Source organism: Azospirillum sp. TSH20, assembly GCF_003115935.1.
GTDB lineage: Bacteria > Pseudomonadota > Alphaproteobacteria > Azospirillales > Azospirillaceae > Azospirillum.
Window position 1 is genome coordinate 1 of sequence record NZ_LGQU01000076.1, and the last position, 54,590, is coordinate 54,590.

The 54,590-nt window shown below is 69.1% G+C and carries 53 protein-coding genes; 20 read left to right on the top strand and 33 right to left on the bottom strand.

The window, feature by feature from the left end; all coding sequences use genetic code 11:
* The 4 genes from TSH20_RS20525 to TSH20_RS20540 form a co-directional block, all read right to left on the bottom strand.
* On the bottom strand, window positions 1-1,149 hold a 1,149-nt coding region (locus tag TSH20_RS20525; protein WP_247874496.1), incomplete at its 3' end, for an HlyD family efflux transporter periplasmic adaptor subunit.
* Window positions 1,146-2,765, bottom strand: coding sequence for an MBL fold metallo-hydrolase (locus TSH20_RS20530; protein WP_109076442.1), 1,620 nt, complete (start codon window positions 2,763-2,765; stop codon window positions 1,146-1,148). The genes TSH20_RS20525 and TSH20_RS20530, both read right to left, overlap by 4 nt.
* A gap of 22 nt (window positions 2,766-2,787) precedes the next feature.
* Window positions 2,788-4,290, bottom strand: a complete 1,503-nt coding sequence (locus TSH20_RS20535) for a thymidine phosphorylase family protein (RefSeq protein ID WP_109076443.1) — start codon at window positions 4,288-4,290, stop codon at window positions 2,788-2,790.
* 137 nt (window positions 4,291-4,427) lie between these two features.
* Window positions 4,428-5,492 (bottom strand): LacI family DNA-binding transcriptional regulator, encoded by a 1,065-nt coding sequence (locus TSH20_RS20540; RefSeq protein WP_247871321.1) that lies wholly within the window; start codon window positions 5,490-5,492, stop codon window positions 4,428-4,430.
* Window positions 5,493-5,862: 370 nt separating this feature from the next.
* On the opposite strand from TSH20_RS20540, the gene TSH20_RS20545 reads away from it, so the two are divergent.
* The 5 genes from TSH20_RS20545 to TSH20_RS20565 all read left to right on the top strand — a co-directional run bounded on the left by TSH20_RS20545 (window position 5,863) and on the right by TSH20_RS20565 (window position 11,840).
* Window positions 5,863-6,468, top strand: coding sequence for a gluconokinase (locus TSH20_RS20545; protein ID WP_109076444.1), 606 nt, complete (start codon window positions 5,863-5,865; stop codon window positions 6,466-6,468).
* Window positions 6,465-7,082: a TRAP transporter small permease gene (locus TSH20_RS20550; protein ID WP_247871322.1), complete on the top strand. Its 618-nt coding sequence runs from the start codon at window positions 6,465-6,467 to the stop codon at window positions 7,080-7,082. Before TSH20_RS20545 ends, TSH20_RS20550 begins: the two co-directional genes overlap by 4 nt.
* A 39-nt stretch (window positions 7,083-7,121) precedes the next feature.
* Complete coding sequence (locus tag TSH20_RS20555; RefSeq protein WP_109076445.1) at window positions 7,122-8,399, top strand: TRAP transporter large permease subunit; 1,278 nt, start codon at window positions 7,122-7,124, stop codon at window positions 8,397-8,399.
* A gap of 55 nt (window positions 8,400-8,454) precedes the next feature.
* Window positions 8,455-9,462: a TRAP transporter substrate-binding protein gene (locus tag TSH20_RS20560; protein WP_109076446.1), complete on the top strand. Its 1,008-nt coding sequence runs from the start codon at window positions 8,455-8,457 to the stop codon at window positions 9,460-9,462.
* Window positions 9,463-9,776: 314 nt separating this feature from the next.
* Window positions 9,777-11,840 carry a methyl-accepting chemotaxis protein gene (locus TSH20_RS20565; protein WP_247871323.1) on the top strand — a complete coding sequence of 688 codons (2,064 nt, stop codon included), beginning with the start codon at window positions 9,777-9,779 and terminating at the stop codon, window positions 11,838-11,840.
* Between the two features lie 208 nt (window positions 11,841-12,048).
* Here TSH20_RS20565 and pcaG read toward each other — a convergent pair whose 3' ends face one another.
* From pcaG to TSH20_RS20610, 8 genes are all read right to left on the bottom strand, one after another.
* Window positions 12,049-12,606, bottom strand: coding sequence for a protocatechuate 3,4-dioxygenase subunit alpha (gene pcaG / locus TSH20_RS20575; protein ID WP_109076448.1), 558 nt, complete (start codon window positions 12,604-12,606; stop codon window positions 12,049-12,051).
* Window positions 12,607-12,612: 6 nt separating this feature from the next.
* Complete coding sequence (gene pcaH, locus TSH20_RS20580; protein ID WP_109076449.1) at window positions 12,613-13,335, bottom strand: protocatechuate 3,4-dioxygenase subunit beta; 723 nt, start codon at window positions 13,333-13,335, stop codon at window positions 12,613-12,615.
* 25 nt (window positions 13,336-13,360) lie between these two features.
* Entirely contained in the window at window positions 13,361-14,734 is a 1,374-nt protein-coding gene (locus TSH20_RS20585) for a 3-carboxy-cis,cis-muconate cycloisomerase (RefSeq protein ID WP_109076450.1), read from the bottom strand.
* A 21-nt stretch (window positions 14,735-14,755) separates the two neighbouring features.
* Window positions 14,756-15,154 (bottom strand): 4-carboxymuconolactone decarboxylase, encoded by a 399-nt coding sequence (pcaC, locus tag TSH20_RS20590; protein WP_109076507.1) that lies wholly within the window; start codon window positions 15,152-15,154, stop codon window positions 14,756-14,758.
* Window positions 15,155-15,168: 14 nt separating this feature from the next.
* A complete protein-coding gene (gene pcaD / locus TSH20_RS20595) occupies window positions 15,169-15,966 on the bottom strand; it encodes a 3-oxoadipate enol-lactonase (protein WP_109076451.1) in 798 nt (265 codons plus the stop codon).
* Window positions 15,967-16,120: 154 nt separating this feature from the next.
* Entirely contained in the window at window positions 16,121-17,323 is a 1,203-nt protein-coding gene (gene pcaF / locus TSH20_RS20600; RefSeq protein ID WP_109076452.1) for a 3-oxoadipyl-CoA thiolase, read from the bottom strand.
* Window positions 17,324-17,327: 4 nt separating this feature from the next.
* Complete coding sequence (locus TSH20_RS20605) at window positions 17,328-18,122, bottom strand: CoA-transferase subunit beta (protein ID WP_109076453.1); 795 nt, start codon at window positions 18,120-18,122, stop codon at window positions 17,328-17,330.
* Window positions 18,122-18,982: a CoA transferase subunit A gene (locus TSH20_RS20610; protein WP_109076454.1), complete on the bottom strand. Its 861-nt coding sequence runs from the start codon at window positions 18,980-18,982 to the stop codon at window positions 18,122-18,124. Before TSH20_RS20610 ends, TSH20_RS20605 begins: the two co-directional genes overlap by 1 nt.
* Window positions 18,983-19,337: 355 nt before the next feature.
* Here TSH20_RS20610 and TSH20_RS20615 point away from each other — a divergent pair, with 355 nt between their 5' ends.
* The 5 genes from TSH20_RS20615 to TSH20_RS20635 all read left to right on the top strand — a co-directional run bounded on the left by TSH20_RS20615 (window position 19,338) and on the right by TSH20_RS20635 (window position 24,084).
* Complete coding sequence (locus tag TSH20_RS20615; protein ID WP_109076455.1) at window positions 19,338-20,522, top strand: ABC transporter substrate-binding protein; 1,185 nt, start codon at window positions 19,338-19,340, stop codon at window positions 20,520-20,522.
* A 194-nt stretch (window positions 20,523-20,716) separates the two neighbouring features.
* Window positions 20,717-21,586, top strand: coding sequence for a branched-chain amino acid ABC transporter permease (locus tag TSH20_RS20620; protein ID WP_109076456.1), 870 nt, complete (start codon window positions 20,717-20,719; stop codon window positions 21,584-21,586).
* Entirely contained in the window at window positions 21,583-22,629 is a 1,047-nt protein-coding gene (locus tag TSH20_RS20625; RefSeq protein ID WP_109076457.1) for a branched-chain amino acid ABC transporter permease, read from the top strand. The genes TSH20_RS20620 and TSH20_RS20625 overlap by 4 nt, the downstream gene beginning before the upstream one ends.
* Window positions 22,626-23,381 (top strand): ABC transporter ATP-binding protein, encoded by a 756-nt coding sequence (locus TSH20_RS20630; RefSeq protein WP_109076458.1) that lies wholly within the window; start codon window positions 22,626-22,628, stop codon window positions 23,379-23,381. The genes TSH20_RS20625 and TSH20_RS20630 overlap by 4 nt, the downstream gene beginning before the upstream one ends.
* Complete coding sequence (locus tag TSH20_RS20635; RefSeq protein WP_109076459.1) at window positions 23,371-24,084, top strand: ABC transporter ATP-binding protein; 714 nt, start codon at window positions 23,371-23,373, stop codon at window positions 24,082-24,084. Before TSH20_RS20630 ends, TSH20_RS20635 begins: the two co-directional genes overlap by 11 nt.
* Before the next feature lie 177 nt (window positions 24,085-24,261).
* Here the strand turns inward: TSH20_RS20635 and TSH20_RS20640 are convergent, their stop codons facing one another.
* The 7 genes from TSH20_RS20640 to TSH20_RS20670 form a co-directional block, all read right to left on the bottom strand.
* Complete coding sequence (locus TSH20_RS20640; protein WP_247871324.1) at window positions 24,262-25,293, bottom strand: amino acid ABC transporter substrate-binding protein; 1,032 nt, start codon at window positions 25,291-25,293, stop codon at window positions 24,262-24,264.
* 49 nt (window positions 25,294-25,342) lie between these two features.
* A complete protein-coding gene (locus TSH20_RS20645; RefSeq protein ID WP_109076461.1) occupies window positions 25,343-27,571 on the bottom strand; it encodes a HAMP domain-containing methyl-accepting chemotaxis protein in 2,229 nt (742 codons plus the stop codon).
* Between the two features lie 582 nt (window positions 27,572-28,153).
* On the bottom strand, window positions 28,154-28,861 hold the full coding sequence (locus tag TSH20_RS20650; RefSeq protein WP_109076462.1) for a response regulator: 708 nt from the start codon (window positions 28,859-28,861) through the stop codon (window positions 28,154-28,156).
* Window positions 28,862-28,897: 36 nt separating this feature from the next.
* Window positions 28,898-29,641 (bottom strand): amino acid ABC transporter ATP-binding protein, encoded by a 744-nt coding sequence (locus TSH20_RS20655; protein ID WP_109076463.1) that lies wholly within the window; start codon window positions 29,639-29,641, stop codon window positions 28,898-28,900.
* 20 nt (window positions 29,642-29,661) lie between these two features.
* Window positions 29,662-30,849 (bottom strand): amino acid ABC transporter permease, encoded by a 1,188-nt coding sequence (locus TSH20_RS20660; RefSeq protein ID WP_109076464.1) that lies wholly within the window; start codon window positions 30,847-30,849, stop codon window positions 29,662-29,664.
* Window positions 30,846-32,003, bottom strand: coding sequence for an amino acid ABC transporter permease (locus tag TSH20_RS20665; protein WP_109076465.1), 1,158 nt, complete (start codon window positions 32,001-32,003; stop codon window positions 30,846-30,848). The genes TSH20_RS20660 and TSH20_RS20665 overlap by 4 nt, the downstream gene beginning before the upstream one ends.
* 102 nt (window positions 32,004-32,105) lie before the next feature.
* Window positions 32,106-33,140, bottom strand: a complete 1,035-nt coding sequence (locus tag TSH20_RS20670; RefSeq protein ID WP_109076466.1) for an amino acid ABC transporter substrate-binding protein — start codon at window positions 33,138-33,140, stop codon at window positions 32,106-32,108.
* A 306-nt stretch (window positions 33,141-33,446) separates the two neighbouring features.
* On the opposite strand from TSH20_RS20670, the gene TSH20_RS20675 reads away from it, so the two are divergent.
* Together TSH20_RS20675 and TSH20_RS20680 are read left to right on the top strand one after the other, a co-directional pair.
* On the top strand, window positions 33,447-34,469 hold the full coding sequence (locus tag TSH20_RS20675) for a DUF4118 domain-containing protein (protein ID WP_109076467.1): 1,023 nt from the start codon (window positions 33,447-33,449) through the stop codon (window positions 34,467-34,469).
* Between the two features lie 123 nt (window positions 34,470-34,592).
* Complete coding sequence (locus tag TSH20_RS20680) at window positions 34,593-35,285, top strand: hypothetical protein (RefSeq protein WP_109076468.1); 693 nt, start codon at window positions 34,593-34,595, stop codon at window positions 35,283-35,285.
* A 40-nt stretch (window positions 35,286-35,325) separates the two neighbouring features.
* Here the strand turns inward: TSH20_RS20680 and TSH20_RS20685 are convergent, their stop codons facing one another.
* The gene (locus tag TSH20_RS20685) at window positions 35,326-36,042 is read right to left on the bottom strand and encodes a ChrR family anti-sigma-E factor (RefSeq protein ID WP_109076469.1); all 717 of its coding nucleotides are present in this window, start codon (window positions 36,040-36,042) and stop codon (window positions 35,326-35,328) included.
* Window positions 36,039-36,713, bottom strand: coding sequence for a sigma-70 family RNA polymerase sigma factor (locus TSH20_RS20690; RefSeq protein ID WP_109076470.1), 675 nt, complete (start codon window positions 36,711-36,713; stop codon window positions 36,039-36,041). The genes TSH20_RS20685 and TSH20_RS20690 overlap by 4 nt, the downstream gene beginning before the upstream one ends.
* 216 nt (window positions 36,714-36,929) lie before the next feature.
* Here TSH20_RS20690 and TSH20_RS20695 point away from each other — a divergent pair, with 216 nt between their 5' ends.
* The 4 genes from TSH20_RS20695 to TSH20_RS20710 are packed head-to-tail and all read left to right on the top strand — an operon-like array spanning window position 36,930 to window position 41,123.
* Complete coding sequence (locus TSH20_RS20695) at window positions 36,930-38,321, top strand: FAD-dependent oxidoreductase (protein WP_109076471.1); 1,392 nt, start codon at window positions 36,930-36,932, stop codon at window positions 38,319-38,321.
* Window positions 38,321-39,319, top strand: a complete 999-nt coding sequence (locus TSH20_RS20700; protein WP_109076472.1) for a DUF1365 domain-containing protein — start codon at window positions 38,321-38,323, stop codon at window positions 39,317-39,319. The genes TSH20_RS20695 and TSH20_RS20700 overlap by 1 nt, the downstream gene beginning before the upstream one ends.
* Complete coding sequence (locus tag TSH20_RS20705) at window positions 39,316-40,578, top strand: cyclopropane-fatty-acyl-phospholipid synthase family protein (RefSeq protein ID WP_109076473.1); 1,263 nt, start codon at window positions 39,316-39,318, stop codon at window positions 40,576-40,578. Before TSH20_RS20700 ends, TSH20_RS20705 begins: the two co-directional genes overlap by 4 nt.
* A 17-nt stretch (window positions 40,579-40,595) precedes the next feature.
* Window positions 40,596-41,123 (top strand): DUF3833 domain-containing protein, encoded by a 528-nt coding sequence (locus TSH20_RS20710; RefSeq protein ID WP_109076474.1) that lies wholly within the window; start codon window positions 40,596-40,598, stop codon window positions 41,121-41,123.
* Here TSH20_RS20710 and TSH20_RS20715 read toward each other — a convergent pair.
* The 3 genes from TSH20_RS20715 to TSH20_RS20725 are packed head-to-tail and all read right to left on the bottom strand — an operon-like array spanning window position 41,086 to window position 42,628.
* Window positions 41,086-41,532, bottom strand: coding sequence for a nuclear transport factor 2 family protein (locus tag TSH20_RS20715; protein ID WP_109076475.1), 447 nt, complete (start codon window positions 41,530-41,532; stop codon window positions 41,086-41,088). The two genes, TSH20_RS20710 and TSH20_RS20715, sit on opposite strands and share 38 nt — an antisense overlap.
* Window positions 41,529-42,320 carry an SDR family NAD(P)-dependent oxidoreductase gene (locus TSH20_RS20720; RefSeq protein ID WP_109076476.1) on the bottom strand — a complete coding sequence of 264 codons (792 nt, stop codon included), beginning with the start codon at window positions 42,318-42,320 and terminating at the stop codon, window positions 41,529-41,531. Before TSH20_RS20720 ends, TSH20_RS20715 begins: the two co-directional genes overlap by 4 nt.
* Window positions 42,321-42,373: 53 nt before the next feature.
* Window positions 42,374-42,628 carry a hypothetical protein gene (locus TSH20_RS20725; RefSeq protein ID WP_109076477.1) on the bottom strand — a complete coding sequence of 85 codons (255 nt, stop codon included), beginning with the start codon at window positions 42,626-42,628 and terminating at the stop codon, window positions 42,374-42,376.
* Between the two features lie 381 nt (window positions 42,629-43,009).
* Here TSH20_RS20725 and exbB point away from each other — a divergent pair, with 381 nt between their 5' ends.
* The 3 genes from exbB to TSH20_RS20740 are packed head-to-tail and all read left to right on the top strand — an operon-like array spanning window position 43,010 to window position 45,116.
* On the top strand, window positions 43,010-43,843 hold the full coding sequence (gene exbB / locus TSH20_RS20730) for a tonB-system energizer ExbB (protein ID WP_247871561.1): 834 nt from the start codon (window positions 43,010-43,012) through the stop codon (window positions 43,841-43,843).
* Window positions 43,844-43,848: 5 nt separating this feature from the next.
* A complete protein-coding gene (exbD, locus tag TSH20_RS20735; protein WP_109076478.1) occupies window positions 43,849-44,280 on the top strand; it encodes a TonB system transport protein ExbD in 432 nt (143 codons plus the stop codon).
* Entirely contained in the window at window positions 44,277-45,116 is an 840-nt protein-coding gene (locus TSH20_RS20740; protein ID WP_109076479.1) for an energy transducer TonB, read from the top strand. The genes exbD and TSH20_RS20740 overlap by 4 nt, the downstream gene beginning before the upstream one ends.
* Window positions 45,117-45,130: 14 nt before the next feature.
* Here TSH20_RS20740 and TSH20_RS20745 read toward each other — a convergent pair whose 3' ends face one another.
* The 4 genes from TSH20_RS20745 to TSH20_RS20760 all read right to left on the bottom strand — a co-directional run bounded on the left by TSH20_RS20745 (window position 45,131) and on the right by TSH20_RS20760 (window position 48,480).
* Window positions 45,131-45,655 carry a hypothetical protein gene (locus tag TSH20_RS20745; RefSeq protein ID WP_109076480.1) on the bottom strand — a complete coding sequence of 175 codons (525 nt, stop codon included), beginning with the start codon at window positions 45,653-45,655 and terminating at the stop codon, window positions 45,131-45,133.
* Window positions 45,656-45,751: 96 nt separating this feature from the next.
* Window positions 45,752-46,429, bottom strand: a complete 678-nt coding sequence (locus tag TSH20_RS20750) for a phosphatase PAP2 family protein (protein ID WP_109076481.1) — start codon at window positions 46,427-46,429, stop codon at window positions 45,752-45,754.
* Window positions 46,430-46,530: 101 nt separating this feature from the next.
* On the bottom strand, window positions 46,531-47,484 hold the full coding sequence (locus TSH20_RS20755) for a D-2-hydroxyacid dehydrogenase family protein (RefSeq protein WP_109076482.1): 954 nt from the start codon (window positions 47,482-47,484) through the stop codon (window positions 46,531-46,533).
* A gap of 15 nt (window positions 47,485-47,499) precedes the next feature.
* Window positions 47,500-48,480, bottom strand: coding sequence for a phosphoribosylaminoimidazolesuccinocarboxamide synthase (locus TSH20_RS20760; RefSeq protein WP_109076483.1), 981 nt, complete (start codon window positions 48,478-48,480; stop codon window positions 47,500-47,502).
* 124 nt (window positions 48,481-48,604) lie between these two features.
* Between TSH20_RS20760 and TSH20_RS20765 the strand changes: the two genes are divergently transcribed.
* Window positions 48,605-49,387, top strand: a complete 783-nt coding sequence (locus TSH20_RS20765; protein WP_247871560.1) for a 4'-phosphopantetheinyl transferase superfamily protein — start codon at window positions 48,605-48,607, stop codon at window positions 49,385-49,387.
* 144 nt (window positions 49,388-49,531) lie between these two features.
* Here the strand turns inward: TSH20_RS20765 and TSH20_RS20775 are convergent, their stop codons facing one another.
* The 5 genes from TSH20_RS20775 to hypB all read right to left on the bottom strand — a co-directional run bounded on the left by TSH20_RS20775 (window position 49,532) and on the right by hypB (window position 54,560).
* Entirely contained in the window at window positions 49,532-50,959 is a 1,428-nt protein-coding gene (locus TSH20_RS20775) for a S41 family peptidase (protein ID WP_109076485.1), read from the bottom strand.
* 274 nt (window positions 50,960-51,233) lie between these two features.
* The gene (locus TSH20_RS20780; RefSeq protein ID WP_247871559.1) at window positions 51,234-51,956 is read right to left on the bottom strand and encodes a sugar transferase; all 723 of its coding nucleotides are present in this window, start codon (window positions 51,954-51,956) and stop codon (window positions 51,234-51,236) included.
* Window positions 51,957-52,089: 133 nt separating this feature from the next.
* Complete coding sequence (gene hypE, locus TSH20_RS20785) at window positions 52,090-53,136, bottom strand: hydrogenase expression/formation protein HypE (RefSeq protein ID WP_109076486.1); 1,047 nt, start codon at window positions 53,134-53,136, stop codon at window positions 52,090-52,092.
* Window positions 53,137-53,344: 208 nt separating this feature from the next.
* Window positions 53,345-53,569: a HypC/HybG/HupF family hydrogenase formation chaperone gene (locus TSH20_RS20790; protein WP_109076487.1), complete on the bottom strand. Its 225-nt coding sequence runs from the start codon at window positions 53,567-53,569 to the stop codon at window positions 53,345-53,347.
* A 16-nt stretch (window positions 53,570-53,585) separates the two neighbouring features.
* On the bottom strand, window positions 53,586-54,560 hold the full coding sequence (gene hypB, locus TSH20_RS20795; RefSeq protein WP_109076488.1) for a hydrogenase nickel incorporation protein HypB: 975 nt from the start codon (window positions 54,558-54,560) through the stop codon (window positions 53,586-53,588).
* Window positions 54,561-54,590 lie beyond the last annotated feature (30 nt).

Here is a 54,590-nt window from a genome sequence, read left to right on the forward strand (position 1 = left end):
CCCCCCCCCCCCCCCGGGGGGGGGGTTGGGGGGGGGGGGGGAGCGTGGGGTGGATTGGTCGGCGGAGCGCGCTGAATTCTCAGCGAAGTCACGCTGTGCGTCCCCCTCACCCCGACCCTCTCCCCGGGGGGGAGAGGGGGATATGGATTGGGGAGAGGAAGAATCCTCCCGAGTCAGTTTCGATTCCAGCCAGTCGGGCCAGACCGCCGTGTCGTCCAGCCTCACATAGGCCATGCCGGTCAGGCCGGTTTTCACCCGCTCGATGTAGCGGGTCACCAGCGCTTCCGGGACGCGGGCCTTGACGCGGAACATCATGCGGTCGCGTTCGGACTTGGTCTCCACCTGCTTGGGCGTGAACTGGGCGCGCGGGGCGACGAAGGTGACCATGGCGGGGATCGCGATGTCGGGAACGGCGTCCAGCAGGATGCGGGCCTCGGCGCCGAGCGCCAGGTTGCCCGCCGTGTCGGTCGGCAGGAAGAAGGTCATGTAGACATTCGACAGGTCGAGCAGCGTCGCCGCCTTGCCGCCGGCGGCCAGCACCTCGCCGGGTTCGGCCAGACGATAGAGGACGCGGGATTTGCGCGGCGCCTTCAGCACGCCGTCGGCGACCAGGGTGGTCAGGCGGTCGACATCGCCGGCCTCGGCGGTGATCGCCTCGTCGGCGCTGGCGAGGTGGCTCTTGGCGGCGTCGAGCGCGGCGTCGGCGGTGCGGCGGCTGTTGCGGGCCTGATCGACACGCTGTTCGGAGACATGGCCCTTGCCGAACAGGACCAGCGCCCGCTCCATCTCCTTGGCGGCGAAATCGGCCTCGCTGGCGCGCTGGGCGACCAGGGCGGCGGCTTCGTCGCGGGCGCGGCGGGCCTGGCGCAGCTGGGCCTCGGCGGAGCGGAGCTGCGCTTCCAGGTCGCGGGTGTCGAGCGTGGCGATGACGGCGCCGGCCTCCACCAGATCGCCCTCCTGCACCGGGATGGTCAGGACGCGGGCGGCGTATTTGGTGGCGATGTCGATCTCGTTCGCCTCGATCCGGCCATTGCCGGAGGCGAAGCCGGCGGGCAGCCGGTTGCCCTGCATCGCCCGCCAGCCATAGGCGGCACCGGCGCCGAGCAGCGCCAGCACGACCACGGCGATGAGGATGCGCTTGACGGTCATGGCTGCGCTCCCTTTCCGGCTTTGCCGTCCTTGTCCAGCGCGCCCATCACGCCGGCCAGGATGCGTTCGCGCGTTGCGTCGTCGGGGGCGGCGTCCAGCGTGCGGCGGAGCGCCAGCAGCGCTTCGGCATAATGGTTGTGCCAGTCGAGGCCGGCGGCGAGGTCGGCCGGGGCGAGGCGCGGGTGGCGGTCGGCCGGCACCAGCGGGCGCGGGGCGGCGAGGTCGACGCGATCGTCCAGCGCCGGCTGGGCGATGCGCTCCGCCGACCAGCCCTTGTCGATCAGGGCTTGGCGGATGGAGGCGCGGGCGGGCTCCTCGCCATGGACCAGGAACAGGCCGTGGCCGACGCCGTGGCGGGCCTCCACCCAGTCCAGCAGGGTGGTGCGGTCGGCATGGCCGGAATAGACGTCGATCGAGCGGACCTTCGCCTTCACCGCGATTTCCTCGCCATGGATGCGGACGCGGGGGGTGCCCTCCTGCAGCAGGCGGCCCAGCGTGCCGGGGGCCTGATAGCCGACCAGAAGAACGGTGTCCTGCGGACGCCACAGGCGGTTCTTCAGGTGGTGGCGGATGCGGCCGGCGTCGCACATGCCGCTGGCCGCCATGATGATGGCGCCGCCGGAGAGGGTGTTGAGGCGCTGGCTTTCCGGCACGCTGCGGACATGGTGGAAATTGGCGCGGGTGAAGGGGTCGCCGTCGGTCTCCAGATCGTCGAGATGGCGGCGGAAAACGCCGGTCACCGCGTCGGCGAGCGGCGAATCGAGGAAGACATCCACCGCCGGCAGCTGGCCGCCGTCGAACAGGCAGTCGAGGTCGTAGAGCAGTTCCTGCGTGCGCTCCACCGCGAAGACCGGGATCAGCAGGACGCCGCCGGCCGCCAGAGCCGTCGACACTTCGGCGCGCAGCACCGCCTGCCGCCCGGCCTCGTCCAGGTCGGCGCGGTCGCGGTCGCCATAGGTGGTCTCCAGCACCATCCAGTCCGGCCGCTCCGGTCCCTCGGCATCGGCGTGGAAGCTCTTGCCGCCGGGGCCGATGTCGCCGGAGAACAGGATGCGGGTGGGTTCGCCAGCGCCAGTGTCAAAGCCGCTTATGGCTTCGATCTCGACGGAGGAGGAACCAAGGATGTGGCCGGCCTGCCAGAAGCGGGCGCGCAGGCCGGGCAGGATCTCGATCCAGCGGTCGTATTCGACACGGCGGAGCCGGCGCAGGCTGCGGATGGCGTCGTCCTGGGTGTAGATCGGCTGGACGGCGGCCCGGCCGCGCTGGCGGTTGCGGCGGTTCAGCCGCTCCACTTCGCCCTCCTGGATGTAGCCGCTGTCGGGCAGCATGTATTCCAGCAGGTCCACCGTGCCGCCGGTGGCGTAGACGCGGCCGCGGAAGCCGAGGCGGGTCAGCTTCGGCAGCAGGCCGGAATGGTCGATGTGGGCGTGGGTCAGCAGGACCGCGGCGATCGAGGACGGATCGAAGGGGAAGGGGCGGTAGTTCAGCTCCCGGATCGTCTTGGTGCCCTGGAACATGCCGCAATCGATCAGCACGTCGCCGTTCGGCGTGGACAGGCGGAAGCAGGAGCCGGTCACCGTGCCGGCGGCACCATGGAAGGTCAGCGACAGGGACATTGGTTGGCTCCTTGGCTGGTCGTCACCCCACCACCCGCACCCCATTGTCGTCGGCGGCATAGGCCTGGGCGAAGGTGAAGTCGGCGTTTGTGCTGGCGTGGATGCGGTACAGCGGCTCGCCCCGGCGCACCGGGTCGCCGACCTTGCGCAGCAGATCGATGCCGGCGCCCTTGTCGGTCGGCGCGCCGGCCAGCCGGGCGATGCGGGCGAGGCGGTAGCAGTCGAGTGACGATACCACCCCGTCGACGGGGGAGGCGACCTCGGCGACCAGGGATCCCAGCGTCGCCACGGCGGGCGGCGGACCCTGCATGGCGATGATCCGTTCCATCGAGGCCAAGGCGGCGCCGGATTCCAGCAGGTCGCGCGCCCGGCGGTTGCCGCTGCCGCCGCGGACGGCGGGGTCGAATTCCAGGATGCGGCCGGCCAGCAGCAGGGCGCGTTCCTTCAGGTCGGCGGGGCATGCCGGGTCGTTGCGCAGAACGGCCATCACGTCGCGCGCCTCCAGCACCGGGCCGATGCCGCGCCCGACCGGCTGCGAGCCGTCGGTGATCGCCACCTCCAGCGTCAGGCCGAGCCGGTCGCCGACATGCTCGAACAGCTTGCGCAGGCGCACCGCATCGCCGGCGCTGCGGATCTTGGCGCTGGGGCCGACGGGGATGTCGATCAGCAGATGGGTGGAGCCGGCCGCCACCTTCTTCGACAGGATGGAGGCGACCAGCTGTTCGCGGGTGTCGATGGCGAGCGGACGTTCGACCGAGATCAGGATGTCGTCGGCCGGCGACAGCCGGACATGGCCGCCCCAGACCAGGCAGCCCTTGGCCTCGCGCACCAGGGCCTGCATGCGCTCCATCGGCACGTCGACGTTGGCCAGCACCTCCATGGTGTCGGCGGTGCCGGCGGGCGAGGTGATGGCGCGCGATGACGTCTTGGGGATCGGCAGGCCGTGGGCGGCGACGATCGGCACGACGATCATCGAGGTGCGGTTGCCGGGGATGCCGCCGATGCAGTGCTTGTCGGCGATGGCGCCCGCGATACCGTTGGGGCCGTCCCAATGCAGCCGGGTGCCGGCGGCGACCATGGCGCGGGTCAGGCCCAGAACCTCCGCCGTCGTCATGAAGCTGGCGCAGGCGATCAGGAAGGCGGCGATCTCGATCTTGGAGTAACGCTGGTCGGTGATGTCGCGGATGATGGCGGCAAGCTGGTCGTCGGTCAGGGCGGCGCCGCCGACCTTGGCGCGCACCAGCTCGAAACTCTCCGGCGGGGTCGGGGGGACGAGATGGACGGCGGAGCCCTCCGCAAGGCCGAGCTGGCCGAAGGCGGGGTCGGACAGGCCGATTTCGTCGGGGGCGACGATGGCGGGGTCGTCGACGATGTTCAGCACCGCCAGCAGGGAGCGGCCGTCGTTCCGCACCTCCACCCGGCCCAGCCCGAGGAAATCCTCGACATGGTACCGGGTGCAGCGGCGGTTGAGGAAGGCGACGTTTTCCCGGACGGTGTCGATCGCCAGATGTCGAAGCGTCAGCATACGCACAGTCTACGCCCGGCCCCGCCGCTTAGCGACGCCGAGCCTGCGAGGCTGCCATGTTGGGCCTTACGCGCCGCGGTTGATCCGGATCATTGGCGGGGCGGAGGGGGTGTGGTTTGGGGGGCAACCACTCCCCCTCACGTGCTCTCCCGCGCGATGAAGGTCAGGCCGAGGTCGAGGCGGCGTTGCGGCGGCTCCTTGCCGTCCATCAGGTCGAGCAGCATGGCGGCGGCGTGGCGGCCGATGGCGTAGCGCGGCGTGGCGACGGTGGTCAGCGTCGGAGTGGTCCAGGCCGACGCCGGCAGGTCGTTGAAGCCGGCGACGGCGAGCTGGTCTGGCACGCGGATGCCGCGCCGCTGGCACTGGAACAACGCTCCTTGGGCCAAGTCGTCGTTGCAGAAGAAGACGGCGTCGCAGTCGCTGTTCTCCGCCATCAGCCGGTCGATCATCGCCGCGCCGAGGTGGATGGAGGACGGGTCGGGCAGGCGCCAGACGCGCTTTTCGTCATACAGCCCCGCCTCCTCCAGCGCGTGGCGGTAGCCGTCGAGGCGGGCCAGCGTGCGGGGATCGAGCTGCACGGCGACGAAGCCGATGCGGCGGTAACCGCGCTCCAGCAGGTGGGTGGTCATCAGCCGGCCGCCCTCCTCCTGCGAACAGCCGACGCTGAGGCTGTCGGGGTCGTCCAGCAGCTCCATCATGTGGACGGTCGGGCTGGAGAGGGCCGACAGATAGGTGCGGGTGACCTCCGTATGGTCGGTGCCGGTCAGCAGGATGCCGTCGGGCTGGAACTGCAGGTAGGTGCGGATCAGCCGCTCCTCCTCCACCGGGGAATAGTGGGTGACGCCGATCAGGGCGCGGTAGCCGCGCGGCAGCAGCATGTCGTGGATGCCGGCCAGCGTCTCGACGAAGACCATGTTGGTCATCGACGGGATCAGCACCGCCACCGTCATCGACCGCGCCGAGGCGAGCGCGCTCGCGGCCTGATTCGGCACGTAGCCCATCGACTGGGCGGTGTCGAGGATGCGCTGGCGAAGCTCCGGCGCCACCAGCTCCGGCCGCTTGAAGGCGCGCGAGACGGTGATGGCGCTGATGCCCACCCGCTCCGCCACGTCCGCCATGGTGGCGCGGCCGGTGCGCGAGGAGCGCGGCTTGCGCGTCTTGACCGCCGAGGATGCTGGCCGATCACCGCCACGGGTCGTCACAGGGCTTCGTCCTTTCAATTCCGGCGATCCGATTCCGGCCGGCGCGACGGAAGGTCGCGCGGGCTCGCCGGTCACCGATGTGTATCATGCTCAGCAACAGCCGCATGCCATGCAGAGCTTGAGCCTGCAACCCGCGGCCATCCCCGATCAGTTTGTCCGCAACTCAAACAAAACTCTTTACGCGCGTCAAGGTTAGCGCTAACAGTATCAGCAACTCGTCTCGGCGTCATCCGTGCAGTCCGGCCTCCATGGTCGTAGACCTCTCAGTGACCCGCGAATGATAGCGCTAACATAACCTTGTCAGTGCGTGGCCCGCCGCGACCCTGGTCGCGGACGCCGTCCCGCACCGGTATTCGGGAACATGAGCCTCATGAACGGTCCCCCCATCGCGCCGTCCTCCGGCATGACCGCCCCTCTGACCGAACCTCCGTCCGGGAATGCGGCCGGCGCCGAACCGCTGATCGTCGTGGTGATGGGCGTGGCCGGCTGCGGCAAATCCAGCGTCGGCCAGACGCTGGCCCTGGCCCTGGGCCATGAATTCATCGAGGGCGACGCCCACCACCCGCCTGCCAACATCGAGAAGATGTCGGCCGGCATCCCGCTGACCGACGCCGACCGCGACGGCTGGCTGGGCACGCTGGCCGGCTTCATCGCCGATGCCGACCGCGAGGGCAGGGGGCTGGTCGTCGCCTGTTCGGCGCTGAAGCGGCGCTATCGCGACCGGCTGCGCGGCGACTGCAAACGGGTGGTGTTCCTGCACCTGCACGGCGACAAGGCGCTGATCGCCTCGCGCATGGGGGCGCGGACCGCCCATTTCATGCCGATGGCGCTGGTCGACAGCCAGTTCGCCGATCTGGAGATGCCGGCGGCCGACGAGCCGGTGCTGTCCTACGAGGTGACGCTGCCGGCCGAGGCCATCGTCGCCGATGCGCATGCCCGCCTGACCGGCGGCGCTAGTTTTGGGAGGAACGCATGAAGCGCGTTGCTGATCTGCTGGAGCGGGTCACCGAATGGATCATGGCGCTGATGCTGGCGGTCATGGTCGGTCTCGTCTTCGGCAACGTCGTCCTGCGCTATGTCTTCAACAGCGGCATCGTCGCGGCGGAGGAGATCGCGCGGCTGATGTTCGTCTGGCTGGTGTTCCTGGGCGCCACCGTGGCGCTGCGCCACCAGCGGCATCTGGGGTTGGAGATCCTGCAGAGCCGCCTGCCGTTCAAGGTCCGCCGGGCCTGCGCGGTGATCGCGCACCTGATGATGCTCTACGCCCTGTGGCTGTTCGTGCAGGGAAGCTGGATCCAGCTGCTGATCGGCATGGAGACCTTCTCCACCGTCCTGCGCTTCCCCATGGCCTTCTATGCGGCGGCGGGCTTCTTCCCGGCCATCGCCATGGCGCTGACCGTGCTGGCGAACCTGTGGCGGATCGTCACCAACCAGCCGGGTGCCCGCATCCCCGGCGATCCCGACACCACCCTGGACCATCCGGAATCGCACGGGCCTGCCGTTGCGCCGCCGGCACCCGCCGGTGGACATGGCGCCGCTCATGGCGCCGGCCATCCGGCCGGCCACGGCGCCGCCGTCGCCAAGCACTGAGCCCAGACCGATAGATTTCCTGCGGACGGAGACGCCGCCATGACGCTCACCATTTTCCTGGGCTCGCTGTTCGGCTTCATGCTGCTCGGCATGCCCATCGCCTTCGCGCTGATGCTGACCGGCGTCGCGCTGATGGTCCATCTCGACTTCTTCGACGCCCAGCTGGTCGCCCAGAACATGCTGAGCGGCGCCGACAACTATCCGCTGATGGCGGTGCCCTTCTTCATCCTGGCCGGCGAGCTGATGAACGCCGGCGGCATCTCCCAGCGCATCATCAACCTGGCGGTCAGCCTGGTCGGCCACATCAAGGGCGGTCTGGGATACGTCACCATCGGCGCCTCGGTGATGCTGGCCAGCCTGTCGGGCTCGGCCATCGCCGACACCGCCGCGCTGGCGACCCTGCTGATCCCGATGATGCGCGACCACGGCTATCCGGTGCCGCGCTCCGCCGGCCTGATCGCGTCGGGCGGCATCATCGCCCCGATCATCCCGCCCAGCATGCCCTTCATCATCTTCGGCGTGACCACCAACACCTCGATCAGCGCGCTGTTCATGGGCGGCATCGTCCCCGGCCTGCTGATGGGCATCGGTCTGGTCTGCGCCTGGATCTTCGTCGTCCGCGACATGACGGTGAAGCTGCAGCCGAAGGCGAGCGGGCGGGAGCGGCTGAAGGCGCTGGGCGACGGCGTCTGGGCGCTGGCCCTGCCGGTCATCATCATCGGCGGCCTGCGCGGCGGCATCTTCACGCCGACCGAGGCCGCGGTGGTCGCCGCCGTCTATTCGCTGTTCGTCGCGCTGTTCGTCTACCGTCAGGTCACGCTGCCGCAACTGGTCCCGCTGCTGGTCCAGGCGGCGCGCACCACCAGCACGGTCATGTTCCTGTGCGCCGCCGCGCTGGTGTCGTCCTACATGGTGACGCTGGCCGACCTGCCGCAGCAGATGACGGAGCTGCTGGCCCCGCTGATGAGCCATCCCAAGCTGCTGATGCTGGCCATCGCCTTCCTGCTGCTGGCCGTCGGCACGGTGATGGATCTGACGCCGACCATCCTGGTGCTGGGGCCGGTGCTGACCCCGCTGGCGATCAAGGCCGGCATCGACCCGACCTATTTCGGCGTGATGTTCGTCCTGATCGGCACGCTGGGCCTGATCCATCCGCCGGTCTGCACGGTGCTGAACGTGGTGTGCGGCGTCGCCCGCATCTCGCTGGAAAGCGCCACCAAGGGCATCTGGCCCTTCCTGCTCACCTACATCGTCCTGCTCGGCCTGCTGATCGCCGTGCCGGAGATCGTCACCATGCCGCTGCACCTGTTCCATTGACGCCTACCAAGACCAATCAGAACGAAACACCAGATCTCAAGGGAGTTCGACACCCATGTTCCGCAAACTGCTGCTCGCCACCGGCATCGCCGCCGCCCTGCTCGCCCCGATCACGGCCTCCGCACAGGACGTGAAGACCCGCATCATCCGCTTCGGCTACGGCCTGTCGGAGAGCAGCAACCAGGGCCGGGCGGTGAAGTATTTCGCCGACGAACTGTCCAAGCGCAGCGGCGGCAAGCTCAAGCTGAAGGGCTTCGGCGACGCCAGCCTGGGCAGCGACATCCAGATGCAGAACGCCCTGATCGGCGGCGCGCAGGAGATGATGGTCGGCTCCACCGCCACGCTGGTCGGCATCGTCAAGGATTTCGGCGTCTATGACCTGCCCTTCCTGTTCAACAACGAGAAGGAAGCCGACGCCGTGCTGGACGGCCCGTTCGGCGAGAAGCTGCTGAAGTCGCTGAACGACAAGGGGCTGGTCGGGCTGGTCTATTGGGAGAACGGCTTCCGCAACCTGACCAACAGCAAGCGCCCGATCACCAAGGTCGAGGACATGGGCGGCATCAAGCTGCGCGTGATGCAGAACCCGGTCTACATCGACATGTTCAACCGCTTCGGCGCCAACGCGGTGCCGCTGGCCTTCTCCGAGCTGTTCACCGCGCTGGAGACCGGCACGGTCGACGGCCAGGAGAACCCGGTCACCACCATCCAGTCATCCAAGTTCTATGAAGTCCAGAAGTACCTGACCATTTCCCGCCACGTCTACAGCCCGTGGATCATGCTGGCCAGCAAGCGCTGGTACGACGGCCTGTCGGCGGACGAGAAGAAGATCCTGAACGAGGCCGCCGTCGCCTCGCGCGATTTCGAACGCAAGGACAGCCGCGAGGCCTCGGCCCAGAGCGTGGCCTACCTGAAGGAAAAGGGCATGCAGATCAACGAGCTGAGCCCGGCCGAGCTGGACCGCATGCGCGAGATGGTCAAGCCGGCCTTCGACAAGTACGCCGCCGACGGCGGTGCCGAGGTGCTGAAGGACCTGCAGTCCGCCATCGCCGCCGCCCGGAAGTAATCACGGGCGACGCATGCCGACGTTGTGAAGGGGGCGGACCGGGACGACCGGTCCGCCCCTTTTTCTTTGTGTCGCGGAGTGAAGGTTGTATGCGCCCGAAAGATTCGGGTGATGGTCCCAAAGTATGAACTTTCAGACCAAGGTATGAGCGCTTGCCATTTTTGAAAGTTTTCCTCTTCATCTGTTGGGATGACAGATATATTAGCAATTAATTTACTTCAATTTAACAGAACTGCGCGACAGTCGGTAAGGGGGTGTCGGACCCTTGTCCGGGTATGTCGTGGGGATCATCGATGTTCAAGAAGTTGCCTTTGGTGACCAAACTGGTTTTGGCGATCGGCGTGGTTCTGCTGGTCGGGCTGGGGATCGGCACGGTCGTGATCTCCGCCAAGAGCGGGGCCGATACCGACGCCTTGTCCTTCAAGGTCGGGGACGAACTTGGCAAATACCATGCCGAAACCGTCGAGCGGCGCCTGAACGACGCCATGAACATCAGCCGCCTGATGCGGACCACCCTGCTGAGCCTGAAACGCAGCGGCGTCGCCGACCGCGCAAAGCTGAACGACTGGCTGAAGAGCCTGTTGGAGAGCAATCCCGCCCTGATCGGCGTGTGGGTCGGCATGGAGCCGAACGCGCTGGACGGCAAGGACTCCGACTTCGTCAACAGCGCCGGCAGCGACGCCAGCGGCCGCTTCATTTCCTATTGGAACCGCGGCAGCGGCAAGGTCCAGTTGGAGGCGCTGACCGCCTATGACGACCCCGGCCCCGACGGCCTCTACTACCAGCAGGCCAAGCGCACCGGCAAGGAGGTGATCGTCGAACCCTACAGCTATGTGGTGGCCGGCAAGACCATCCTGATGGTGTCGCTGGTGGTTCCGATCATGGAAGGCGGCAAGTTCGTCGGCGTCGCCGGCGTCGACATCGCCACCGACGAGATCTGGAACGAGCTGAAGACGGCGAAGCCTTTCGGGACGGGGTCTGTCTTCCTGATCTCCAACGGCGGCCTGTGGGCCGGCTACAGCAACGCCGACCATATGGGCAAGTCGATCCTGCAGACCAACGAACGGCTGAAGGAGGCGTTGCCCGCCATCCGCGACGGCAAGACCTTCGCCCATTTCTCGGTGTCGGCCAGCCTGAAGACCGAGGTCAAGCAGCTGTTCCGGCCGGTCGAGATCGGCGATTCCGGCACGCCCTGGTCGGTGTTGATCAATCTGCCGATGAACCAGATCGAGGCGCCGAAGGAGGAACTGCGCAGCTTCATCGCCGTCGGCGCCGTGCTGCTGACCGTCGGCCTGCTGCTGGCGCTGTGGCTGTCGACCCGGACCATCGTCGGCACGCCGCTGCGCCGGATCATCGCGACGGTGGAGGCGCTGACCGCCGGCCGGCAGGACGTGGAGGTGCGCGACCGCGACCGCGCCGACGAGATCGGGTCGATCAACAAGGCGCTGCAACTGTTCAAGGAGAATGCCGGCCGCGTCGCCGAGATGGAGGAGCAGCGCCGCCGGGACGAGGCGCAGGCCGCCGAACGGCGCAGGCAGGATCTGGCCCGCATGGCCGACCGGTTCGAGGGCACGGTCGGCGGTGTGGTCGCCAGCGTGACCGAGCAGGCGGAGCTGATCCGCACCGATTCGGAAGGGCTGTCGGCCATCGCCGAGCAGACCAACGCGCAGGCCTCCGCCGTCGCCAGCGCCGCCGACGTCGCCAGCAGCAACGTGCAGACGGTGGCCGCCGCGGCGGAGGAGCTGGCCCACTCCATCGAGGAGATCAACCAGCGCATCGCCGCCTCGTCGCGCATGGCGAACGACGCGGTGGGCGAGGTCGAGAAGACCAACGGCACCGTCGCCGGCTTGGCCGAAGCGGCGCAGAAGATCGGCGACGTGGTGAACCTGATCCAGTCCATCGCCGGCCAGACCAACCTGCTGGCGCTGAACGCCACCATCGAGGCGGCGCGGGCGGGGGAGGCCGGCAAGGGCTTCGCCGTCGTGGCGCAGGAGGTGAAGAACCTCGCCAGCCAGACCGCCAAGGCGACGGAGGAGATCGCCGCCCAGATCGCCGAGATCCAGTCGGTCAGCGGCAGCGCCGTCGGCGCCATCCAGGCCATCGGCCGCACCATCGTCGGCATCAGCGAGACGGTCACCGCCGTCGCCGCCGCGGCGGAGGAGCAGGGGGCGGCGACCCGCGAGATCAGCCGCAACGTCCAACAGGCCGCCGCCGGCACCCGCGAGGTGTCCACCAACATCGAGGGCGTCACCCGCGCCGCCAGCGAGACCGGCAGCATGGCCTCCCAGGCGCGGGCGGCGGCCGACACGCTGTCTCACCAGTCGGCGCAGCTGCGGACCGAAGTGCAGCGCTTCGTGGCGACGATCCGGGAGGGGTGAGTTGGGCGTCGGCTCCTTGTGGAGCTAGACCCCCACCTAACCTCCCCCGCTCTCAGCGGACCTATGGTCCGCCTGCCGCGTCAGCACAAAGCAAGGCTTTGTGCGAGAGCTGGGCGGGGGAGGGACTGCCGCCGCCCTCCCGAACAAGCACCAATCCCCTCCCCCGCCCAGCGGGGGAGGGTTAGGGTGGGGGTCTAACCTCGCCCCCTCAACAATCAAAAAACACCGTCTCCCCCTCGCCCTGCAGGCGGATGTCGAAGCGGTAGACCACGCCGCCCGGCACTTCGGCGCGCTGGGCGATCAGGGTGTCGCGGCGGTCGGGCGGAACGGTGGTCAGCACCGGGTCCGCAGCGTTCGCCGCAGTCTCGTCGGAGAAGTGCAGGCGGGTGAAGGCGTGGCTCAACATGCCGCGGGCGAACACCGTCACCGCGATGTGCGGGGCGTGGCCGGGGTCGCAAACACCGGGCTTCACCGTGTCGAAGAAGTAATAGCCGGCGTCGTTGGTGCCGCAGCGGCCGAAGCCTGCCGCACCGGGGGCGTGGCGGCCGTCGGCGCCGGCCTGCCAGATCTCCACCACGCAGTCGCGGATAGGCTGGCCTTCGCCGTCATAGACGACGCCCTCGATGCGGATGTGCTCGCCCGGCATGTCGCGTGTCGCCAGCCGGTTGGTCGCCAGCGGGCGGCGGCCGTAGAGTTCCGGCGTCCAGGCATAGGCGAAATAGGGGCCGACGGTCTGGGACGGGGTCTGTTTCAGCATCGTGGTCATCTCGGGTCAGCCCTCCATCGGCGTGGCCTGGCGTCCGCGCAGGACGATGTCGAATTCATAGCCGAGCGCCCACACCGGCTCGGTCACGTCGATGGAGAAGCGGGAGACCAGCAGCTCGCGCGCGCCCTCCGGCACCCCGTTGTAGATGGGGTCGAGCGGCAGAAGCGGGTCGCTCGGGAAATACATCTGGGTGACCAGACGGGTCAGGAAGGACGGCCCGAACAGCGAGAAATGGATGTGCGCCGGACGCCACGCATTGTGGTGGTTGCCCCAGGGATAGGCGCCGGGCTTGATCGTGGTGAAGCGGTAGCGGCCCTGATCGTCGGTGATGCAGCGGCCGGCTCCGAAGAAGTTGGGGTCGTGCGGCGCATCATGCTGGTCCCAGCGGTGGACGTAGCGGCCGCAGGCGTTGGCCTGCCAGATCTCCAGCAGCGTGTGCGGCACCGGCCGGCCGCTCTCGTCCAGCACGCGGCCGGTGACGATCATGCGCTCGCCGATCGGCTCGCCGTTGACGCGGCCGTTCTTCGTCAGGTCGTTGTCGAGCGGATCGACGCTGTCATGGCCGAACACCGGGCCGCTGCGCACCGACAGGCACTGCTTCATCGGGATCAGCGGCTTGGACGGCGAGCGCAGCACCGTCGATTTGTAGAGCGGCGACAGGTAGGGCGGGTGTTGCGCCCAATCGCGGGGGCTGAAATCACCCTCCGCCTCGTGAACGGCTGTGTCCATCTTGGGGGTCCCTCCTTGGGAGCGGTCAGCTTTGCCGATCTTGTGTTTGTCGGTGGTGATCGAGCACGCGGTCGATGAAGTGGGAGGCGGAGCCGGTGTAGTTCAGCGGGTCGAACAGGCGGTCGAGGGCGTCCGAACCCAGCGCCTGCACCAGCTCGGCATCCTCGGCCAGCACGTCGCGTAGCGGGCGGGCGGAGGAGGATGCGCGGCGGCTGGCCTCGGCGACGCGGGAATGGGCGGCCATGCGGCCCATGCGGTCGCCCAGCGCCATGGTGACGGCTTCGGCCAGGATCAGGCCGCGGGTCAGGTCGAGGTTGGCGCGCATGCGCTCGGCATCGATGGTCAGGCCGGCGATGGTCTCGCGGGCATGGCGGGCGGCGCCGGCGACGAGGCGGCAGAGGTCGGGCAGCGCCTGCCACTCGGCATGCCAGCCGCCGAGGCCGCGTTCATGCTCCTGCACCTGCGCGGCCAGCAGCCCGCCGACCAGGGCCGGGGCGCGGATGGCGGTGGAGAGCAGGACGGCGCAGGACACCGGGTTGCGCTTGTGCGGCATGGTGGAGGAGCCGCCGCGGCCGGGGGCGGACGGCTCGAAGGCTTCGGCGACCTCCATCTGCATCATCAAGGAGATGTCGCGGCCCAGCGTGCCGAGCGTGCCGCCGAGGATGCCGAGGGATGACGCCAGTTCCGTGATGCGGTCGCGGCTGGCGTGCCAGGGCAGGGCGGGCAGGGGGAGGCCGAGTTCGCCGGCCAGGGCCTCCGCCACCGCCGGGCCGGCATCGCCCAATGCGGCAAGCGTTCCTGCGGCGCCGCCGAATTGCAGGGCGAGGCGGCTGCGGGACGCGGTGATCCGATCGCGGTCGCGGCCCAGCGCGTCGAGCCAGCCGGCGGCCTTCAGGCCGAAGGTGGTGGGCAGGGCGTGCTGCAACCACGTGCGGGCGACCATCGGCGTGGCGCGGTGGCGGTCGGCGAGGTCGGCCAAGCCGTCGGCCAGCGCTGCCAGATCGGCGTCGAGGCCGTCGAGGAAGCGGCGCAGCTGCAGCATCAGGCCGCTGTCCATCGCGTCCTGGCTGGTGGCGCCCCAGTGGACGTAGCGGGAGGATTCCTCGTCGGCGGTCTTCACCGCGCGGGTCAGGTGCTTGACCACCGGGATCGCGGTGTTGCCGGCCAGCGCCGCCTCCGCCCCCAGCGCGGCCAGGTCGTAGAGGTCGGCCCGGCAGGCTGCCTCGATGGCCGGAACGGCACGGGCGGGGATGACGCCGACCGCCGCCTCCGCCCGCGCCAGCGCCGCCTCGAAATCCAGCATGGCTTGCAGCCTTGCGGTCGGGGAGAAGGCATCGGCCGCCGCGTCGCTGGTGAAGAGCGGGTCGAGCAGCGGGTCGGCATGGTGGATGGCGGTCATGGTCGGCTCACCCCTTACTTTTCACCCTCGTTGGGCGTCCTCTTCGTCCATCTCGGCATAGACCGCGCGGGCCAGCGCCATGGCGTGGTTTCCGGCGGGGACGCCGGCATAGACGGCGGCCTGCATCAGGATTTCCTTGACCTCGTCGCGGGTGACGCCGGTGTTGCGGGTGGCGCGGATGTGCAGCTTCAGCTCGCCGTCCTTGCCGAGCGCCGCCAGCATGGCGATGGTCAGCATGCTGCGCGTCCGGATGTCCAGGCCCGGCCGGGTCCAGATCTGGCCCCAGGCGGTCTTGGTGATGAACTCCTGGAAATCGGCGTCGAACTCGGTGGCGCGCTCCAGCGAGCGGTCGACATGGGCGTCGCCCAGGACCGAACGGCGAACCGTCATGCCGCGGTCGTAGAGATCCTTATCCTTCATCTCTGGGTCCTTCATCACAGGTCCCTCAGGAATCCGCCGATCAGGGCGGCCAGCTCCGCCGGCTTTTCGACGCCGGGGATGTGGGCGGCGCCGGGCAGCAGCTCGAAGCGGGCGCCGGGAATGCCGGCAGCCAGTTCGCGGGCGGAATCGGGCGGGGTGGCGACGTCATGCTCGCCGCAGATCACCAGGGTGGGGGCGGTGATGGCGGCGTTGGCGGCACGCAGGTCGGCATCGCGGATCGCCATCGAACAGCCGACATAGCCGTCTTCGGTGGTGCGGGCGACCATGGCGGTGTAGCCGCGGATCTGGTCGGGACGGCTGTCGCGGAACGCTTGGGTGAACCAGCGGACCATCACCCCGTCGGAAATCGCGGTCATGCCGCGGGCGCGGATGGCGGCGATGCGGTCGGTCCAGACCGATTGCGGGCCGATGACGCCGGCGGTGTCGCACAGGATCAGGCCGTGGATTCGGCCGGGCGCCTTGACGGCGAGGCGCTGCGCCATCATGCCGCCGATCGACAGGCCGCAGACATGGGCGCGCTCGATGCCGAGCGCGTCGAGCAGGCCGGCAGCGTCGTCGGCCAGCAGGTCCATGCTGTAGCCGGCATCCTCGGTGACCGGCGTCACCTGGGTCAGGCCGTGGCCGCGCATGTCGTAGCGGAGCACGCGGTAGCGCTGCGACAGCAGGGGCACCACGGCGTCCCAGATGTGGAAGCTGGTGCCGATGGAGTTGGCGAACAGCAGCACCTGCGCGTCGTCCGGGCCGGTCAGGTCGTAGTGCTGGGTGATGCCGGCGGCTTCGAGGAAGGGCATGGGGGGTCCGCCTGTGGTGGTTGTTCTGGTCAGGTTTCGGCTGACGGTGCCCCCACCCTAACCCTCCCCCGCTGGGCGGGGGAGGGGATTGGTGCTGATGCGGGAGGGCGGCGGCAGTCCCTCCCCCACCCAGTGGGGGAGGATAGGTGGGGGTTTAACTTACCCGCTCGATCATCACCGCGATGCCCTGGCCGACGCCGATGCACATGGTGCAGAGCGCCGTCCGGCCGCCGGACTGTTCGAGTTGATAGAGCGCGGTGGTCGCCAGACGGGCGCCGCTCATGCCGAGCGGATGGCCGAGCGCGATGCCGCCGCCGTTCGGGTTCACATGCGCGGCGTCATCCGGCAGGCCAAGCTCGCGCAGGACGGCCAGAGCCTGGGCGGCAAAGGCCTCGTTCAACTCGATCAGGTCGATGTCGGCGATGCTGCGGCCGAGACGTTCCAGCAGCTTGCGGGTGGCGGGGACCGGGCCGATGCCCATGACGCGCGGCGGCACGCCGGCGGTGGCGCCGCCGAGGATACGGGCGCGCGGGGTCAGGCCGAAACGCTTCACCGCCGACTCCGACGCAATCAGCAGGGCGGCGGCGCCGTCATTGACGCCCGAGGCGTTGCCGGCGGTCACCGTGCCGCCGGGGCGGACGATCGGCTTCAGGGCCGACAGCGCCTCGATGGTCGTGGCGCGGGGATGCTCGTCGGTCGTCACCACCGTCTCGCCCTTGCGGGTGCGGATGGTGACGGGGGCGATCTCGCGGGCCATGCTGCCGTCGGCGATGGCGCGGGCGGCGCGCTCCTGGCTGCGCAGCGCGAAGGCGTCCTGGTCGGCGCGGGCGATCTTCCAGTCGTCGGCGACGTTTTCCGCCGTCTCCGGCATCGAGTCGGTGCCATAGGCCGCCTTCATCGCCGGATTGACGAAGCGCCAGCCGATGGTGGTGTCGAAGATCTCGGCTTGGCGGGAGAAGGGGGTGTCGGCCTTGCCCATGACGAAGGGGGCGCGGCTCATGCTCTCCACCCCGCCGGCGATCATCAGATCGGCCTCGCCCGCCTTGATGGCGCGGGCGGCGGTGGCGAGCGCGTCGAGGCCGGAACCGCAGAGCCGGTTCATCGTCGTCCCCGGCACCGCGTCGGGCAGGCCGGCCAGCAGGGCGGCCATGCGGGCGACGTTGCGGTTGTCCTCGCCGGCCTGATTGGCGCAGCCATAGATGACGTCGTCCACCGCGGCCCAGTCGACCGAGGGGTTGCGCTGCATCAGCGCGCGGATCGGCACGGCGCCGAGATCGTCGGCGCGCACCGAAGACAGCGATCCGGCATAGCGGCCGATGGGGGTGCGGATGGCGTCGCAGATGTAAGCGTCACGCATGGTCTTATCCTTCTCCGCCAACCTGCCCATGGGCGGCTGCGGTGCGGGCCTGGAGGTCGCGGAGCGCCGTCAGGGTTTCGGCGTCCGGGATTTCGGTGGTCTTCAGGTCGGGCGAGATCTTCAGGTCCCAGCCGGTGGCGGCCTTCACCTGCTCCACCGTCACGCCGGGATGGATGCCGGTCAGGGTCAGTTCCTTGCTCACCGGATCGGGGGTGAGGATGCCGAGGTCGGTGATGACCGCCGTCGGCCCGGCACCGGGAATGCCGGCCTTTGCCCGCGCGTCACCGCCGTCGAGATAACCGGCGGAGGTGACGAAGGGCAGCTTGGCGACGAAGGCCTTGGGGCTGTGCTTCAGGACGATGAAGACCTCTTTCGCCTGGGAGGCGATCTCCGGCGCGCCGCCGGCACCGGGCAGCCGCACCTTGGGCGCGTCGTAGGGGCCGATGACGGTGGTGTTGATGTTGGCGAAGCGGTCGACCTGCGCCGCGCCGAGGAAGCCGACGTCGATCCGCCCGCCCTGCAGCCAGTAGCGGAAGATCTCCGGCGTGCCGACCACGGTGTCGGCGGTCAGCGCGAGGTCGCCGTCGCCGATCGACAGCGGCAGCACCGTCGGCTTGGCGCCGATCGGGCCGGATTCATAGATCAGCACCACCTCCGGCGCATGGGTCAGCCGGGCGAGGTTGGCGGCGGTGGAGGGCAGGCCGATGCCGACGAAGCAGACGGTGCCGTCCTTTAGCAGGCGGCTGGCCGCCACCGTCATGATCTCGGTCGCGGTGAACTCGAGGGTTTCAGCGCTCATCACGCAACCTCCTTCATGCTTTCGGCCAGCACGCGGCGGAAGCCGGCGAAATCGTCGGTGTCCAGCACATGGCGCTGCATCCAGGCCTGGAAGGTCTCACGCGAGCGGGCGATGGGGTCCCAGGCCTTGTAGAAGCGGTTGTCACGCTCCGAATAGCCCTGTGCGTAGGACGGATAGGCGCCGCCGGGGACGGGGCAGACGGCGGAGAGCGCCCAGGCCGGCAGCACGCAGGCGTTCGGCGGAGCCTCCAGGTCGTCGACGACCTCATCCACCGTGACGATGGAGCGCTTGGCGGCCAGAACCGCCTCTTTCTGGACGCCGAGGATCCCCCACAGGAGGACATTGCCGCGGCGGTCGGCCTTCTGGGCGTGGATCACCGTCACGTCGGGCCGGACGGAGGGGATGGCGGCCAGCGTCTCGCCGGTGAAGGGGCACTCGACGAAGCGGATGTTGGGATTGACCTTCGGCAGGTCGGAGCCGGTGTAGCCGCGCAGCAGGGCGAAGGGCAGGTTGGAGGCGCCGGCGACATAGGCGTTCGCCATGCCGGCATGGCTGTGCTCCTCGATGGCGAGTTGGTGCGGCCAGCCCTGTTCGACCGCGTCGCGGAAGCGGTGGAGGGAGCCGACGCCCGGATTGCCGCCCCAGGAGAAGATCAGCTTCGCGGCGCAGCCCATGCCGATCATCTGGTCATAGATCAGGTCCGGCGTCATGCGCACCAGCGTCAGATCGCGCCGGCCCTGCCGGATGATCTCGTGCCCGGCGGCATGGGGAATCAGGTGGGTGAATCCTTCCAGGGCGACGGTGTCGCCATCGTGCACGAGGCTCGCCACCGCCTCGCGCAGGGGCGTGATCTTCGCCATATGACCTCCCGAATGTGCGAAAATCGCACGAACAATCTTCTTTACGCACAGAGTGGCGATGGCGTCGGCCCCGTGTCAAGGTCGAAAACAGAGAATATCGGGCGCTTATCGCCCATATTGCGCCGCAACATTAGATTGGCGCGGTGTGGTGCACGGCATGCTGACTGAAACAGGTTTTTTTATCAGTACATTAGTTGAAAGGCCGACATTGTGCGATTATAGAACTTTGCATCAAATATCGCACTTGACGGTTCGTCCATCCCTCAGTACGGTTGGCTCAACAGTCAATGACCGGGACCCAGCGATTGCAATTGGGAGTTCCGGCGCCGGCATATGGTCACATGTGGGAGGGACAATGACGAGGACTCTGCGCAACGCGCTGCTGGGTGCGGCGTTCGGTCTGGCGCTGGCGGCCGGTCCGGCCGGCGCCGCCACCATCAAGGTCGGCGTCGTGGCGCCCTTCTCCGGCCCGTTCGGGGTGGTCGGCAAGAGCTTCAAGGAAGCGATCGAGGTCTATCAGGCCGAACATGGCAAGACCGTCGGCAACGACACGGTGGAGTTCATCTACAAGGACCTCGACCAGCCGAACCCGTCGCAAAGCAAGGCGCTGTCGCAGGAGCTGATCGTCAAGGACAAGGTGTCCTTCCTCGCCGGCTATTTCTTCACGCCGGACGCGCTGGCCGTCGCCCCGCTGATCGACGAGGCGAACATCCCCTGCGTGATCTTCAACGCCGCCACCTCCGCCATCACGGAGAAGTCGCCGCGTTATGTCCGCACCTCCTTCACCCTGTGGCAGAACACGGTGCCGCTGGCCGAATACATGGCCAAGCAGGGCATCAAGAAGGCGGTGTCGGCGGTCAGCGACTATGGCCCCGGCATCGACGGCGAGGCCGCCTTCAAGACCACCTTCGAGAAGAATGGCGGCACGGTGGTGGACACCATCCGCATGCCGCTGAAGTCCAACGACTTCGCGCCCTTCATGCAGCGGATCAAGGATTCGGGCGCCGAGGCCGTCTATGCCTTCCTGCCGGCCGGTCCGGCGACGCTGGCCTTCGCCAAGGCCTTCAACGACACCGGGCTGCGGGCGGCGGGCATCAAGTTCTTCGGCCCCGGCGACCTGACCCAGGAACCGGACCTGCCGGCGCTGGGCGACGCGGCGATGGGCATCACCACCAGCTTCAACTACAGCCGCGCCCATGATTCGGCGATGAACAAGGCCTTCGTCGCCAAGCACAAGGAGATGTTCGGGTCCTACGACACCGTCACCTTCACCTCGGTCGGCGCCTATGACGGCACGCACGTCATCTATCAGATGATCAAGAACGGCGGCGGCAAGATCGACGGCGCCAAGGCGGTGGAGTCGGTGAAGGGCATGAGCTGGGAAAGCCCGCGCGGGCCGCTGACCATCGATCCGGACAGCCGCCACGTCACCCAGACGATCTATCTGCGCACCGTGGAGAAGGTCGACGGCAAATTGGAGAATGTCGAGAAGCAGGCGTTCCCGAAGCAGCCGGACTATGGGTACAAGTTGGCGAAGTGAGGGGGGATCGTCCCTCTCCTAACCCTGGAAGAATCCCCTCTCCCCCCGGGGAGAGGGTTAGGGTGAGGGGGATGCAGAGGGTGGATTAACAAGCGTCGGACAGTCCGGCTCCTCTACCAACTTCACGCCACGCATCCCCCTCACCCCGACCCTCTCCCCGGGGGGAGAGGGAGAAGGGCAGACGGACGCACATCATGGAAACCATGTTCGGGATCGCCGTCGACGGGGTCGCCTACGGCATGATCCTCTTCATCATCTCCGTCGGGCTGTCGGTGACGCTGGGGCTGATGCGGGTCGTCAATCTGGCGCATGGCGCCTTTGCCATGGTCGGTGGCTATATCGCCTCTTATGCGGCGCAGGAGGCCGGGCTGCCCTATGCGGCGGCGCTGGTGGTGGCGGTGGCGCTGACGGTGCTGGCGGCGCTGCCGCTGGAGCGGTTGCTGTACCGCCGCATCTACGGCTCGGCCAACGAGCTGGCGCAGGTTCTGCTGACCATCGGCCTGACCTTCGTGATCGTCGCGGGCATCAATTACCTGTTCGGCCCGACGCTGAAGCGCATTCCGCTGCCGGAGCTGCTGACCGGCACGGTGGAGCTGGGGCCGAAGGCGATCCCGACCCACCGCGCCTTCGTGATCGCCGCCGGGGCGGCGACCCTGCTGGGGTTGTGGTGGCTGCTGGAGCGCACCGATTTCGGCATCCGGCTGCGCGCGGCGGTCGATGATCCCGCCATGGCGGCGGCGCTGGGCATCCGGACGGAGCGGCTCTATCTGGCGACCTTCGCGCTCGGCACCGGGTTGGCGGCGCTGGGCGGCGTGCTGGGGGCGGAGCTGCTGCCGCTGGAGCCCTATTACGCCATCCGCTACATCGTGCTGTTCCTGGCGGTGGTGGCGGTCGGCGGGGCCGGCAGCATCTTTGGGTCTGCCGCGGCGGCGCTGGCGCTGGGCATCGTCGACACCGCCGGCAAATACCTGATCCCGAGTTTCGGCGAGTTCTTCTTCTACGCCGCGCTGATCCTGATCCTGTTCCGCTGGCCGCACGGCTTCTTCAAAGGGAGGACGGCATGACGAGCGTCGCCGAGCGAGACGAGAACGGCGACAGCAAGGGCGGCAGCATGACCCGACGCACCCCGCTGGGCACTCCCTTGGCGGCCCGCCGCGATCTCGGCTGGATCGGCATTCCGCTGGTCGCGGCGGTTGGGCTGGCCGCCTTCTGGCTGCTGCCGGACGATCTGGCGCTGCTGACCCGCATCGCCGCCTCGGCCCTGTTCGTGCTGTCGCTCGACCTCGTGCTCGGCTATGGCGGGATCGCCACGCTGGGGCAGGCGGCGATGTTCGGCTCCGGCGCCTATGCCGCCGGCATCGTCGCGGTCAACTGGAACAACGACCCCTTCGTCATGCTGGCGGCCGGCGGGCTGGCCGGCGGGCTGATCGCGCTGGCGACCGGTGCGCTGATCCTGCACGCCCGCGGGTTGACCCTGCTGATGCTGACCATCGCGGTCGGGCAGATCGTGCAGGAGGTCGCCAACAAGGCGCGCGACTGGACCGGCGGCAGCGACGGGCTGTCGGGCATCGACCCGTCGCCGGTGCTGGGGATGTTCCGCTTCGACATGTATGGCCGGACCTCCTACCTGTTCGCGCTGGCGGTGCTGGTGGTCGGGCTCTTGGTGGCGCGGCGGATCGTGCGCTCGCCCTTCGGGCTGGCCTGCCGCGGGGTTAGTGAGGATCCCCTGCGGATCTCCGCCATCGGCGGGTCGCCGAAATCCTATCTGGTGGTGCTCTATGGCGTGGCCGGGGTGTTCGCCGGGGTGGCGGGGGCGCTGACCGCGGTGACCAGCGGCATCGTCGGGCTGGACAGCGCCGGCTTCCCCTGGTCGGCGGAGGCGCTGGTGATGCTGGTGCTGGGCGGCACCGGGCGGCTCTATGGCGCGGTGATCGGCACGGCGGCCTTCATGGGCATCCACCACATCCTGGCGGCCAGCGACCCCTTCCACTGGATGGGCTTCATCGGCCTGTTCCTGATCGGCATCGTCCTGTTCATGCCCGGCGGCATCGCCTCGGGGGTGGAGCGGCTGGGCGGGCTGCTGCGCGGTAAAGAGGACCGGGCATGACCAAGCTGTTGGAAGTCGAGGGGTTAGCCAAGAACTTCGGCGGGCTGCAGGTGTCGTCCGACATCTCCATGACGTTGAATGCCGGCGATCGCTGCGCCCTGATCGGGCCGAATGGGGCGGGGAAGACGACCTTCGTCAACCTCGTCACCGGGGTGATCCCCCCCAGCGCCGGCACCATCCGGCTGGACGGCCGTGACATCACGAAACTGTCGGCAGCGGAGCGGGTGCGGCTGGGGCTGATCCGCAGCTTTCAGGTGGCGCGGCTGTTCAAGTCGATGACGGTGCGCGAGCATCTGGAACTGGCGGTGTTGCAACGCGACCGCCGCACCTTCCGCCTGTTCGCCAATGTCGCGAAGGTGGCCGGGCTGGCCGACGAGGTGGCGGGGCTGCTCGACACGATGGGGCTGACCCATGTGGCGCACAGTGCGGTGGGGGCGCTGGCCTATGGGCAGCAGCGGCTGCTGGAGATCGCGCTGGCGCTCGCGATGAAGCCGAAGGTGCTGATTCTGGACGAGCCGGCGGCCGGCGTGCCGCATTCGGAAAGCCAGCGCATCCTCGACGCCATCGACCGGCTGCCCAAGGATCTGGCGGTGCTGATGATCGAGCACGACATGGATTTGGTGTTCCGCTTCGCCAGGACCATCGTCGTGCTGGCGCAGGGGCGCCTGCTGTGCAGCGGCACCGCCAAGGAGATCGTCGCCGACCCACGTGTGCGCGAGGTTTATCTGGGGAGCCGCGCCAATGCCCACTGAACCGGTCGGATCGCTTGAGGTGACGGATCTGCGCGCCGGCTACGGCAAGACGCTGATCCTCGACGGCGTGTCGCTGGCCGTGCCGGCGGGCGGGCGGCTGGCGCTGCTCGGCCGCAACGGGGTGGGGAAGACGACGACGCTGGCGACGCTGGTCGGCCAGACCACCCGCCATGGCGGCAGCATCCGGCTGGACGGGGTGGAACTCGGCGGGATGAGCAGTTCGGCGCGGGCGGCGGCGGGGCTCGGCTATGTGCCGCAGACGCGCGACATCTTCAAATCGCTGACGGTGGAGGAGAACCTCGTCACCGGGCTGAAGGGGCGTCCGCGCTCGGCGCTGGAGGAGGCGTATGCGCTGTTTCCCCGGCTGGGCGAGCGGCGGCGCAACGGCGGCGGCGAGCTGTCGGGCGGCGAGCAGCAGATGCTGTCGGTCGCCCGCGCCCTGCTCGGCAAGCCGACGGTGCTGCTGCTGGACGAACCGCTGGAGGGGCTGGCGCCGGTGATCTGCGACACGCTGATGAAGGCCCTGTCGAAGCTGGACATGACCATCCTGCTGGTGGAGCAGCAGGTCGACCGGGCGCTGGAGTTCGCCGACCGCGTGGTCTTCCTCGACCGCGGCCGGGTGGTGCATGCCGGACCGGCGGCGCAGGCGAAGGCCGATCCGGCGCTGCTGGAGCGGCATCTGGGCGTGGCGCTGGCGGCGTAGGGGCGCTGGGGGATCCCCCCTCTCCCCCCGGGGAGAGGGTCGGGGTGAGGGGGATGCACAGGGTGGATTTGGTGGGGAACGGGGAGTGCGCGATGCTTGAAGATCCTCGCCGCGCGACCCCCTCACCCTAACCCTCTCCCCGGGGGAGAGAGGGGATCTTGGCGGCTTAAAGGGATTTCACCGGAACGGCGGCGCGTACAGCAACCCGCCCTCGGTCCAGGGCTTGTTCATGCCGGGGTCCATGCCGTAGGGGGTGCCGAGGTTGCGGTCGAAGATCTCGCCGTAGTTTCCGACCTGCGCCAGCACCTGCAGCGCCCAGTCGTCGGGCAGGCCCAGCGTGCGGGCGACGGTGCCGGCGTGGCCCAGCATGCGGTGCAGTTCGGGATCGTCGGGGATGCGGCCGGCCTGCACGTCGGCGGCGGTGACGCCCTTGGCGTCGGCCAGGACGATGGCGTGGAGGACCCAGCGGGTGATGTCGTACCAGTTGCGGTCGCCGCGCGCGATGTAGGGAGTCAGCGGCTCGCGCGAGATCACGTCGGGGTAGATGGTGATGCCCATCCCGGCTTGGCGGTAGCCGGCCAGCGAGGTGATCAGGACCGTGCGGTCGGTGGTCAGCAGGTCGCATTCATGGGCGAGGAAGGCCTGCAACGCCTCGTCCAGCGTCTGGAAGGTGCGGATCGTCCAGGGCAGGTCGGACTTGCGGATATAGTCCTCCAGATTGCGGACCGTGGTGGTGGCGGTCTTGACGCAGACCGTGCGTGGCCCCAGCCGGTCGAGCGGCGGTGGCGGCGTGCCGTCGCTGTGAACGGCGAAGCCCTGGCCGTCATGCAGAAGCGGCATCAGGAATTCGATGTCGTGCGACAGGTCGCGGCTGAAGGTCCAGGTCGTGGTGGTCAGCGCCACGTCGACGTCGTGCTTCTCGACCGCCTGGAACTCCTGCGGCTTTTCCGGCAGGCGGACGACGCGGATCGCCTGGGCGTTGCCCAGGGTCGCCGCGGCGAAGACCCGGCAGACATCGACCAGGAAACCGTCGAGATGTCCCTGCGGGTCGGAGAAGGAGATGCCGCTGACGCCGCTGCGCAGGCCGCAGATCAGGAAGCCGCGGCCGTGGATGCGCTCCAGCGTGTCGCCGTCCTCGGCCCGCGCCGATGGAGCCAGCACCGGTAAGGCCGACACCAGCGCCAGCAGCAGAAGCAACACCAGCCGCATCCCGACACCCATCCCCTGACCAGTCCCCGCCATTGTGCGGCGGGCGGGGTCAGGCCGCCTGCCCGGCGCGCAGCGTGCCGAGCAGACTATGCAGTGAAGCGGCTTCCTCGGCCAGCGTGTTCGCCGTCTCGGTCAGCGAGGCGGCGATGTCGCCGGTGCGCGCCGCCTGGGCGCCGACGCCGTCGATCAGCGCCGCCACCTCTCCCGTATTGCCGGCGATCACGCCGACGCGGTTGCGGATGTCGGTGGAAGATTCGGTCTGGCGGGCCACCGCCTCGCCGATCAGGTCCTGCACCTCGTTGATGCGCTCGACCGAGCCGGAGATGCGGGCGAAAGTGCCGACGGTGTTCTGGATGCTGCCGTTGATGGCGCCGACCGAGCTGGCGATCTGCACGGTGGCGTTGGCGGTCTCCTCCGCCAGCTTCTTCACCTCCGCCGCCACCACGGCGAAGCCGCGGCCCGCCGCGCCGGCCGCCGCCGCCTCGATGGTGGCGTTCAGCGCCAGCAGCTTGGTCTGGTGGGCGATGCCGGTGATGACGTCGACGATGCGGCGGATCTGCTCGGTGTTCTCGCCCAGCTGGCCGACCACCTCGCGGGCGGCGGTCAGCTCGTCCAGCGTGGCGCCGACCACGCCCGCCGCCTCGGTGGCGAGGTTGGAGACGGTGCCGATGGTGTCCATCAGCACCTCCGCGCTGTCGTTACAGGTGGTGGCGTTGCGGTTGCTCTCGGCGACGAAACTGCCGGCGCTGACCGTGCTGTCGATGGTGCCGGCCGATTCGCGGCGCAGCGCATCGGCCAGTTCGCGCAGTTGGCCCGACTGGGTGGCGACGCCGGACGCCACCTGATGCACGTCCTCCATCAGCTGGCGGGCCAGCGCGGCGGAGCGCATCTGCTCGGTCACGTCGGTCCAGGACAGGGTCTTGCCCAGCACGTTGCCCTGGTCGTCGAAGACGGTGTCGACATGGGCCTCCACCGTCGTCTCGCCGACCGTCAGGGTGCGGCGCGGGATCGGCGGGCGGGTGGGATCGGTGCAGGCGGCGGTGAAGTCCGGCCCCTGGGCCAGCAGGTCGGGACCGGCGGGATCGATGCCGTGCGCCTCGCAGAAGGTCCGGGCGGCGGGGTTGACGAACCCTACTTGACCATCGGTGCGCAGGAGGGCGGTGGGTACCGGGCTGCTGTCGACCATCCGCTTCATCAGCAGAACCTGCTCCACGCTGCCGCGCAGGTGGCGGAGCGCGGTCGCCATCACCGCCAGCTCGTCGCGGCCGGTGCGGGGGATCTCGATGGAGAGGTCGCCGGCGGCGATCTGCTCCATGGCGCGGGCGAACTTGCGCAGGTTGGCGAAGACGGCGACGCGCAGCAGCAGGGCGGCGGCGATGGCGACGGCCAGCGCGAAGGCGCCGACCATCTTGAGCGCGTCGTTGCGCAGAGCCTCCGTCGCGCCGACGAACTCCGACACGTCGCGCGAGATTTCCGCCGTCGCCCAGGGCAGCCCGCCGTCGCCGCCGAGCGACACGGTGGTGGTGGAGAGTTGCGCGTGGGCCGACGGCTCGCTGCCCTTGGCCTCGAACAGCACGCCGCCCTTGGCGTCGGTGAAGCGGATGTCGGCGTCGAGAACGGCACCCAGGCTGGACAGGGCCGGCAGCGGATCGGTCACCACCTCGAGGAAGCCCAGGACGCGGAAACCGCCGATGGGCACGATCATGCTGAACAGCGGCCGGCCCTGGCCGTCGCGCCACAGCAGGCTGGCCGGGCGGCGCTTGTCGGCGATGTCGCGCGACTTCAGCGCCTCGAACAATGGGGCGACGGTGGCGACGCTGTCCTGCTCCCCGCCGGTGGCGGCGATCCGTGCCATGTCGGCGTCATAGACGGCGACCGAGATCAGCCGCACCTCGCGGTCGACCACCACGGGCCGCGCGTTGATGTTCTTCAGCGCCAGCATCGTCTTGGCCGGGTCCTTCTGGTTGATGCTGTCGACCAGGAAGGAATCGCGGCTCCATTCGTTGGCGTGGTTCTGGAGCCACTCCGTGTAGTTCTTGCGGATGCGGTCGTTGGCCAGCACCCGCAGGGTCGCCGCCGCGCTGCTGTTGAAGGTTTCGAGCGCGAAGCCGGTGTAGCGTTGCGACACCCAGGCCTGGCTGGCGATCAGCGCCGCCACCAGCACGCCCACCACCGACACCATGGCGCGGCGCAAGGTCCAGAAGCGGTGGCGCGCGCCGCCGTCGTCCAGGGTGCCGCCCGTTTTCGTCACGCCTGCTTTCGTCGAGATCGCCGTCATGCCCAAACCCCCCGCCGCCACAAAAACGGTTCCACGGATTGCTACGCGCACATCGTCGCAGGGCCCTTTGAACGGTTTAGCGTCTAATTGTGAACAGCTCGTGTCTTTTGGTTTGCATTTGAGACAAGCGGGAATGCCGGAGGGAAGACTTCGGACGGCTTTCGTGAGCAGACGGGCGGTCTATGACTTTCCTATGGGGGAATGCTGCAAGACGAAAAGCAACCGGGTGTGGCGGGTTGACTTCGGAAGAGGCCGGTTGCCCGCTTTGGTGCATAAAGAATGGGCCACGGGAACGCGCGAAAAATTTTTCGCGATTTCCCGTGGCCCAGGTTGCCGAGCGCGTGGCCGCCGCAAGACTGAAGCGACGGGGGAGTTTGCTCGGGGTTCGGTGATACGCGTTCCCTCTCCCGCCCCGCTCCCCCTCTCCCCCCCGGGGAGAGGGTCGGGGTGAGGGGGTGGCATAGAGTGGATTCGGTGGCGAATGGGAACTGTGCAGTTCTTGGGAATCCTCGCGGTGCGACCCCCTCACCCTAACCCTCTCCCCGGGGGGGAGAGGGGATCCTGGCCGGTCTGAAGATTCCCTCACCCGTCCTGCGTCACGTCGCCGGCAAAGAGGTAGCCGGTGCCGTGGACGGTGACGATCAGCCTCGGGTCGGCGGGGTCGGGTTCGATCAGGCGGCGCAGGCGGCGGACGAGGCTGTCGATGGTGCGGTCGGTGGCGTCGGTCTTGCGCCGCGTCGTCGCCGTCAGCAGATAGTCGCGGTTCATCACCCGTCCGGGATTGCAGACGAAGGTCGACAGCAGCTCGAACTCCGCGCCGGTCAGCCGCACCGGGTTGCCCTGCGGGTCGGTCAGGCGCATGCGGTCGAGCCACAGCGTCCAGCCGGCGAAGCTGCGCCGGCGGTCGTCGCGCTGGTCGCCCGGCGCCTTCAGCCGGCGCAGCAGGTTCCGCACCCGGGCCAGGATCTCGCGCGGCTCGAAGGGCTTCGCGATGTAGTCGTCGGCCCCCATCTCAAGCCCGATTATGCGGTCCAGCTTCTCCGCCCGGCTGCTGACCAGGATGATGCCGATCTCCGACACCGCGCGCAGTTCGCGGGTCAGGGTCAGCCCGTCCTGGCGCGGCAGCCGGATGTCGAGCAGCACGAGGTCCACCGCCGTCGCCGCCAGCAGATCCTTCAGCTCCTCGGCACTTCGGGCCAGCAGGACGTCGAAGCCCTCATCCGTCAGGTAGGACTTCAGCGTCTCGCGCGTCACCGCGTCGTCGTCGGTGATGGCAATGGTCGCCGGCATGGCCCTCTTATCCGCCTCTCCGCGCCCCCTATCGCCTCAATGTTCCAGGATCTGGCCCAGGAACTGGCGGGTGCGCTCGCTTTTCGGGTTCTCGAAGAATTCGGCCGGCGACCCGCTCTCGATGATCGAGCCTTCGGCCATGAAGACAATAGAGTCGGCGACCTGCCGGGCGAAGCCCATTTCGTGGGTGACGCAGACCATGGTCATGCCCTCGCCCGCCAGTTCGGTCATCACGTCCAGCACCTCCTTGACCATTTCAGGGTCCAGCGCGGAGGTCGGCTCGTCGAACAGCATGATTTCGGGGCGCATGCAGAGCGCGCGGGCGATGGCGACGCGCTGCTGCTGGCCGCCGGACAGCTGGCCGGGGAACTTGTGCGCCTGATCGGGGATGCGCACCCGCTTCAGGTACATCATGGCGATTTCCTCGATCTCGGACTTCGCCATGCCGCGGACCCAGATGGGGGCCAGCGTCAGGTTCTGCAGAACGGTCAGGTGCGGAAACAGGTTGAAGTTCTGGAACACCATGCCGACCTTGCGGCGGATCTTCTCCACCGCCTTCACGTCGTCGGTCAGCTCGATCCCGTCGACGATGATGTGGCCGGTCTGGTGCGCCTCGAGCCGGTTGATGCAGCGGATCATCGTCGACTTGCCCGAGCCGGAGGGTCCGCAGACGACGACCTTCTCGCCCTTGCCGATGCTGATGCTGACGTCGCGCAGCGCGTGGTAGCTGTTGTACCACTTGCCGACCTTGCGGAGTTCGATGATGGCGTTCTCGGTCATTGCTCGGTCTCCAGAGCCGGTCAGCGGCGGTTGTAGCGGTTGGCCAGACGCTCCAGCCACTGGCTGTAGCGCGACATGCTGAAGCAGAAGATCCAGAACATCAGCCCGGCGAAGACATAGACCTCGGCGAAGTAGGGGCGCCATTCGGGGTCGGTCGTCGCCACGGTGGCGGCGGTCAGCAGGTCGTACAGGCCGACGATGGTGACCAGCGAGGTGTCCTTGAAGGCGCTGATGAACTGGTTGACGATGGGCGGGATGACGATGCGCAGCGCCTGCGGCAGGACGATCAGAACCGTCTTCTGCCAGTAGGACAGGCCCAGCGCGTCGGCGGCCTCGTACTGGCCCTTGGGGATCGCCTGCAGGCCGCCGCGCACGGCCTCGGCCAGATAGGCGGCGGTGAACAGCGTCATGCCGGCCAGTGCGCGCAGCAGCTTGTCCACCGTGACGCCTTCCGGCAGGAACAGCGGGAACATCACCGACGCCATGAACAGGACGCTGACCAGCGGCACGCCGCGCATCGTCTCGATGAAGCCGACGCAGAAGGTGCGGATCGCCGGCAGCGACGACTGGCGGCCCAGCGCCAGCAGGATCGACAGCGGGAAGGCGATGGCGATGGAGAAGACCGACAGCATCAGCGTGATCGGCAGACCGCCCCAGCGGTCGTTCGGCACATAGCTGAGACCGGCGACGCCGCCCCACATCAGCACGCCCATGCCGAGCAGGGTCAGCGCCCAGGCGCCGGCCAGCCAGGGCCGCCAGAAGGCGCGCACGCCGCTGGCGCCCAGCATCGCCACGAACAGCGCGCAGGCCAGGAAGGGACGCCACTGCTCGTCATAGGGATAGGTGCCGAAGAAGATCAGCCGGTGCTTGACCACGATCACCGACCAGCAGGCGCCGGCCGCCTCGCGGCAGGCCTCCGACGAACCGGACCAGCTGGCGTTCAGCAGCAGCCAGTTCGCCATCGGCGGCACCACCAGCCACAGCAGGCCGAGGCAGGCGAGGGTCAGGACGGTGTTCAGCGGCGTGTTGAACAGATTGTCCTTGGCCCAGCCGAAGGGCTTCAGCGCCGTCATGCCGTTGGCCTGCGGCGGGGCGGAGGCCTGGGTCGGCTCCTCCTCGTAGGAGGCGGCCCAGCGGGCGGGGGCGACGGGACCGGTGGGAATGGGGGCCTGATCGGCCGGGGAGTGATTGCTCATCGGGTCCCTCATCGCGTCACTAGGGCCACGCGGCGGTTGTACCAGTTCATGAAGCCGGAGATCGCAAGGCTGATGATGAGATAGACGAGCATCATCATCGCCACCGCCTCCACCACCTGTCCGGTCTGGTTGGCCGAGGTGTTGGAAACGCTGACCAGATCCGGATAGCCGATGGCGACGGCCAGCGAGCTGTTCTTGGTCAGGTTCAGATACTGGCTGGTCAGCGGCGGCACGATGACGCGCAGCGCCTGCGGCAGGATGACGAGGCGCAGGATCTTGCCCGGCGACAGGCCCAGCGCCAAGCCGGCCTCGGTCTGGCCATGGGGCACGGCGAGGATGCCGGAGCGCACGATCTCGGCGATGAAGCCGGCGGTGTAGACCGACAGCCCGATCAGCAGCGCGGTGAATTCCGGGGTGACCGACCCGCCGCCCTCGAAGTTGAAGCCGGAGAGCACCGGCACGTCGAAGGCCAGCGGCGCGCCGGTGGCGAGGAACACCAGCGCCGGCGGCAGCAGCACCGCGGCGATGGCGGCCGGCAGGGTGGGGAAGGGCTTGCCGGTGGTCTCGCGGTGGCGGCGGCCGTAGCGGACGATGGCGACGGCGGCGGCGATGCCCGCGATCAGCGCCAGCAGGGCCCAGCCATGGCCGGCATGCTCCACCAGCACCGGGAACTTCATGCCGCGGTTGCTCAGGAAGATGCCCGGCACCACCTCCAGCGCCTCGCGCGGGCTGGGGAGCCGGTTCATGATGGTGTACCAGACCACCAGCTGCAGCAGCAGCGGCACATTGCGGATCGTCTCGACATACAGGGTGGCGAAGCGGTTCACCATCCAGTTGGAGGACAGCCGCGCGATGCCGATCAGCACGCCCAGCACGGTCGCCAGCACCACGCCCGCGGCCGACACCGCCAGCGTGTTCAGCAGGCCGACGACCAGCGCCTTCAGATAGGTGTCGGACGCGGAATAGGACAGCAGGCTCTCGCCGATCTCGAAGCCGGCCTCGCGGTGCAGGAAGCCGAAGCCGGTGGCGACGCCGCGGGTGGCGAGGTTGGTCAGCGTGTTGGAAACGAGATACCAGGCGACGGCGAGGGCGCAGGCCAGGAACAATGCCTGATACAGCCACCCCCGCACGCGCGCGGAATTCAGCGCCTGGACCGGGTTTGTCATGGTGTTGCTCCGTGCGGGGGAGTGAGGCAGGCGGACACTTGCCCCCACCCCGACCCTCCCCCGCTTCGCAGGGGAGGGATAGGGTGGGGGCAATACGCGGCCTTACTTCATCGGCGGGGCGTACATCAGGCCGCCTTCGGTGTAGAGGGCGTTCTGGCCGCGCGGCATCTTCAGCTTGGAGCCGGCGCCGACGTTGCGCTCGAAGCTCTGGGCGTAGTTGCCGACCTGCTTGATGATGTTGAAGGCCCAGTTCTCCTCGACGCCCAGCGCCTTGCCGTTGCCGGCGGTGACGCCCAGCAGGCGCTTCACGTCCGGATCGGGGGAGGTCATGGCGGCGTCGACGGTCTCCGACGTCAGGCCCTTCTCCTCGGCCTGGACCATGGCGTAGAAGGACCAGATGACCAGGTTCATCCACTCCTCGTCGCCCTGGCGGACGGCCGGGGACAGCGGCTCCTTCGAGATCAGCTCGGGCAGGATGACGTAGTCGTTGGGGTTCTGCACTTCGGCGGCGCGGATGGCGGCCAGCTGCGAGGCGTCGGAGGTCAGGGCGTCGCAACGGCCGGCGAAGAAGGCCTTGTTCAGCTCCTCGTTCTTCTCGATGACGACCGGCTTGAAGGTCATCTTGTTGGCGCGGAAGTAATCCGACACGTTCTGTTCGGTGGTGGTGCCGGGCAGGACGCAGACGGTGGCGCCGTTCAGCTGCTTGGCGCTCTTCAGGCCCAGCTTGGCCGACACCATGAAGCCCTGGCCGTCGAAATAGTTGGTCGGGCCGAAGTTGAGGCCGTTGGCGGTGTCGCGGGTCAGGGTGCGGGTGGTGTTGCGGGCGAGGATGTCGATCTCGCCCGACTGCAGCGCCGGCAGGCGCTGCTGCGCCGACAGCGGGGTGTACTTCACCTTTTCGGCATCGCCGAACATCGCGGCGGCGACGGCGCGGCACATGTCGACGTCAAGGCCCGACCACTTGCCCTTGTCGTCGGGTGAGGAGAAGCCGTACAGGCCCAGGTTGACGCCGCACTGGACATAGCCCTTCTGCTTCACGCCGTCGAAGGTGGCGCCGGCCTGGGCCGTACCGGAGAGGGCAAGGGCGGAGACGGACAGGGTGGCCGCGATGGCGAGCGCGCTCAGACGGGTCTTCACGGGGCGGGGCTCCTTCAGCCTTATTCGTTTCGAGGGCGCCGGGGCAGGGGAGGTCCCGGCCGCCGCGCAAGGTCACAATCGCTCCGTGGATTGAACAAAGTGCCCGCCCGGCATGAACGGATGTGGCGGAATTGTGAACAGCTTTGGACAAATCGGCCGACTGACCTGCGAACCCCGCGGCCGGGCCTCGCCCTTAGATGGTCACGCCTTCGGCCCGATATTTCACGTGCGCAGGTTGCCCGCCGGCCCTACAAGCGATGAGTGCCGGTGATATGGCAGTGCAGGGAATTGGGGGAAGTGACGTCGATGGGGTCCGATCGGCCGGTCTGGCAATTGTTCGCGCGCTTCTCGCTGCTGTCGCGCGGCCCGGTGGCCCGCTATGGCATGGCCTTGCTGACCTTCGCCACCGCCCTGCTGCTGCGCCAGCTGGTCGACAACACCCTGCCGTCCGGCTTTCCCTATCTCACCTTCTTCCCGGCGGTGATCCTGACCACCTTCATGGCCGGGCTGGGGCCGGGGGTGGTGACGGCGGTGCTGTCGGGGCTGGCCGCCTGGTATTTCTTCATCCCGCCCTTCGACAGTTTCGGGCTGGATGGATCGGTCGGGCTGGCGCTGGCCTTCTATGCGGTGGTGGTTGCGGTGGACATCGCGCTGATCCACGGCATGCAGATGACGCTGGCCCGCCTGCAGGAGGAGCGCGGCCGCACCGCCTCCCTGCTGGAGGCGCAGACCACCATGTTCCACGAGCTGCAGCACCGCGTCGCCAACAACATGCAGTTCGTCTCCGCCCTGTTGGATTTGCAGCGGCGGACCGTCGGCCATACGCCGGAAGGGGCGCTGGCGGCGCTGGAGGAGGCGGGGCGGCGGCTGCACACCATGGCGCAGGTGCACCGGCGCCTGCACGACCCGCGCTCCGGCGACGATTTCGGCAGCCAGGTCGAGGGGCTGTGCCGCGACATGCTGAAGGCGGCCGGCGTCCCCGGCATCGACTGCCGCGTGACGGTGCAGGCCGCGCCCAAGTCGCCTGAACGGCTGCTGGCGCTGGCCATGCTGATCGTGGAGGCGCTGACCAACAGCCTGAAACACGCCTTCGCCGAGGATGGCGGCACCGTGACCATCGACCTGCGCGCGGTGCCGGGCCAGCCGGACCAACTGCATCTGCTGGTGATGGACGACGGCATCGGCCTGCCGGACGGCTTCGACGTGCAGCGCCTGCCCAGCCTGGGCTGGAAGATCATCCAAAGCCTCGCCGCCCAGCTGTCCGGCGAGTTGAGCTATGGCGCGACCGGCGGCAGCGGCACGCGGATCGAGTTGCGCTTTCCGGCCTGACCGCCATGCTTGCCCCGACATCCATGGTGGCTTTTCCATCGCCAGACGGCGAACTATCTGTGATCCTGCCGGTTGCTGCGGGGACCGGCAGGGGACGGGCCGACGACAGCAGGAGGGGGACTTATGGCGACGCTGAAGGAATTCGAGGACGCGCTGAAGGCGGCGGGCAACACGGCCGCGCTGGAGATCCTTGAGTCCCTGAGGGCGCGCGACCGCTCCCAGCGCTCCGTCCGTCCGGCCCGGCGCCTGACCGGGCGCAAGATGACGCCGGAGCTGGCCGCCGAGATCCTGCACCTGCACGAGACCACAAACATGACCCAGCAGGAGATCGCCTTCCAGCTGGGCGTGAACCAGGGCCGGGTGAACGAGGTCATCAAGCGCCGCAAATGGCTGACCGACAACCCCGAGGCTCCGGAGGCGCAGGCCCGCGACAAGGCCAAGCAGCGCGCCAAGGAAGGCGTCGGCGTCGCGCCGCGCCGGCCGGCCCGGAAGAAGAAGGAAAAGGTGGAGGCGGCGCCCGAAGCCGCACAGCCGGTGGAGCCGGTGGCCGAGGTGGTGGCCGAATCGGTGACGGCGCCGGAACCGGTCGTGGCGGAACCCGTCGCTCAGGAACCGGCCGCGCAGGCGGCGCCGGAACCGCCGATGGCCGCACCGGAATTGCCGGTGGAGCAGCCCGAAGCAGCAGCCCAAGCGCCGGCCGAACCGGCAGCCGAACTGCCACCCGACGTGGCGAAGGAAAAGGCGAAGGGGAAGGCGCGCAAGCGGGGCAAGGACAAGGAACCGCCGGCGCAGCTGCTGTTCAAGGATCTGCTGTAGGCAGCCCGCAGCCTATAGCCCCCACCCTATAGCCCCCACCCTATAGCCCGATGAAGGGCTGCATCAGCCGGCCCATCAGGCCGGTGAAGCGCAGCGGCGCGTCCGTCGCGATCAGGCAGATGCAGTCGCGGTGGCTGTCGGCGATGGGCTGGTGGTTGGTGTCGCCATCGACCTCCGCCAGATCGCCGGGGCCGTAGCGGCCGAGTTCGTCGGCGAAATGGCCGCTCAGCACCACGGTCAGCTCCAGCCCGCCATGGCCGTGATGGGGCAGGGCGGTGCCGGGGGCGATGCGCAGAAGCTGGGCCGCGCCGCCCGACGACGTGCGCGGCAGCAACTCCACCCGCCGCACGCCGGGAGCCAGCCGTTGCCAGGACAGTGTCTCCAGGGAGGGCACATAGGAGCGCAGCGGACCCGGAAGGGACGCGGCGGCCGGGCCGGCGGGGCGGCTGCATCGCGGCCGTATCCGCATGGCCTTGCAGGGGTTGCCCGGCGCCTCCTCCCGCTCCAGGCGGTCGAGGGTGGCGGCCAGGGACAGGCTTTCCAGCGGGGCCGGCGGCAGATCCTCCAGCAGGGCGCCGCCCAGCGCCTCCACCTCCGCCAGGGTGGCGCGGCAGTCCGGGCAATGGGCGAGGTGGACGGCGACGGCCAGCGACAGCCCTTCTCCCAGGCTGCCCGCGCCATAGGCCACCAGCAGGGCGTCGCTGGGGTGGTGATTCGGCAGGAAAAGCTGGCGGGCGGCGGGTTGTCGGGCGGTCATCGGTCGTCGTCTCCCAGCGCCTTGCGGATCTTGGCCATGGCCAGACGCAGGCGCGATTTCACGGTGCCCAAGGGAACGTCCAGCCGTTCGGCGATGGCCGGGTGGGCGAGGTCGGCGAAGAAGGACAGCTGCACCACCTCCGCCTGTTCCGGCGTCAGCGAGGCCAGCGCGCCGCGCAGGCGGCGGGCGCGGCGGTCGCCGTCCAGCACCTCGTCGGCGCGGGGGCGGTCGTCCTCATGCTCCAGCAGCTCGTCGTCCGACACCTCCGGATGGCGTTCGCGGCGCAGCATGTCGATGCGCAGGTTGCGGGCGATGGTGAAGACCCAGGTCGCCGCCTCCGCCTTCGCCGGGTCGTAGAGCGAGGCCTTGCGCCACACCGACAGCATGGTGTCCTGCGCCAGATCCTCCGCCCGCTGCGCCGGCATCCCCAGCTTCAGCATGTAGGCCTTCACCCGCGGGGCGAAGTGGGCGAACAGCCGGGCGAAGGCCGCCCGGTCGCCCGCCGCCACCGCGACCAGATCGGCCGACTGGTCCGCCGCCAGCCTTGCGGCGGCCGGATCGGCCACCGCCGGTTTGGCCGACACGCGGGCGCCCTGTCCGATCCTTTTGGGATCCGGCGTCCGGTCGGCTCCGGCGGCATGCGTCAGAAGGGAGGCCAATTGGGCGATCATGGCCAGGATACGCCGCAGCCTGTGCTTCGGATCACCGCCGATCCCGTCTTTTCGGGGCTGGCGGTAAAGCGTGGGCGTGGCGATGATCCAATGACGATTTGTGACCGTATCCCGATCACAAGCCGGACCTACCCATTTCGGGTTAGGCTCCGGGTCGACGCACCGCCAGCCCCCCGACAAGATCCGGCCCCGACAAGATCCCCAAGGACCGCCCCCATGCCGCTTTCTCCGCCCGACCACACCTCGCCGGCTCCGCTCGACATCGCGGTGGTCGGCTCCGGCATCGCCGGGCTGTCGGCGGCCTGGCTGCTGTCGAAGGCGCACCGCGTCACCCTCTATGAGAAGGAGGACCGGCCGGGCGGCCATGCCAACACGGTGGAGGCTGACGGCGCCGGCCCGGTCGATACCGGCTTCATCGTCTACAACGAGCCCTGCTATCCCAATCTGGTCGCCCTGTTCGACCATCTGGGCGTGCCGACGCGGGCGACGGACATGAGCTTTTCCGCCTCGCTGGACGGCGGGCGGGTGGAGTATGCCGGCACGCCCGCCGCCCTGTTCGCGCAGAAACGCAACCTGCTGCGCCCACGCTTCTGGCGGATGATCGCCGACATTCTGCGCTTCTACCGCGAAGCGCCGGGCCTTCTGGCAGAGTTGCAGCAAGGCCCGGCTGCGGAGACGCTGACGTTGGGCGACGTGCTGGACCGCGGCGGTTATTCCGACGCCTTCATCCGCGACCATCTGCTGCCGATGGCCGCCGCCATCTGGTCCAGCCCGGCGGAGTCGATGCGCGGCCATCCCGCCGCCGCCTTCATCCGCTTCTGCGACAACCATGGCCTGCTGAAGCTCAAGGGCCGGCCGGTCTGGCGCACGGTGGAGGGCGGCAGCCGCAGCTATGTCGGCCGCATCCTGGCCGACATGCCCGACGCCCTGCGTCTGAACTGCGCGGTGGAGGGCATCGTCCGCGAGGAGGGCCGCGTCCTGCTGCGCGACCGGCGCGGCGAGGTGCGCGCCCACGACCATGTCGTGATCGCCACCCATGCCGATCAGGCGCTGGCCCTGCTGGAGGATGCCGGCGGTGAGGAGCGCCGGCTGCTGGGCGCCTTCGGCTATGAGCGCAACCTCGCCATCCTGCACAGCGACCCCGCCCTGATGCCTAAGCGCCGCGCGGTGTGGTCGAGCTGGAATTATCTGGCCGAGCGGGGAGACGGCGGCCAAGATGGAGGTCAGGACGCCCTGTGCGTCACCTATTGGATGAACCGGCTGCAGGGCTTTCTGCCGCGCGAGCGCGACCTGTTCGTCACGCTGAACCCCATCCGCCCGCCGCGCGAGGGCAGCATCCTGCGCAGCGTGCTCTACGACCACCCGATCTTCGGGATGGAGGCGCTGGCGGCGCAACGGCAGCTGTGGAGCCTGCAGGGCCGGCGGCGGACCTGGTTCGCCGGGTCCTATTTCGGCGCCGGCTTCCACGAGGACGGGGCGCAGGCCGGGCTGGCGGTGGCGGAGGCGCTGGGCGGCGTGCGCCGGCCCTGGACGGTGCCGAACCCGTCGGGCCGCATCCATGTGGGACCGGTGCCGGCAATCCGTGGCGCAGAGCTGGAGACCGCGTGATGGAGGCGCCCCGCTTCGCCTCCGGCCTCTATGTCGGCACGGTGATGCACCACCGGGTGAAGCCGGTGCGGCACCGCCTGTCCTACCGGGTGTTCAGCCTGCTGGCCGATCTGGACGAGCTTCCCCGGCTGGACCGCGAACTGCGGCTGTTCGCCCACAACCGCTTCGGGCTGATCGGGTTCCGAGACCGCGATTTCGGGCCGTTGGGTGGTGTGGAGCCTCTCCCCACCGAGAATGGATCCCCTCTCCCCCCCGGGGAGAGGGTTAGGGTGAGGGGGACGCATAGCGAGGATCTTCAAGAGTCGCGCACTCCCCGCTTCCACGGAATCCTCCCCATGCATCCCCCTCACCCCGACCCTCTCCCCGGGGGGGAGAGGGAGAGTTGGGGGCTCAAGGCTTGGGCCGAAGACCAGCTTGCCGCCGCCGGGATCGAAGGGGGCGGGCCGATCCGCCTGCTGTGTTTCCCGCGGGTGCTGGGCTTCGTCTTCAATCCGCTCTGCGTCTGGTTCTGCCACCGCCGGGACGGGACGCTCGCCGCCATCATCCATGAGGTGTCCAACACCTTCGGTCAGCGCCACGCCTATCTGATCCCGGCGGCGCCCGGACCGGACGGGCTGGTGCGCCAGAGTTGCGACAAGCGCTTCTACGTCTCGCCCTTCATGGACATGGAGACCGCCTATCACTTCCGCATCCGCCCGCCCATGGGCGATGCGGGGGAGTCGATGGCGGTGTCCATCCGCCAGACCGACGCCGGGGGGCCGGTGCTGCACGCGTCGCTGACATTGAGGCGGGTGGAGCTGACCGACGGCGCCATCCTGCGCGCCTGGGCCCGCCACCCGCTGATGACCGCCAAGGTGGTCGCCGGCATCCATTGGGAGGCGCTGCACCTGTGGCGCAAGGGGCTGGCGATCCGCCCACGCCCGCCGGCCCCGGCGCAGCCGGTGACCGTCGTGAAAGATATCGTCGTTGCTGACCGTTTCCGAGAAGGCCATTCATGACCGACATCGCTACCGACATCGCTGCGACCGCGCCTCGACGTCAACCCCGGTGGCTGCGGCTGGTGACCGGACGCGACCTGTGGACCGGCGCCCTGGTGAGGATGGCCGGCGGCATCCGCCGGGGCGAGCTGAGCTTGCGCCTGCCCGACGGGCGGACGATGTGCGTCGGCGATCCGGCCGAGGGGCCGCGGGCCGACCTGACGCTGCTCGACGATGCCGCGGCGCGGCGGCTGATGCTGGGCGGCGCGGTCGGTATGGCCGAGGCCTATGGCGACGGGCTGTGGCGCAGCGGCGATTTGCCGGCGCTGATCGAACTGGCGATCCGCAACGAGGCTGCGATCGGTGGCGGGGCCAAAAAAGGAGGTTTCAGGGGCACGGTCGCGGCGGCGGCGGCCAACCGCCTGTTCCACCGCAGCCGCGCCAACTCCCGCCGCGGCAGCCGCCGCAACATCGCCTTCCACTATGACCTGGGCAACGACTTCTACCGGCTGTGGCTCGATCCCGGCATGACCTATTCCTCCGCCCTGTACGAGCGGGAGGTCCAGAGCCTGGAGGACGCGCAGGAGGTCAAGATCGCCCGCGTCGCCGAGCTGCTGCAACTCCGGCCCGGCGACCGGGTGCTGGAGATCGGCTGCGGCTGGGGCGGGATGGCCGAACATCTGGCCGGCCGCCGCGGCGCCTCGGTGGTCGGGCTGACCCTGTCGGCGGAGCAGCTGGCCTTCGCCCGTGCGCGGCTGGAGCGGGCCGGGCTGGCGGGCCAAGTCGATCTGCGGCTGATGGACTATCGCGACGCCGGCGGAAGCTTCGACCGCATCGTCTCCATCGAGATGATCGAGGCGGTGGGGGAGGAGCATTGGCCGCGCTATTTCGCCGCCCTGCGCGACCGCTTGGTTCCCGGCGGGGCGGCGGTGGTGCAGGCGATCACCATCGACGACGCCCGCTTCCCGCGCTACCGCCGCGGCTGCGACTTCATCCAGCGCCACATCTTCCCTGGCGGCATGCTGCCCTGCCCGTCGGCCCTGCATGCCGAGGCGGAGCGGGCCGGGCTGGTGGTGGAGCATGTGGAGACGTTCGGCGACTCCTATGCCCGGACCTGCGCGGAGTGGCGGCGGCGCTTCCTGGAGGCTGGGCCGCAGGTGGCGGTGATGGGCTTCGACGACCGGTTCCGCCGGCTGTGGGACTATTACCTCGCCTATTGCGAGGCCGGGTTCCGCGCCGGGACCATCGATGTCGGGCTCTGGCGCTTTCGCAAGCCGTAAGCGGAGGGCCACTCGCGATGAAGATCGGGGATTTCGCCGGCAACACGCCCGAATTGCGGATCGAGCGCTATTTTGCCGGGCGCACCCATGCCTGGGGCGTGTTCGAGGACCGGTTCGGCACGTTGCGCCGCAGCTTCACCGTCGCCATCGACGGGCAGTGGGACGGGCGGGAGCTGGTGCTGGACGAACGCTTCGTCTATGCCGACGACGAGACCGACCGCCGGGTCTGGCGCATCGTCAGAACTGCCGAGGGATCCTATGAGGGGCGGGCCGACGACGTGATCGGCACGGCGGTGGGGCGGTCGGCCGGCAACGCGCTGAACTGGACCTATGAGATGGCGCTGAAGGTCGGCGGCGACCGCTGGCGCGTGCGGTTCGACGACTGGATGTGGCTGCAGCCGGGCGATGCGCTGATCAACCGCGCCAACGTCTATCGCTGGGGCCTGTGGATCGGCACGGTCAGCCTGTTCTTCCTGCCCGAAGGCCGGCTGGTCCAGCCCGGCGCCGTCAATCCGGCGGAGCAGCGCCCAGCCGCCGCCGAATGAGGCGGAGCGGGGCGCCCAGCAGCGGCAGGCGCAGATAGACATGCTCGCCGGAATCCCAATGGTCGATGTGTTCGGCGACCCGGCCGTCGGGGGCTTGCCGCACCTCGCTGGTGCCGATCACATCCATCCGGCCGATGCCGGTCACCGTCGCCTGGAACCGCCAGCGCAGGATCGCCAGATCGGGTGCGAACAGCCGATGGGTGACGGTGAAGCGCAGATCGCGGCAGCCATTCAGCGTGTGGAGCAGCGCCGCCCGCACCGCGTCCCGACCATGGGCGTCGTTGAAGGGGTCGCGAAAGCGCACCTCCGGCACGGTCAGCGCCGGCAGCCGGTCGAGCGCTTCGACGCTGAGCGTCTCGAAGAAATCGACCCAGGCGTCCAGCCCGTGCCGTCGGGGATCATCCGTCATGTTCCGGTCGCCTTGCGCACCAGCGGGAAGTAAAGCCGATAGGGCAGGCAGCGCGCCAGCTTCAGCTTGCGGGTGAAGCGCTTGGGGAAGGTGATTTCGAAGCCGTCGCCCTCCATCTCGTCGGCCAGCTGGCGGGCGGCGTCCTCCACCGGCATCAGGTCCGGCATGGGGAAGGGGTTGCGGGCGGTCAGCGGCGTGTCGATGAAGCCGGGGCAGACCAGCTGCAGCCTGATCCCGGCGCGGTCGCAGTCGGGCTTCAGCGATTCGCACAGGTTGATCAGCGCCGCCTTGGTAGGGCCATAGGCCGCCGCCGTCGGCAGGCCGCGGTACCCGGCGACGGAGGCGACCACCGCCACCTGTCCGCGCCCGCGCGCCCGCATCCGCGGCAGCAGAGCCTCCAGCCCATGGACCACGCCCATATAGTTGACCTCCATCAGCCGGCGGGCGGTGTCGGCGGAGAAATCCTCCAGCGACATCGGGATGTGGGTGCCGGCGTTCAGCACCGCCCGGTCGATGGGACCGAACCAGCGTTCGATGGCGGCGACGGTGGCGGTGGTGGCGACGCGGTCGGTGACGTCCAGCGCGAACAGGCGCATGCGATCCGGGCTGTGCTGCACTGTTGACGTCAGATCCTCGACCGAGCGGGCGGAGAGCGCCACCCGCGCCCCGCCGTCGGCGAGATGGATCGCCAGCGCCCGGCCGATGCCGCTGCTGGCGCCGGTGATCCAGGTGATGCCGGGCGGCTTGCCGTTCGACCCGCTCTCCGCCTCACCGCCAATCCCATCCATGACGCGCTCCGCACACTATACCCACGGCGATACGCGGCCGGAGTTCCGACGGATCACCAGATGCGGCGGGCCAACTGGTCGCCACGCTCCGACAGGTCGCGCATCAGGGCGCGGGCCTCGTCCTCGCCGGTCCAGCGGGCGACGGACGCGATGCCGTTGGGACTGTCCGGGGCGCCGTCGCGGCCACCCTCCGCGTCATCCGGCAGGCCGAACACCTGTCCCGCCCGCGCCTCCACCACGGCGAAGCGGCCGTCGCAGGCCACCAGCCGGAAACTGCCCTTTTCCTCCACAACCGAAACCTGGGTCATCGGCTCTCTCCTTGGCGCTGTCTCGACGGCCCGTTCAACCGGCGGGAGCGACGGAAGGTTGCAGGGCGTCGAGATTCCCGACGACAGCGGGGCCAAATGATGGTAGTGAGACTTATTCGCACTTGGCCGCGATGGCGGTTGCGGCGCCCGAGACTGTTCGCAGGGCCAGCGAAACCACGGACTTAGGGCGGCGAATTCCCACAAAAATGCAAGTTTCCCCGGCGGCAGCGGTCGATTTTCAGTGCGAGTGAGACTCATTCGCATTATAACCGCGTCGGGGTATCCGCTCCGGAGCATAGCGCCGGAGTGCCGTCGGGATTTTTGGTTTTTGATTTTTGCAGCGCGCGTGCCGGACACGCGCCGAGGGGGAGTTGGACCGCCATGCCGACATCGTTTCGCCACCGTCCTGCGCTGGCCGCCGCACTTGCCGGTGCCGGGACTTTGATGGCCGGCACCATCGCCCATGCACAGGAGGCCGCCGTTCCGGACGCGGCTGCCGCGGCTCTCGCCTCGCTGCCGCACGACCTGTCGCCCTGGGGCATGTTCGTCACCGCCAGCCCGGTGGTGCAGGCGGTGATGGTGGGGCTGGCGCTCGCCTCGCTCGTCACCTGGACCATCGCCATCGCCAAGACGGTGGAGCTGTCGTCGGCCAGGCGCAAGGCGCGCTCGGCATTGGCGATGCTGGAGGAGTCACGCTCGCTGTCGCAGGCGGCGGAGCGGGTCGGCTTCAGCCAGGGCACCGCCGCGGCGCTGGTCCGCGCCGTGGTCGCCGAGACCCACCTGTCGGCCGATGCGCCGTCGCGCGACGGGCTGATGGACCGCGCCGCCTCGCGGCTGGAGCGGATCGAGTCGGCGGCCGGCCGGCGCATGGCGCGCGGCACCGGCATCCTCGCCACCATCGGCTCGACCGGCCCCTTCATCGGCCTGTTCGGCACGGTGTGGGGCATCATGACCAGCTTCATCGGCATCTCGAAGGCGCAGACCACCAACCTCGCCGTGGTGGCGCCGGGCATTGCCGAGGCGCTGCTGGCCACCGCCATCGGCCTCGTCGCCGCCATCCCGGCGGTGGTGGTCTACAACGCCTGCAGCCGCGCCATCGGCGGCCACAAGGCGCAGCTGACCGACGCGTCGGCGGCGGTGCTGCGCCTGCTGAGCCGCGACATCGACCGCCATGCGCTGCCGCGTCCCCACAGCAATTCCCGCGCGGCGGAGTGACGGCGATGGGTGCGCGCCTCGGCTCCAGCGGCAGCGACGACGATCTGACCGAAACCCATGAGATCAACGTCACGCCCTTCATCGACGTCGTCCTCGTCCTGCTGATCATCTTCATGGTCGCGGCCCCGCTGGCGACGGTGGATGTGCCGGTCGACCTGCCGGCCTCCACCGCCACGCCGACGCCGCGGCCGGACAAGCCGCTGTTCCTGACCATCCAGGCCGACAAGACGCTGTCGCTGGGCGAGACCACGACGACCAGAGAGGCCCTGGGCGCGGCGCTGGACGCCGCCACCCATGGCGACAAGACCCAGCGCGTCTTCCTGCGCGCCGACAAGACCGTCGATTACGGCGCCCTGACCGAGGTGATGAACAGCCTGCGCGCCGCCGGTTACCTGAAGATCGGCCTCGTCGGGCTGGAAGCGGCGCCGGCGCCATGAGTGCGGCCTTCGACCAGGAAGCAGTGGGGGGATGGTCCGCCGACGGGGCGGAGCGTCCGGCGCGCGGGGCTTTCCGCTGGGGCGGCAGCCTGATGCTGGCCTTGGGCGTCCATGCTGCGGCCGGCGTGGCGATGGTCGCCTGGCATGTGCCGATCACGCCGTCGGAAGCCGATCCGCCGGCCGTGCTGCTGGAACTGGCGCCGCTGCCGGTGGCGCCGCCGGAGCCGACGCCGGCCATCGACATTCCCCTGCCGGAACCGATGCCGGAGCCGGTGATCGAACCCGAACCGCCGCCGGAGCCCGAACCGGTGGTCGAGGAACCGCCGCCACCGGAACCGCCCCCCGTGGTCGAGCCGGAAGTGGTGTTGCCAAAGCCGCCGCCTGAACCGCCGAAGCCGAAACCCAAACCGGAAAAGCCCAAACTGGAGAAGCCGAAGCCGCCCCGGCCGGTGGCCCAGCCGGTGCAGCCGGCCCCTGTGGCCGCTCCGCCGGCGCCTGCTCCGGCTCCCGCACCGGCGGCACCGGCCCCGTCGGCCGCGCCCAGCCGGGCGGTGCCGAGCTGGCAGGGACGGCTGCTGAGCCATCTGGAACGGCACAAGCGCTATCCGCGCGCCGCCCAGGCCCGCCGGCAGGAAGGGGTCGCCCAGGTCCGCTTCACCATCGACCGCGACGGGAATGTGCTGTCGGTCCGGCTCGACCGCAGTTCCGGCGTGCCGTCGCTGGACGAGGAGACGGTGGAGATGGTCCGCCGCGCCTCCCCCCTGCCGGCCCCGCCGGAGGAGATGGCGAAGGACCGCATCGAACTGGTGGTCCCGGTCCAGTTCTTCATCCGCTGACTCTGCGGCGCCCCTCAGTCCAGCGTCGGTTCCGCCCGCTGGCCGACGCGGCGCTGGGAATCGACGGCGGCGCGCAGGCGGTCACGGGCCGCGCCCCTGCTGGAGCCGGCATTGGAGCCGGTGGTGGCCGCCGGGCGCAGGCCATTCAGGGCGGCCAGGAAATTGGTGCCGGCCCGGCCTTTCTGTTCACGGCCCTTCGGTTCGGAGACACGCCAGGCGGGCAGCGCCGGAATCTCCTGCGTGACCTCCTCCCGGTCGATGGCGCTGTCCTGCGTCGCGGCGGCCTTCGCCTGGGCACGGGTCTGCTGCGCTTCCACCCGCGCGCGGGCGACGATGCGTTCGCGCAGGTCCACATCCAGCGTGCGGAACACGCGCGACGCCTCGGTCAGCTCGCGTTCCCGGCCGCTGTCCAGGGTGCGTTTCAGCGCGTTCGCCAGCAGGCGGCATTCCAGGACGCCGGGCACCCGCTCGCGCTCCACCGCGCGGGCGAGGACGCCGACGGCTTCAAGGGTTTCGCGGTCGAGGGTGCCCTGAGGCATGGTGCGGCCTGATCCGAAAGGGGTAGGGTCGACACTATCGGCGGGCAAGCGTCCGTATTCAAGCCGCTTGTTAACCTTTTGTGCGACGCACCCGGATCAGCGCCCTGCGGTGACCTCCGGCCGGTCCTGCTCCACCGCGCCGCGGCGCTGCAGCCATTCGGCGACCATCCAGCACAGCGCCGCCCAGGCGGCGCCGACGCTCCAGCCCGCCAGAACGTCGGTCGGCCAGTGGACGCCGAGATAGACGCGGCTCGCCCCGATGATGAGGGTCAGCACCATCGCCCAGCTCAGCAGATAGGCCTTGGTCCGCCGGCCCTCGACGAACTGGGTCAGCAGGGCGCCCAGCGTCAGGTAGACGACGGCCGATTGCATGGCGTGGCCGCTGGGGAAGCTGGCGGAGATCACCTGATCGCCGTGCGGCACCAGATCGGGCCGGGCGCGGTCGAACAGCATCTTCAGCACGGTGCTGAGCGCCCCGCCGCCGCCGACCGCCACCAGCACCAGCAGGGCCGCCGCCCGCTTGTGCAGAAGCAGCAGGAAGCCCAGCGTGGCGGCGGTCAGGATGGCGAGAATGGTGGTGCTGCCGAGCGAGGTGATGTCGCGCGCCATCCGGGCCAGCCACCAGGGGCCGCCGGGCAGGTCTGGGTTCAACGGATCGCGGAGCGCCAGCAGGATGTGCTTGTCGAAGGCGGTGGTCTCGCCCTCCATCACCTCGCCGGCCAGCTCGACGAACCCGAACAGCAGGCCGGCGATGGCCGAGAGGCTGACGAGCATGCCCAACTGGTGCCGGCTCAGCTTCGCCCAGAACCCGTTTCTACTCCCGCCTGCGATACCCTCGTTCCGGCTCACCCGCACCCTCCATCCCTGTTGCCCGTTCAGGCGGGAGAGAGCAGCCGCACCGGTGAGCCGGCCGTCCAGGCCAGGATGTCCTCCAGGGCGTCGCGGTAGAACACCGCGTAATTCTCCCGCGTCACGTAGCCGAGATGGGGCGTCAGCACGGTGTTGGGAAGGTCAAGCCAAAGGCTGTCTTTCGGCAGAGGCTCGATGGGGAAGACATCGATGCCGGCGCCGCCGATATGGCCGTGGCGCAGCGCATGGACCAGCGCCGCCTCGTCCACCAGCCCGGCGCGCGAGGTGTTGACGAGGAAGGCGGTCGGCTTCATCGCGCCGATCTCCGCCGCCCCCACCACGCCGCGGGTGCGCTCGCTCAGCACCAGATGGACGCTGACCACGTCGGCGGTGGCGAACAGGTCGCGCTTTTCCACGCGGGTCACGCCGGCCTCGGCGGCGCGCTCATCGGTCAGGTTGGGGCTCCAGGCCACCACCTCCATGCCGAAGGCCTGACCCACCTTGGCGACCTTGCTGCCGAGCTTGCCGACGCCGACCAGCCCCAGCCGCTTGGCCCCGAGATCGCCGGTCAGGCCGGTCTGCCAGCGGCCTTCGCGCAGGGCGCGCTCTTCGGCCGGGATGCGCTTGGCCAGCGCCAGGATCAGGCCCCAGGTCAGCTCCGCCGTCGGCGCGCCGACCATGCGGGTGCCGCTGACGGGGATGCCACGGGCGGCGCAGGCCTTCAGGTCGATGGCGTTGTTGCGGGCGCCGGTGGTGACCAGCAGCTTCAGGTTCGGCAGCCGGTCGATCAGCGCGGCGGGGAACGGCGTGCGTTCCCGCATGATGACCAGCACGTCGAAGGGCTCCAGCGCCGCCGCCACCGCGTCCATATCGCCGAGCGGCTGCTCGAAGACCGTCAGGTCGCTGCCCGGCGGCAACTGCGACCAGTCGGCGAGGTCGCGGGCGACCCCCTGGTAATCGTCGAGGACGGCGACGCGCATGGAGCCCGCTCCCGCTTACTTGGTGAAGTAGGGCGCCAAGTTGGCGCGGATGCGGTCGAGGATCGGCACGGCGGTGGCCGGCACCTCGAACGGACGGCCGGTGATGGTCTCGCCAGCTTCGATGTAGACGCGGGCCGCTTCCAGAACCACCTCGCCGGGGATCTCCGGGATGTCCTGGGTGTAGGGATCGCAGCGGGCGACGACCCAGTTGCGGACGAAGTCCTTGTCGAAGCTTTCCGGCTTCCCGCCGGTCTCGAACCGCTCCTGATAGCTGCCGGCGAACCAGTAGCGCGAGCTGTCGGGGGTGTGGATCTCGTCGGCCAGCAGGATGTTGCCGTCCTCGTCGAAGCCGAACTCGTACTTGGTGTCGACCAGGATCAGGCCGCGCTCCGCCGCCATCTTCTGGCCGCGGGCGAACAGCGCCAGCGCCTTGTCCGACACCTCGTCCCACTGGGCGCGGGTCAGCAGGTTGCGGCCCACGATCTCGGCGGCGGTCAGCTCCTCGTCATGGCCGGCGTCGAAGGCCTTGGTCGTCGGCGTGATGATAGGGGTTTCCAGCCTCTGGTTCTGGCGCAGCCCGTCGGGGAAGATGTGGCCGTACATCTCGCGCCGGCCCTGCTTGTACATCGACCAGATCGAGGTGCCGGTGGTGCCGGCCATGTAATCGCGGACCACGACCTCGACCGGCATGATGGTCAGCCGCTTCGCCACCACCACGTTGGGGTCGGGGTATTCCAGCACGTGGTTGGCGCAGATGTCCTTCGTCGCCTCGAACCAGAAGCGGGCGGTCTGGGTCAGCACCTGTCCCTTGAAGGGGATGGCGGTCAGGATGCGGTCGAAGGCCGACAGACGGTCGGTGGTGATCAGGATCCGCCGCCCGTCGGGAAGGTCGTAGTTTTCACGCACCTTGCCGCGGTAATGATTGGGCAGCTCCGGGATGAAGGCGTCGCGAAGAACGTTGGTCAGGTGCGGGGCGAGCAGGGCGGTGTCAACCATGGGATCCTGGTCCGGATGCAGGGGCGGATGCGAGAGGCGCGCATGATACCCGAAACCCCTGCCGGAGCCATGACGCTAAATTGAGAGGGAGGATCGCTGTCCGATGCATGACGGGAGCATCACAATGCCCGCAGCCGGGACCGCAACGGGGGGCGCCGGCGACTATGTCCTGGCGCCCGGAGTCGTCCGCGTCTGGTTCGCCGATCTGGCAGGCTTGTCGGAGCAGAAGGCGGCGATGCGAGCCCTGCTGTCGGACGACGAGGTGGAGCGCGCCGACCGCTTCATGATGGAACGGCTGACCGAGCGCTTCATTCTGCGGCGCGGGCTGCTGCGGCTGCTGCTGGGGCGCTGCACCGGCCGCGATCCGGCGGGGCTGGTCTTCGATTACGGCACGCACGGCAAGCCGGCGCTGGCCGGCGGCCCGGCCTTCAACCTCAGCGACAGCGAGGATGCGCTGGCCATCGCCGTGGCGGCGGAGGGGCGGATCGGCGTCGACATCGAGCGGTTGCGCCCGATCGAAAGCGCCGACGGCATCGCCGACCGCTTCTTTCACGCGACCGAGCGCGCCGCCTTGCAGACGCTGGGTCCGGAGCAGAGGGACGAGGGCTTCCTGCTGGCCTGGACCCGCAAGGAGGCCTTCATCAAGGCGGCCGGCGTCGGGCTGTCGATGCCGCTCGACCAGTTCGCGGTGGAGGTGACGCCCGGTGCGCCGCCGGCGCTGCTGGAGATCGACGGGCGTCTGAGCGGGGATGTCGGCGTGCCGGCCGACTGGAGCCTGTTCGACCGCCGGGTGCTGCCCGGCACCATCGCCGCCATCGCGGCGCATGGCACCGGCTGGACGGTGGAGACGCGGGTGATGGATGCCTCCCTCTCCCCCCCGCTCACGCGCAAACGAAGTTTGCGCTGACGCGACAGGCGGACCTTCGGTCCGCCGAAAGCGGGGAGAGGGCCGGGGTGAGGGGGATGCACATGTTCGGATTCTCGGTAAAAGGCCGCCGCGCTTCCCCCTCACCCTAACCCTCTCCCCGGGGGGGAGAGGGGATTTTCCGGCTTACTCCCCGCCGGCCAAGGTTCCGGTCAGGCGGTTGCGGATGGCGGAGACGGCGCATTCCAGCGGGCGGTCGTCGTCGGGCTTGGGGGCCTTGTCCATCACGTCGGGGCACATGTCCTGGGACAGCCACACCTGCGGCTTCGGCGGGACCGGGGCGTTGGAGTCGCAGGTGGCGGGGTCGGGGTGGGTTTCCTCGGTGCTGCCGTGGGTCGGCTTGACCTCCAGGTTCGGCGAGACGCCGAAGCAATCCACCAGCGCCCCCGACGGGCGATAGTAGCGGGCGGTGGTCAGGCGGATGCCGGTGTCGACGCTGAGCGAGGAAATCGTCTGCACCGACCCCTTGCCGTAGGAGCGGGAGCCGAACAGCAGCGCCCGGTGATGGTCCTGCAGGGCGCCCGCCACGATCTCCGACGCCGAGGCCGAGCCGCTGTTGATCAGCACCACCACCGGCAGCCCGGCCAGCAGGTCGCCGGGGGTGCCGCGGTAGTTGCGGGATTCCTCCGGATCGCGGCCGCGGACGGAGACGATGTCCACCGTCTCCAGGAAGCGGTCGGCCACCTGCACCGCCTGCTCCAGCAGGCCGCCGGGGTTGTTGCGCAGGTCGATGACGGCGCCGGTCAGCCGGCCCTTCGCCTGCCGGCGCATCGTCTCGATCGCCGCGTCCAGCGCCGTGGAGGTCGACTGGTTGAAGGTGGCGATGCGGACATAGGCGACGTTGCCCTCCAGCCGGTAGCGCACCGGCTGGATCTTCACGATGGCGCGGGTCAGCGAGACGCGGGTGTTGGCCTCGGTCGAGGGCGGGCGGCGGATCGACAGGGCGACGGAGCTGCCGACGGGGCCGCGCATGCGGGCGACGGCGTCGTGCAGGTTCAGCCCCTTCACCGCCATGTCGTCGATGCGGGCGATCAGGTCGCCGCTGCGCAGGCCGGCGCGGGCGGCGGGCGAGCCGTCGATGGGGGAGACGACCTTGATCAGGCCGCTTTCCTCGTCCATCGTCACCTCGATGCCGAGCCCGCCGAACTCGCCCTGCGTCTGTTCGCGCAGATAGCGGTAGCGCTCGGCGTCGAGGAAGCTGGAATAGGGATCGAGCGAGCCCAGCATGCTGTCCAGCGCCGCTTCGGTCAGCATGCGGTCGCTGGCCTTCGGGTTCTCCGCCTTCTTCTTCTTCAGCCCGTCCTCGGCCTTGTCGATCAGCACCTGCGGATCATAGGCCTTCACATGCTCCGTCAGGACGCGGCGCATGGCGTCGGAGAAGAGGACGTAGTTGCGGTCGGCGGTGGACAGCGATCCATAGCCGCGGATCTTGGCGAAATCCGTCCGGTAGCGGTCGAGGGCCGCCACGGTGTCGGCACGGCTGGTGGGCGCCACGGCGCAGGCGGGCCCGATCGCCACCATCATCAGCAGCAAGGCAGCCAGCAGCTTCGCCATCCTTGGACCCTCTTGACTGGCCGATCCGGCCGGCGGTCTTACGCGCATCGTTCACTTATACCAGTGTTTCGCCGGTTGCCGCGACCCTAGCACGTCGTCCGCCCATTCTCAAAATCCATCCCGATTTCGGCAAGAGGGTCATGCCCGGGGTGGATCGGCCGAACCGCGCAAGAGGGCGGACTCCAGAGATAGGGTGCGCAAACGGCGATGTCGCGCGCCCCGAGGGAGCGCGCGACCTATTCGAACGGATGAACGCTTTCAGAGGGGGCGGGCGTCAGTAGGCGCCACTGCCCTTCACCACGACCCGCACGGTGCGCAGCATGATGCCGATGTCGGCCCAGAAGTTCCAGCCGACGACATAGGCGGTGTCGAGCTGGACGCGGCGCACGTAATCGACGTCGCTGCGGCCGCTGACCTGCCACAGCCCGGTCAGGCCGGGGCGGCAGCGGGTGTAGAAGGGGAAGCAGGCGTGATAGTAGGACACCTCGTCGTCGATGATCGGGCGGGGGCCGACCAGGCTCATGTCGCCGCGCAGGACGTTGATGAGCTGCGGCAGCTCGTCCAGGCTCGATTTGCGCAGGAAACGGCCGACCGGGGTGATGCGGGGATCGTTGCGCAGCTTGCGCGTCGCCAGCCATTCGGCGCGCGCCGTCTCGTCGGTGGCGAGCAGCCGTTCCAGCACCTCGGCCGAGTTGACCACCATGGAGCGGAATTTCAGGCAGGTGAAGGGACGCCCGTCGGCGCCGATGCGCCGGTGGCCGAACACCGCCGGGCCGCCGTCGCGCGCCACCATCCAGGCGAGCACGAGCATCAACGGCCCGAAAACGGCAAGCAGACCCAGCGAGCCGACGATGTCGAACGCGCGTTTCACGCGGTGCCTGTGCAAGGGTGGGCAACCGGGAAGCCGGTCCATCGCCTGCATCGCCGACCGGGTCCCGGCCATCCGGCCGGGGTCCAGACGGGGAGCGCCCAGAAGGGCGATGTTGGACAACGCCATTATATTCTCTCGTCGCTGATCGTCTCGGGTCAGAGCATAGGACCATCCGAGAGAGGCAACGGCCAGCGCGCGAAAGGGGTCCCGCCAAAGGGACGGTACGTTTGGAAAGGGTGAGTTAGCCCGCCGGTACGGGTCAGCAGATCCGGGGAAGCTGTTCCCCGGTCAGCCAATCCACGATCCGGCGGCCACCGAACCGGGTCTCCATCTGAACGAAGCGGTGGGGGTCTTCCACCACGCATCCGATGCGGGCCGCGTCCCGTCCCAGCGGGTGGTCGCGCATGACGGAGAGCAGACGGTCGCACTCCTCCTCGGCGCAGATCGCGATCAGCTTACCTTCGTTGGCGGCGTAAAGCGGGTCGAGTCCCAACAATTCGCAGGCCGCCGCGACCTGCGCCCGCACCGGAATGTCCGATTCGCGCAGGCGCATGCCGACGCCGGACTGGTGGGCGATCTCGTTCAGCGTCGTCGCCAGCCCGCCGCGGGTGGGGTCGCGCAGCACATGCACGTCCGGCACCGCCGCCACCATCGCCGAGACCAGCCCGTTCAGCGCCGCGCTGTCGGACAGGATCGCCGTCTCGAAGCCCAGATTGTCGCGGGTCGACATGATGGCGACGCCATGGTCGCCCATGGTGCCGCTGATCAGGATGGCGTCGCCCGGCCGCGCCCGGTCGCCCGACGGGGCGACGCCCGGCGGCACCATGCCGATGCCGGTGGTGGTGATGAAGATGCCGTCGCCCTTGCCGCGCTCCACCACCTTGGTGTCGCCCGACACGATGGCGACCCCGGCCTCGCGCGCCGCGGCGGCCATGCTGTCGACCACCCGCTTCAGGTCGGCGAGCGGGAAGCCTTCCTCGATGATGAAGCCGGCGGTCAGGTGCAGCGGCACCGCACCGGCCATGGCGACGTCGTTCACCGTGCCGTGGACCGCCAGCGAGCCGATGTCGCCGCCGGGGAAGAACAGCGGCGAGACGACGAAGCCGTCGGTCGTCATCACCATGCGCCCGCCCGGCACGTCGAAGGCGGCCTGATCGTTGCCCTGGTCGAGATACGGATTGGCAAAGGCGGCGGCGAACAGCTCGCGCACCAGCTGCGCCATCGCCTTGCCGCCCGACCCGTGGGTCATGTCCACCGCCCCGCGGGCGATGTCGAGCTTGCGGGTGAAGAGGCGGCGGTCGGTCATGGGCGTGGGGTCCGGGTGGTCGGTTGGAGGGTAAGTTCCCGCGGAAGCGATGCGGGAACCCTTGCCTTTTGTGCGCCGTCATTCCCGCGAAGGCGGGAATCCAGCCGGTTCAGCGGCTTGTCCGCGAAGTTTCCTGGATCCCCGCCTTCGCGGGGATGACGTGCTTGTTTGCGGGCGCGGTTTTCTGTCGGAGCACGGGAGACCAGCGTCAGGCCGCGGCTTCGGCGACTTCGGCCAGCAGGGCCAGCGTGCGCTCCGCCTCCTCGGCATCCAGGCGGGACAGGGCGTAGCCGACATGGACGATCACGTAATCGCCGACGGCGACGTCCTCCACCAGCTCAAGCGAGCAGGTGGAGGTGACGCCGCCCAGGCTGACGGTGGCGCGGTCGTCGGGCAGCAGGGCGGTGACCAGGGCGGGGACGGCGAGGCACATGGCGGCGATCCTTCGGTCAGACGGCGGCGGAAGCGGTGTGGGAGGCGCGGGCCTCCGCCAGACCGTCGGCGATCCAGTCGTACCACTCCTCCAGCCCTTGGCCGGTGGTGGCCGACAGCTGGATCACCGCCAGCGACGGGTTCAGGCGCTGGGCGTAGCCGATCATGCGCTCGACGTCGAAGGTCAGGTGCGGCAGCAGGTCGATCTTGTTGACGACCAGCAGGTCGGCGCGGACGAACATGTCCGGGTATTTCAGAGGCTTGTCCTCGCCTTCCGTCACCGACAGCACGACGACGCGGTGGGTCTCGCCCAGGTCGAAGCCGGCGGGGCAGACCAGATTGCCGACATTCTCGACGAACAGCACGCCGTCCTCGGCGAACTGGCCGTCGGTTGCCAGCTTGTCGGCGGCCTGCGCCACCATGGAGGCATCGAGATGGCAGCCCTTGCCGGTGTTGACCTGCACCGCCGGGGTGCCGGTGGCGCGGATGCGGTCGGCGTCGAAGCTGGTCTGCTGGTCGCCCTCGATCACCGCGACGGGGAAGCGGCCCTTCAGGTCGGTCAGGCTGCGGGTCAGCAGGGTGGTCTTGCCCGATCCGGGGCTGGACATCAGGTTCAGCACGAACACCCCGCGCTCGGCGAAGCGGCGGCGGTTGACGGCGGCCAGACCGTCGTTCTTCGCCAGGATGTCGCGTTCGATGGTGACCAGCCGCGGCTGGTTCAGCGCGGCGCCGCCGTCGATGGCGTCGGCACGGTCGGGACGGTGGTGGTCGTGATGATGGTGCCCGTGCTCGTTATGGCTGTGGCGGAACACCGTGCCGTCGGGGGCGACATGTTCGTGGGTGTCGTCATGGTGGTGATGGGCATGGTGGTGCGCCTCGCCATGATGGTGGCGATAGACCTTGCCGTCGGGGCCGATATGCTCATGCTCGGCATCGGCGGCCTTGCCGTCTATCCGGGTCTCGCCCTCGCCGCATCCGCAAACCGTGCACATCACGCGCTCTCCCACACTTCAATCAGCAAG

What these genes read in the sequence shown, in the direction of transcription:
- TSH20_RS20530 (WP_109076442.1), bottom strand. Translation starts at nt 2,765, where the DNA reads ATGTCCCTGTCGCTGACCTTCCATGGTGCCGCCGGCACGGTGACCGGC.
- TSH20_RS20535 (WP_109076443.1), bottom strand. Translation starts at nt 4,290, where the DNA reads ATGCTGACGCTTCGACATCTGGCGATCGACACCGTCCGGGAAAACGTC.
- TSH20_RS20545 (WP_109076444.1), top strand. Translation starts at nt 5,863, where the DNA reads ATGAACGGTCCCCCCATCGCGCCGTCCTCCGGCATGACCGCCCCTCTG.
- TSH20_RS20550 (WP_247871322.1), top strand. Translation starts at nt 6,465, where the DNA reads ATGAAGCGCGTTGCTGATCTGCTGGAGCGGGTCACCGAATGGATCATG.
- TSH20_RS20555 (WP_109076445.1), top strand. Translation starts at nt 7,122, where the DNA reads ATGACGCTCACCATTTTCCTGGGCTCGCTGTTCGGCTTCATGCTGCTC.
- TSH20_RS20560 (WP_109076446.1), top strand. Translation starts at nt 8,455, where the DNA reads ATGTTCCGCAAACTGCTGCTCGCCACCGGCATCGCCGCCGCCCTGCTC.
- pcaG (WP_109076448.1), bottom strand. Translation starts at nt 12,606, where the DNA reads ATGACCACGATGCTGAAACAGACCCCGTCCCAGACCGTCGGCCCCTAT.
- pcaH (WP_109076449.1), bottom strand. Translation starts at nt 13,335, where the DNA reads ATGGACACAGCCGTTCACGAGGCGGAGGGTGATTTCAGCCCCCGCGAT.
- TSH20_RS20585 (WP_109076450.1), bottom strand. Translation starts at nt 14,734, where the DNA reads ATGACCGCCATCCACCATGCCGACCCGCTGCTCGACCCGCTCTTCACC.
- pcaC (WP_109076507.1), bottom strand. Translation starts at nt 15,154, where the DNA reads ATGAAGGATAAGGATCTCTACGACCGCGGCATGACGGTTCGCCGTTCG.
- pcaD (WP_109076451.1), bottom strand. Translation starts at nt 15,966, where the DNA reads ATGCCCTTCCTCGAAGCCGCCGGCATCACCCAGCACTACGACCTGACC.
- pcaF (WP_109076452.1), bottom strand. Translation starts at nt 17,323, where the DNA reads ATGCGTGACGCTTACATCTGCGACGCCATCCGCACCCCCATCGGCCGC.
- TSH20_RS20605 (WP_109076453.1), bottom strand. Translation starts at nt 18,122, where the DNA reads ATGAGCGCTGAAACCCTCGAGTTCACCGCGACCGAGATCATGACGGTG.
- TSH20_RS20610 (WP_109076454.1), bottom strand. Translation starts at nt 18,982, where the DNA reads ATGGCGAAGATCACGCCCCTGCGCGAGGCGGTGGCGAGCCTCGTGCAC.
- TSH20_RS20615 (WP_109076455.1), top strand. Translation starts at nt 19,338, where the DNA reads ATGACGAGGACTCTGCGCAACGCGCTGCTGGGTGCGGCGTTCGGTCTG.
- TSH20_RS20620 (WP_109076456.1), top strand. Translation starts at nt 20,717, where the DNA reads ATGGAAACCATGTTCGGGATCGCCGTCGACGGGGTCGCCTACGGCATG.
- TSH20_RS20625 (WP_109076457.1), top strand. Translation starts at nt 21,583, where the DNA reads ATGACGAGCGTCGCCGAGCGAGACGAGAACGGCGACAGCAAGGGCGGC.
- TSH20_RS20630 (WP_109076458.1), top strand. Translation starts at nt 22,626, where the DNA reads ATGACCAAGCTGTTGGAAGTCGAGGGGTTAGCCAAGAACTTCGGCGGG.
- TSH20_RS20635 (WP_109076459.1), top strand. Translation starts at nt 23,371, where the DNA reads ATGCCCACTGAACCGGTCGGATCGCTTGAGGTGACGGATCTGCGCGCC.
- TSH20_RS20640 (WP_247871324.1), bottom strand. Translation starts at nt 25,293, where the DNA reads ATGCGGCTGGTGTTGCTTCTGCTGCTGGCGCTGGTGTCGGCCTTACCG.
- TSH20_RS20645 (WP_109076461.1), bottom strand. Translation starts at nt 27,571, where the DNA reads ATGACGGCGATCTCGACGAAAGCAGGCGTGACGAAAACGGGCGGCACC.
- TSH20_RS20650 (WP_109076462.1), bottom strand. Translation starts at nt 28,861, where the DNA reads ATGCCGGCGACCATTGCCATCACCGACGACGACGCGGTGACGCGCGAG.
- TSH20_RS20655 (WP_109076463.1), bottom strand. Translation starts at nt 29,641, where the DNA reads ATGACCGAGAACGCCATCATCGAACTCCGCAAGGTCGGCAAGTGGTAC.
- TSH20_RS20660 (WP_109076464.1), bottom strand. Translation starts at nt 30,849, where the DNA reads ATGAGGGACCCGATGAGCAATCACTCCCCGGCCGATCAGGCCCCCATT.
- TSH20_RS20665 (WP_109076465.1), bottom strand. Translation starts at nt 32,003, where the DNA reads ATGACAAACCCGGTCCAGGCGCTGAATTCCGCGCGCGTGCGGGGGTGG.
- TSH20_RS20675 (WP_109076467.1), top strand. Translation starts at nt 33,447, where the DNA reads ATGGGGTCCGATCGGCCGGTCTGGCAATTGTTCGCGCGCTTCTCGCTG.
- TSH20_RS20680 (WP_109076468.1), top strand. Translation starts at nt 34,593, where the DNA reads ATGGCGACGCTGAAGGAATTCGAGGACGCGCTGAAGGCGGCGGGCAAC.
- TSH20_RS20685 (WP_109076469.1), bottom strand. Translation starts at nt 36,042, where the DNA reads ATGACCGCCCGACAACCCGCCGCCCGCCAGCTTTTCCTGCCGAATCAC.
- TSH20_RS20690 (WP_109076470.1), bottom strand. Translation starts at nt 36,713, where the DNA reads ATGATCGCCCAATTGGCCTCCCTTCTGACGCATGCCGCCGGAGCCGAC.
- TSH20_RS20695 (WP_109076471.1), top strand. Translation starts at nt 36,930, where the DNA reads ATGCCGCTTTCTCCGCCCGACCACACCTCGCCGGCTCCGCTCGACATC.
- TSH20_RS20700 (WP_109076472.1), top strand. Translation starts at nt 38,321, where the DNA reads ATGGAGGCGCCCCGCTTCGCCTCCGGCCTCTATGTCGGCACGGTGATG.
- TSH20_RS20705 (WP_109076473.1), top strand. Translation starts at nt 39,316, where the DNA reads ATGACCGACATCGCTACCGACATCGCTGCGACCGCGCCTCGACGTCAA.
- TSH20_RS20710 (WP_109076474.1), top strand. Translation starts at nt 40,596, where the DNA reads ATGAAGATCGGGGATTTCGCCGGCAACACGCCCGAATTGCGGATCGAG.
- TSH20_RS20715 (WP_109076475.1), bottom strand. Translation starts at nt 41,532, where the DNA reads ATGACGGATGATCCCCGACGGCACGGGCTGGACGCCTGGGTCGATTTC.
- TSH20_RS20720 (WP_109076476.1), bottom strand. Translation starts at nt 42,320, where the DNA reads ATGGATGGGATTGGCGGTGAGGCGGAGAGCGGGTCGAACGGCAAGCCG.
- TSH20_RS20725 (WP_109076477.1), bottom strand. Translation starts at nt 42,628, where the DNA reads ATGACCCAGGTTTCGGTTGTGGAGGAAAAGGGCAGTTTCCGGCTGGTG.
- exbB (WP_247871561.1), top strand. Translation starts at nt 43,010, where the DNA reads ATGCCGACATCGTTTCGCCACCGTCCTGCGCTGGCCGCCGCACTTGCC.
- exbD (WP_109076478.1), top strand. Translation starts at nt 43,849, where the DNA reads ATGGGTGCGCGCCTCGGCTCCAGCGGCAGCGACGACGATCTGACCGAA.
- TSH20_RS20740 (WP_109076479.1), top strand. Translation starts at nt 44,277, where the DNA reads ATGAGTGCGGCCTTCGACCAGGAAGCAGTGGGGGGATGGTCCGCCGAC.
- TSH20_RS20745 (WP_109076480.1), bottom strand. Translation starts at nt 45,655, where the DNA reads ATGCCTCAGGGCACCCTCGACCGCGAAACCCTTGAAGCCGTCGGCGTC.
- TSH20_RS20750 (WP_109076481.1), bottom strand. Translation starts at nt 46,429, where the DNA reads ATGCTCGTCAGCCTCTCGGCCATCGCCGGCCTGCTGTTCGGGTTCGTC.
- TSH20_RS20755 (WP_109076482.1), bottom strand. Translation starts at nt 47,484, where the DNA reads ATGCGCGTCGCCGTCCTCGACGATTACCAGGGGGTCGCCCGCGACCTC.
- TSH20_RS20760 (WP_109076483.1), bottom strand. Translation starts at nt 48,480, where the DNA reads ATGGTTGACACCGCCCTGCTCGCCCCGCACCTGACCAACGTTCTTCGC.
- TSH20_RS20765 (WP_247871560.1), top strand. Translation starts at nt 48,605, where the DNA reads ATGCCCGCAGCCGGGACCGCAACGGGGGGCGCCGGCGACTATGTCCTG.
- TSH20_RS20775 (WP_109076485.1), bottom strand. Translation starts at nt 50,959, where the DNA reads ATGGCGAAGCTGCTGGCTGCCTTGCTGCTGATGATGGTGGCGATCGGG.
- TSH20_RS20780 (WP_247871559.1), bottom strand. Translation starts at nt 51,956, where the DNA reads ATGGCGTTGTCCAACATCGCCCTTCTGGGCGCTCCCCGTCTGGACCCC.
- hypE (WP_109076486.1), bottom strand. Translation starts at nt 53,136, where the DNA reads ATGACCGACCGCCGCCTCTTCACCCGCAAGCTCGACATCGCCCGCGGG.
- TSH20_RS20790 (WP_109076487.1), bottom strand. Translation starts at nt 53,569, where the DNA reads ATGTGCCTCGCCGTCCCCGCCCTGGTCACCGCCCTGCTGCCCGACGAC.
- hypB (WP_109076488.1), bottom strand. Translation starts at nt 54,560, where the DNA reads ATGTGCACGGTTTGCGGATGCGGCGAGGGCGAGACCCGGATAGACGGC.